The sequence below is a fragment of the Diaphorobacter sp. JS3050 genome, from assembly GCF_013154915.1.
GTDB lineage: Bacteria > Pseudomonadota > Gammaproteobacteria > Burkholderiales > Burkholderiaceae_C > Diaphorobacter > Diaphorobacter nitroreducens.
This window is the reverse complement of the sequence record NZ_CP053553.1, coordinates 2568767-2624637: the sequence shown is the minus strand read 5'-3', so window position 1 is coordinate 2624637 and position 55871 is coordinate 2568767. Positions and strand designations below refer to the sequence as shown.

General features: G+C 67.0%; 52 protein-coding genes and 4 pseudogenes (2 of these 56 running past the window's edge). 25 read left to right on the top strand and 31 right to left on the bottom strand.

Going from position 1 to position 55871, the window contains the following annotated elements; genetic code table 11:
- A pseudogene (locus tag HND92_RS12630) lies at positions 1-5 on the bottom strand (aldehyde dehydrogenase); it reaches 1446 nt to the left of the window's first position.
- Positions 6-163: 158 nt separating this feature from the next.
- Between HND92_RS12630 and HND92_RS12625 the strand changes: the two are divergent.
- The 4 genes and pseudogenes from HND92_RS12625 (at position 164) to HND92_RS12610 (ending at position 5032) form a co-directional block, all read left to right on the top strand.
- Positions 164-1590, top strand: a pseudogene (locus HND92_RS12625) (efflux transporter outer membrane subunit).
- Positions 1591-1660: 70 nt separating this feature from the next.
- Positions 1661-3060 (top strand): annotated as a pseudogene (locus tag HND92_RS12620) (efflux RND transporter periplasmic adaptor subunit).
- Positions 3057-3827 carry an ABC transporter ATP-binding protein gene (locus tag HND92_RS12615; protein ID WP_172207317.1) on the top strand — a complete coding sequence of 257 codons (771 nt, stop codon included), beginning with the start codon at positions 3057-3059 and terminating at the stop codon, positions 3825-3827. Before HND92_RS12620 ends, HND92_RS12615 begins: the two are co-directional and overlap by 4 nt.
- Positions 3827-5032, top strand: a complete 1206-nt coding sequence (locus tag HND92_RS12610; RefSeq protein WP_172209299.1) for an ABC transporter permease — start codon at positions 3827-3829, stop codon at positions 5030-5032. Before HND92_RS12615 ends, HND92_RS12610 begins: the two co-directional genes overlap by 1 nt.
- 519 nt (positions 5033-5551) lie before the next feature.
- Here the strand turns inward: HND92_RS12610 and HND92_RS12605 are convergent.
- Positions 5552-5950 (bottom strand): Hsp20/alpha crystallin family protein, encoded by a 399-nt coding sequence (locus tag HND92_RS12605; RefSeq protein WP_172207315.1) that lies wholly within the window; start codon positions 5948-5950, stop codon positions 5552-5554.
- A 298-nt stretch (positions 5951-6248) separates the two neighbouring features.
- Between HND92_RS12605 and HND92_RS12600 the strand changes: the two genes are divergently transcribed.
- Both HND92_RS12600 and HND92_RS12595 read left to right on the top strand, forming a co-directional pair.
- On the top strand, positions 6249-7034 hold the full coding sequence (locus HND92_RS12600) for a DUF2242 domain-containing protein (protein WP_253940023.1): 786 nt from the start codon (positions 6249-6251) through the stop codon (positions 7032-7034).
- 64 nt (positions 7035-7098) lie between these two features.
- Entirely contained in the window at positions 7099-8400 is a 1302-nt protein-coding gene (locus tag HND92_RS12595; protein ID WP_172207314.1) for a branched-chain amino acid ABC transporter substrate-binding protein, read from the top strand.
- Here HND92_RS12595 and HND92_RS12590 read toward each other — a convergent pair whose 3' ends face one another.
- Positions 8401-9483 (bottom strand): YeiH family protein, encoded by a 1083-nt coding sequence (locus HND92_RS12590; protein ID WP_103738009.1) that lies wholly within the window; start codon positions 9481-9483, stop codon positions 8401-8403.
- A 113-nt stretch (positions 9484-9596) separates the two neighbouring features.
- Between HND92_RS12590 and HND92_RS12585 the strand changes: the two genes are divergently transcribed.
- Complete coding sequence (locus HND92_RS12585; RefSeq protein WP_011805974.1) at positions 9597-10511, top strand: LysR family transcriptional regulator; 915 nt, start codon at positions 9597-9599, stop codon at positions 10509-10511.
- A 13-nt stretch (positions 10512-10524) separates the two neighbouring features.
- Here the strand turns inward: HND92_RS12585 and mltB are convergent, their stop codons facing one another.
- From mltB to HND92_RS12565, 4 genes are all read right to left on the bottom strand, one after another.
- Positions 10525-11598 (bottom strand): lytic murein transglycosylase B, encoded by a 1074-nt coding sequence (gene mltB / locus HND92_RS12580; protein WP_172207312.1) that lies wholly within the window; start codon positions 11596-11598, stop codon positions 10525-10527.
- On the bottom strand, positions 11595-13661 hold the full coding sequence (locus HND92_RS12575; RefSeq protein ID WP_172207310.1) for a DUF3488 and transglutaminase-like domain-containing protein: 2067 nt from the start codon (positions 13659-13661) through the stop codon (positions 11595-11597). Before HND92_RS12575 ends, mltB begins: the two co-directional genes overlap by 4 nt.
- A gap of 99 nt (positions 13662-13760) precedes the next feature.
- Positions 13761-14786: a DUF58 domain-containing protein gene (locus HND92_RS12570; RefSeq protein ID WP_015913717.1), complete on the bottom strand. Its 1026-nt coding sequence runs from the start codon at positions 14784-14786 to the stop codon at positions 13761-13763.
- 4 nt (positions 14787-14790) lie between these two features.
- The gene (locus HND92_RS12565) at positions 14791-15711 is read right to left on the bottom strand and encodes a MoxR family ATPase (RefSeq protein WP_047350480.1); all 921 of its coding nucleotides are present in this window, start codon (positions 15709-15711) and stop codon (positions 14791-14793) included.
- A gap of 38 nt (positions 15712-15749) precedes the next feature.
- On the opposite strand from HND92_RS12565, the gene HND92_RS12560 reads away from it, so the two are divergent.
- The 8 genes from HND92_RS12560 to HND92_RS12525 all read left to right on the top strand — a co-directional run bounded on the left by HND92_RS12560 (position 15750) and on the right by HND92_RS12525 (position 25001).
- Complete coding sequence (locus HND92_RS12560; RefSeq protein WP_011805969.1) at positions 15750-16709, top strand: histone deacetylase family protein; 960 nt, start codon at positions 15750-15752, stop codon at positions 16707-16709.
- A gap of 48 nt (positions 16710-16757) precedes the next feature.
- Positions 16758-17576 (top strand): enoyl-CoA hydratase, encoded by an 819-nt coding sequence (locus HND92_RS12555; protein WP_172207307.1) that lies wholly within the window; start codon positions 16758-16760, stop codon positions 17574-17576.
- Between the two features lie 19 nt (positions 17577-17595).
- On the top strand, positions 17596-18879 hold the full coding sequence (locus HND92_RS12550) for a mechanosensitive ion channel family protein (RefSeq protein ID WP_088886425.1): 1284 nt from the start codon (positions 17596-17598) through the stop codon (positions 18877-18879).
- Positions 18880-19040: 161 nt separating this feature from the next.
- Positions 19041-19790 carry an electron transfer flavoprotein subunit beta/FixA family protein gene (locus tag HND92_RS12545; RefSeq protein ID WP_011805966.1) on the top strand — a complete coding sequence of 250 codons (750 nt, stop codon included), beginning with the start codon at positions 19041-19043 and terminating at the stop codon, positions 19788-19790.
- A gap of 21 nt (positions 19791-19811) precedes the next feature.
- Entirely contained in the window at positions 19812-20744 is a 933-nt protein-coding gene (locus HND92_RS12540; protein ID WP_011805965.1) for an electron transfer flavoprotein subunit alpha/FixB family protein, read from the top strand.
- 81 nt (positions 20745-20825) lie between these two features.
- Positions 20826-22616: an acyl-CoA dehydrogenase gene (locus HND92_RS12535; protein WP_011805964.1), complete on the top strand. Its 1791-nt coding sequence runs from the start codon at positions 20826-20828 to the stop codon at positions 22614-22616.
- A 78-nt stretch (positions 22617-22694) separates the two neighbouring features.
- Complete coding sequence (locus HND92_RS12530) at positions 22695-23651, top strand: nitronate monooxygenase family protein (RefSeq protein WP_011805963.1); 957 nt, start codon at positions 22695-22697, stop codon at positions 23649-23651.
- A 186-nt stretch (positions 23652-23837) separates the two neighbouring features.
- Entirely contained in the window at positions 23838-25001 is a 1164-nt protein-coding gene (locus tag HND92_RS12525) for an acyltransferase (RefSeq protein ID WP_172207305.1), read from the top strand.
- A 55-nt stretch (positions 25002-25056) separates the two neighbouring features.
- Here HND92_RS12525 and rnk read toward each other — a convergent pair whose 3' ends face one another.
- Positions 25057-25464: a nucleoside diphosphate kinase regulator gene (rnk, locus tag HND92_RS12520; protein ID WP_015913710.1), complete on the bottom strand. Its 408-nt coding sequence runs from the start codon at positions 25462-25464 to the stop codon at positions 25057-25059.
- A 308-nt stretch (positions 25465-25772) separates the two neighbouring features.
- On the opposite strand from rnk, the gene HND92_RS12515 reads away from it, so the two are divergent.
- From HND92_RS12515 to HND92_RS12505, 3 genes are all read left to right on the top strand, one after another.
- Entirely contained in the window at positions 25773-26774 is a 1002-nt protein-coding gene (locus tag HND92_RS12515) for an IS1595-like element ISCsp2 family transposase (RefSeq protein ID WP_011805635.1), read from the top strand.
- Positions 26775-26838: 64 nt separating this feature from the next.
- On the top strand, positions 26839-27996 hold the full coding sequence (locus tag HND92_RS12510; RefSeq protein WP_172207303.1) for a PA0069 family radical SAM protein: 1158 nt from the start codon (positions 26839-26841) through the stop codon (positions 27994-27996).
- 55 nt (positions 27997-28051) lie between these two features.
- Positions 28052-28351, top strand: coding sequence for a putative quinol monooxygenase (locus HND92_RS12505; RefSeq protein ID WP_172207301.1), 300 nt, complete (start codon positions 28052-28054; stop codon positions 28349-28351).
- Between the two features lie 201 nt (positions 28352-28552).
- Here HND92_RS12505 and fghA read toward each other — a convergent pair whose 3' ends face one another.
- The 10 genes from fghA to HND92_RS12455 all read right to left on the bottom strand — a co-directional run bounded on the left by fghA (position 28553) and on the right by HND92_RS12455 (position 37230).
- The gene (gene fghA, locus HND92_RS12500; protein ID WP_172207299.1) at positions 28553-29425 is read right to left on the bottom strand and encodes an S-formylglutathione hydrolase; all 873 of its coding nucleotides are present in this window, start codon (positions 29423-29425) and stop codon (positions 28553-28555) included.
- Positions 29426-29531: 106 nt separating this feature from the next.
- Positions 29532-30647, bottom strand: a complete 1116-nt coding sequence (locus HND92_RS12495) for an S-(hydroxymethyl)glutathione dehydrogenase/class III alcohol dehydrogenase (RefSeq protein ID WP_172207297.1) — start codon at positions 30645-30647, stop codon at positions 29532-29534.
- 35 nt (positions 30648-30682) lie between these two features.
- Positions 30683-30949 (bottom strand): metal/formaldehyde-sensitive transcriptional repressor, encoded by a 267-nt coding sequence (locus tag HND92_RS12490; RefSeq protein ID WP_015913705.1) that lies wholly within the window; start codon positions 30947-30949, stop codon positions 30683-30685.
- 315 nt (positions 30950-31264) lie between these two features.
- Entirely contained in the window at positions 31265-32575 is a 1311-nt protein-coding gene (locus tag HND92_RS12485) for a citrate synthase (RefSeq protein ID WP_011805954.1), read from the bottom strand.
- A 42-nt stretch (positions 32576-32617) separates the two neighbouring features.
- Positions 32618-32890: a succinate dehydrogenase assembly factor 2 gene (locus tag HND92_RS12480; protein ID WP_047350435.1), complete on the bottom strand. Its 273-nt coding sequence runs from the start codon at positions 32888-32890 to the stop codon at positions 32618-32620.
- 5 nt (positions 32891-32895) lie between these two features.
- A complete protein-coding gene (locus tag HND92_RS12475) occupies positions 32896-33600 on the bottom strand; it encodes a succinate dehydrogenase iron-sulfur subunit (RefSeq protein ID WP_011805952.1) in 705 nt (234 codons plus the stop codon).
- A gap of 30 nt (positions 33601-33630) precedes the next feature.
- On the bottom strand, positions 33631-35436 hold the full coding sequence (gene sdhA / locus HND92_RS12470) for a succinate dehydrogenase flavoprotein subunit (protein WP_011805951.1): 1806 nt from the start codon (positions 35434-35436) through the stop codon (positions 33631-33633).
- Between the two features lie 22 nt (positions 35437-35458).
- Positions 35459-35824 (bottom strand): succinate dehydrogenase, hydrophobic membrane anchor protein, encoded by a 366-nt coding sequence (sdhD, locus tag HND92_RS12465; RefSeq protein ID WP_011805950.1) that lies wholly within the window; start codon positions 35822-35824, stop codon positions 35459-35461.
- 43 nt (positions 35825-35867) lie between these two features.
- A complete protein-coding gene (gene sdhC / locus HND92_RS12460) occupies positions 35868-36302 on the bottom strand; it encodes a succinate dehydrogenase, cytochrome b556 subunit (RefSeq protein WP_011805949.1) in 435 nt (144 codons plus the stop codon).
- A gap of 139 nt (positions 36303-36441) precedes the next feature.
- Positions 36442-37230 (bottom strand): GntR family transcriptional regulator, encoded by a 789-nt coding sequence (locus HND92_RS12455; RefSeq protein ID WP_135149778.1) that lies wholly within the window; start codon positions 37228-37230, stop codon positions 36442-36444.
- 201 nt (positions 37231-37431) lie between these two features.
- On the opposite strand from HND92_RS12455, the gene HND92_RS12450 reads away from it, so the two are divergent.
- The 5 genes from HND92_RS12450 to acnB all read left to right on the top strand — a co-directional run bounded on the left by HND92_RS12450 (position 37432) and on the right by acnB (position 43600).
- Positions 37432-38418 carry a malate dehydrogenase gene (locus HND92_RS12450; protein ID WP_015913700.1) on the top strand — a complete coding sequence of 329 codons (987 nt, stop codon included), beginning with the start codon at positions 37432-37434 and terminating at the stop codon, positions 38416-38418.
- 12 nt (positions 38419-38430) lie between these two features.
- Entirely contained in the window at positions 38431-39207 is a 777-nt protein-coding gene (tam, locus tag HND92_RS12445; RefSeq protein WP_172207295.1) for a trans-aconitate 2-methyltransferase, read from the top strand.
- Positions 39204-40214, top strand: a complete 1011-nt coding sequence (locus tag HND92_RS12440; protein WP_172207293.1) for a CoA ester lyase — start codon at positions 39204-39206, stop codon at positions 40212-40214. The genes tam and HND92_RS12440 overlap by 4 nt, the downstream gene beginning before the upstream one ends.
- A 59-nt stretch (positions 40215-40273) precedes the next feature.
- A complete protein-coding gene (locus HND92_RS12435; protein WP_011805944.1) occupies positions 40274-40894 on the top strand; it encodes a hypothetical protein in 621 nt (206 codons plus the stop codon).
- A gap of 114 nt (positions 40895-41008) precedes the next feature.
- Positions 41009-43600, top strand: coding sequence for a bifunctional aconitate hydratase 2/2-methylisocitrate dehydratase (gene acnB / locus HND92_RS12430; protein WP_011805943.1), 2592 nt, complete (start codon positions 41009-41011; stop codon positions 43598-43600).
- A gap of 219 nt (positions 43601-43819) precedes the next feature.
- Here acnB and HND92_RS12425 read toward each other — a convergent pair whose 3' ends face one another.
- Entirely contained in the window at positions 43820-44635 is an 816-nt protein-coding gene (locus tag HND92_RS12425; protein WP_172207291.1) for a helix-turn-helix domain-containing protein, read from the bottom strand.
- Positions 44636-44740: 105 nt separating this feature from the next.
- Between HND92_RS12425 and HND92_RS12420 the strand changes: the two genes are divergently transcribed.
- Entirely contained in the window at positions 44741-45172 is a 432-nt protein-coding gene (locus tag HND92_RS12420; RefSeq protein WP_172207289.1) for a hypothetical protein, read from the top strand.
- 7 nt (positions 45173-45179) lie between these two features.
- Here HND92_RS12420 and HND92_RS12415 read toward each other — a convergent pair whose 3' ends face one another.
- The 12 genes and pseudogenes from HND92_RS12415 to cyoA form a co-directional block, all read right to left on the bottom strand.
- Positions 45180-46064 carry a plasmid replication/partition related protein gene (locus tag HND92_RS12415; protein ID WP_172207287.1) on the bottom strand — a complete coding sequence of 295 codons (885 nt, stop codon included), beginning with the start codon at positions 46062-46064 and terminating at the stop codon, positions 45180-45182.
- 148 nt (positions 46065-46212) lie between these two features.
- On the bottom strand, positions 46213-47589 hold the full coding sequence (gene yegQ / locus HND92_RS12410; protein WP_172207285.1) for a tRNA 5-hydroxyuridine modification protein YegQ: 1377 nt from the start codon (positions 47587-47589) through the stop codon (positions 46213-46215).
- Between the two features lie 320 nt (positions 47590-47909).
- Positions 47910-48068: a hypothetical protein gene (locus tag HND92_RS19355; RefSeq protein ID WP_370632951.1), complete on the bottom strand. Its 159-nt coding sequence runs from the start codon at positions 48066-48068 to the stop codon at positions 47910-47912.
- 9 nt (positions 48069-48077) lie between these two features.
- Positions 48078-48128, bottom strand: a pseudogene (locus HND92_RS19610) (hypothetical protein); the annotation flags it as partial.
- Positions 48125-48553: a glutathione S-transferase family protein gene (locus tag HND92_RS12405; protein ID WP_253940022.1), complete on the bottom strand. Its 429-nt coding sequence runs from the start codon at positions 48551-48553 to the stop codon at positions 48125-48127. The pseudogene HND92_RS19610 and the gene HND92_RS12405, both read right to left, overlap by 4 nt.
- 111 nt (positions 48554-48664) lie before the next feature.
- The gene (locus HND92_RS12400; RefSeq protein ID WP_011805937.1) at positions 48665-49198 is read right to left on the bottom strand and encodes a response regulator transcription factor; all 534 of its coding nucleotides are present in this window, start codon (positions 49196-49198) and stop codon (positions 48665-48667) included.
- Positions 49188-50531 carry an ATP-binding protein gene (locus tag HND92_RS12395; RefSeq protein ID WP_172207283.1) on the bottom strand — a complete coding sequence of 448 codons (1344 nt, stop codon included), beginning with the start codon at positions 50529-50531 and terminating at the stop codon, positions 49188-49190. The genes HND92_RS12400 and HND92_RS12395 overlap by 11 nt, the downstream gene beginning before the upstream one ends.
- Positions 50528-51337 (bottom strand): SURF1 family protein, encoded by an 810-nt coding sequence (locus HND92_RS12390; RefSeq protein WP_172207281.1) that lies wholly within the window; start codon positions 51335-51337, stop codon positions 50528-50530. The genes HND92_RS12395 and HND92_RS12390 overlap by 4 nt, the downstream gene beginning before the upstream one ends.
- A gap of 11 nt (positions 51338-51348) precedes the next feature.
- A complete protein-coding gene (gene cyoD, locus HND92_RS12385) occupies positions 51349-51768 on the bottom strand; it encodes a cytochrome o ubiquinol oxidase subunit IV (protein WP_015913689.1) in 420 nt (139 codons plus the stop codon).
- Positions 51769-52404 carry a cytochrome o ubiquinol oxidase subunit III gene (gene cyoC / locus HND92_RS12380; RefSeq protein WP_172207279.1) on the bottom strand — a complete coding sequence of 212 codons (636 nt, stop codon included), beginning with the start codon at positions 52402-52404 and terminating at the stop codon, positions 51769-51771. It lies immediately after the preceding gene.
- Positions 52397-54403, bottom strand: a complete 2007-nt coding sequence (gene cyoB / locus HND92_RS12375) for a cytochrome o ubiquinol oxidase subunit I (RefSeq protein ID WP_172207277.1) — start codon at positions 54401-54403, stop codon at positions 52397-52399. Before cyoB ends, cyoC begins: the two co-directional genes overlap by 8 nt.
- A 61-nt stretch (positions 54404-54464) precedes the next feature.
- Entirely contained in the window at positions 54465-55514 is a 1050-nt protein-coding gene (gene cyoA, locus HND92_RS12370) for a ubiquinol oxidase subunit II (protein WP_015913686.1), read from the bottom strand.
- A gap of 310 nt (positions 55515-55824) precedes the next feature.
- Here cyoA and HND92_RS12365 point away from each other — a divergent pair, with 310 nt between their 5' ends.
- On the top strand, positions 55825-55871 hold the beginning of the coding sequence (locus tag HND92_RS12365; protein WP_172207275.1) for an MFS transporter. It continues 1285 nt past the right edge of the window; 47 of the gene's 1332 nt are visible here — the first part of the coding sequence; its start codon is at positions 55825-55827; its stop codon lies off the right edge, out of view.

Genomic DNA, 55871 nt, shown 5'->3' with positions numbered 1-55871 from the left:
GGCATGGGAACTCCTTTGCGAGGGGCGGCCACGGCGGCGAGGCCACCCGGGCGTGTGGCACGCAAGGGTAGCAGCGTGCCACGCCACGGGTTCTCCGGTTTTCTTTACAAAAGTTCATCTGCCGCAGGTGGCGCTGACAAGGAGCGCTGTAACAATTGCCCTCATGTTTGCCGCAGCGCTTCCTTCTCGCTCCCGCCGTCGCCCGCGCGCTTCGGCGCCACTGGCCTTGCTGGCCGCCCTGGTGCTGGCCGGTTGCGCCACGCGGCCGCCTCCCGCGCTGGAGGGGGCGGTGGCCACTCCCGCCGCCTGGGCCGGCCAGGGGCAGTGCAGGGCGGCGCGGCCGCGACCCCGCAAGACCTGGCCCAGTGGTGGCGGCAGCTGGGCGATGCGCAGCTCACCGGCCTGGTGGAACGCGCGCTGCAGTCGCACACCAGCATGCGCAGCGCACGCGCCGCCGTGGAGCAGGCGCGTGCCCAGCGCGACGTGCAGGCCGCCGGCCTGCTGCCTTCCGTGAACGCATCGGGCTCCGCCCAGCGCAGCCGCAGCAATGGCAGCACCGGCAACACTTTCCAGGCGGGACTGGACGCGAGTTGGGAGCCCGACCTGTTTGGCCGCCTGTCCAGCGGGGTGCGCGCCAGCGAGGCCGACCTGCTGGCCGCCGAGGAAGGCGTGGCTGCCGCCCAGGTGGCATTGGCCGCAGAGGTGGCGGTGAACTACATCAGCCTGCGCAGCCAGCAGCAGCGCCTGCAGATTGCCCAGCAGAACCTGGCGGCGCAGAGCGAAACCGCGCAGATCGTCCAATGGCGTGTGCAGGCGGGGCTGGCCAGTTCGCTGGCGGCCGAGCAGGCCCGCGCCGCCGTGGAGCAGACCGCCGCCCAGGTGCCCACGCTGCAGGCGGGCATCGCGCAGGCGCGGCATGCGCTGGCGGTGCTCACCGGCCAGCCGCCCGCGGCGCTGGACGCTGCCCTGGCCGCGCCCGCGCCCGTGCCCCAACCGCCGGCGGACCTGGCGCTGGCCTTCCCCGCAGACACGCTGCGCCAGCGCCCCGACGTGCGCCAGGCCGAGCAGCGCGTGCGCGCCGCCTGGGAGCGCGTCGCCCAGGCCGAGGCGCAGCGCATGCCCAGCCTGCGCATCAGCGGAACGCTGGGCCTGCGCGCCCTCACGCTGGGCGCGCTCACGGGTGGGGGCGCCACGGTGGCGTCGCTGCTGTCCAGCGTGTCGCTGCCGGTGTTTGATGGCGGGGCGCTGCGTGCCCAGGTGCGCGCGCAGGAGGCTGCGCTGCAGCAGGCGCAGGTGGGCTACGAGGAATCGGTGCTCGGCGCGCTCAAGGATGTGGAAGATGCGCTCGTCGCGCTGCAGGGCGACCGTGACCGACTGCAGCGCCTGTCCGCCGCGGCCGAGGCTGCGGGCAACGCGGCGCTGCTGGCGCAGAACCAGTATGCGAGCGGGCTGGTGGACTTCCAGACCGTGCTGGACACCCAACGCACGCTGCTGTCCGCGCAGGACAGCGTGGCCAGCACGGCCGCCAGCGTGAGTACCGACCATGTGCGCCTGTACAAGGCGCTGGGAGGCGGCTGGCCCGCACCCTGAGCGGCCCCCCAAAAAACCTGCTGAATGACCCGGCGCTGCCGCCGACGCGGCGCCTTCCCAGGCAAGAACCATGACCGACCAAGAATCTCCAAGCTCTTCCAGCGCCCCCGCTTCCCATGCCGCCGCGGCGGCCCCGCAGCGCCTGCAGGCCCTGCTGGGCGACGGCCTGCATCGGCGCTGGTGGCAGAGCATTACCCTGTGGCTGGCCGTGCTGGTGCTGGCCGCCGCTGCCGGCGGCTGGTGGTACTGGCAGGACCGCCAGCGCGCCCAGGCGGCGCCGCGCTATGTCACGCAGGAGGTGCAGCGGGGGCAGATCACGCTCACCGTGGCGGCCAACGGCACGCTGCAGCCCACGCGGTCGGTGAACATCGGCAGTGAACTCTCGGGCACCGTGCGCCGCGTGCTGGTGGACGTGAACGACCAGGTCAAGAAGGGCCAGGTGCTGGTGGAGCTGGACACCACCAAGCTCGACTCGCAGGTGCTGCGCTCGCGCGCTTCGGTCGCGTCGGCGCAGGCGCGCCTGGCACAGGCGCAGGCCACCATGCAGGAGGCGCGCGCCAGCCTGTCGCGCCTGGAGGAGGTGGCACGCCTGTCCGGCGGCAAGGTGCCTTCGGCGGCCGAGCTGGACACCGGCCGCGCCGCCTACGAGCGCGCCCAGGCCGACGAGGCCGCTGCGCGCGCCAGCGTGCAGGATGCGCGCGCGGCGCTGGCCACCGACGAGACCAACGTCACCAAGGCCTCCATCCGATCGCCGATCGACGGGGTGGTGCTCTCGCGCGCGGTGGAGCCGGGCAATGCCGTGGCCGCGTCGCTGCAGGCGGTGACGCTGCTCACCCTGGCAGAGGACCTGACCAAGCTGCGCCTGGAGGTCAACGTGGACGAGGCCGACGTGGGCTCGGTGCGCCCGGGCCAGAAGGCCACCTTCACCGTGAGCGCCTACCCCTCGCGGCGCTACCCGGCGCGCACCACGCGCGTGGCCTTCGGCTCCACCAAGACCGACAACGTGGTCACCTACATCACCTACCTGGAGGTGGACAACGGCGATCTGAGCCTGCGCCCCGGCATGACGGCCGCGGCCACCATCACCTCCACCGAGCGCAATGACGTGCTTACCGTGCCCAACACGGCCCTGCGCTTCAAGCCCGCGAGCGCGGCGGGGGACACCCCCCAGGCAGGCCGGCCCGGTGCACAGGGCAGCTCTGGCGCAAGCGCGGGCGGCAGCGGCGGCATCATGTCCCAGCTGATGCCGCGCATGCCGCGCCCCTCGGGCCAGCGGCGCAGCGCGGGCGCGGACGGCAGCCGCGGCGACGGCCCCAGCGCCAGGTGTGGGTGCTGCAGGACGGCGCGCCCAAGCCCGTGCGCGTGAAGACCGGCATCAGCGACGGCCGCGTCACCGAGGTGGAGAGCGACGAGCTGCAGCCGGGCATGCAGGTCATCACCGACCAGCTTGCGAGCGGGGCGAAGCCATGATGGCGCCCGCCGATGCGCAGCCGCTGATCCGCCTGCGCGGCATCACCAAGGTGTACGGCGAGGGCGCGCTGGCCTTCCAGGCGCTCAAGGGCGTGGACCTGGACATCGACAGCGGCGACTTCGTGGCCATCATGGGCCCCAGCGGCTCGGGCAAATCCACGGCCATGAACGTGCTGGGCTGCCTGGACCGGCCCACCGCGGGCACCTACCTGTTTCGCGGGCTGCCGGTGCACTCGCTGTCGCGCGACGACCGTGCGCGGCTGCGGCGGCGCTTCCTGGGCTTCGTGTTCCAGGGCTTCAACCTGCTGGCGCGTACCTCGGCGCAGGAGAACGTGGAGCTGCCGCTGCTGTACCGCGGCGAGAGCACGGCCGCGCGCCATGCGGCTGCGGCCCGCGCCCTGGACGCCGTGGGCCTCAAGGGCTGGGAGCACCACACACCGGCCGAGCTGTCCGGCGGCCAACAGCAGCGCGTGGCGATTGCGCGCGCCATCGTCACCGAGCCTACGGTGCTGCTGGCCGACGAGCCCACCGGCAACCTGGACACGCAGCGCAGCCGCGAGATCATGGAACTGCTGTGGCGCCTGAACACCGAGCAGGGCATCACCGTGCTCATGGTCACACACGAGCCCGACATGGCGCAGTACGCACGGCGCATCGTGCGCTTCGTGGACGGGCGCATCGAAAGCGACGAGCGCAATCCGCACCCGCATGCGCAGGTGTCCCGGGAAGCGCCTGCAAGTGCAGGCACGGGGGAGGTGGCGCCATGATGCTGCTCAACTCTCTGCTGCAGGCGCTGCGCTCGATACGGCGCAACCTGATGCGGTCCTTTCTCACCGTGCTGGGCATCGTGATCGGCGTGAGCGCGGTGATCACCATGGTCACGCTGGGCAACGGCGCCACGCTGGCGGTGCAGGCGCAGATCTCCAGCCTGGGCACCAACTTGCTGCAGGTGCGGCCCGGCCAGCGCATGGGGCCGGGCGGCAGCGGCGGCGCGCCGTGGTTCAAAGAGGCGGACGCGCAGGCCATAGGCCAGCAAATTGGCGGCATCCTGGCCGTTGCCCCTGAAGCCCGCACCAGCGCCACCGCAGTGGCCAATGGCCGCAACTGGGCCACCAGCGTGCTGGGCAGCACCAACGAATGGCTGCAGACCGGCAACTGGACGCTGGAAAGCGGGCGCGAATTCACCTCCGACGAGCTGCGCGTGGGCGCTGCCGTGTGCCTGATCGGCCAGACGGTGCGGCGGGAGCTGTTCGCCGGCGGCGATGCGCTGGGTGAGCGCGTGCGCGTGCGCCAGTTTTCGTGCGAGGTGGTGGGCGTGCTGGCCTCCAAGGGGCAAGGCGCCTTCGGCAACGACCAGGACGATCTGGTGCTGCTGCCGCTCAAGACGCTGCAGCGCCGCGTGACGGGCTCCACGCGCGTGCCGACGCTGCTGGTGTCCATGAAGGATGGCAGCGACCCCGAGCGCGTGAAGGCCAGCCTGACCGAGTTGCTGCGCGAACGCCGCAAGCTGGCCGACACCGACGATGACAACTTCAACGTGCTGGACACCAAGCAACTGGCCGACACCTTCTCGGGCACCACGCGCGTGATGACCACGCTGCTGGGCGCGGTGGCGGCCGTGAGCCTGCTGGTGGGCGGCATTGGCATCATGAACATCATGCTGGTGAGCGTGACCGAGCGCACGCGGGAGATCGGCCTGCGCCTGGCCATCGGCGCGCTGGAGCGCGAGGTGCTGATGCAGTTCCTCATCGAGGCCGTGGTGCTGGCTGCTTTGGGCGGCCTCATCGGCATCGTGCTGGCCACGGGCGCGTCGATTGCGCTGGCGCAGGTGATGGGCATCCCCTACGTGTTCCACGCGGGCGTGAACCTGCTGTCGTTCGTGTTCTCGGCGGGCATCGGGGTGCTGTTCGGCTACTTCCCGGCCCGCCGCGCCGCGCGGCTGGACCCCATCGAGGCGCTGCGCCACGAGTGAGGCGCTGCGATGGGGCAGCACCCGGCCGCGGCGTTCGATGCGGACAGGCGCCGGACTGGACAAGCCGGGACAAGGCCCCACATCGTCGAACGCGGACGGTTTAGGGCCTGTTCACACTATTTTTGCCAGTGCGAATGGCGTGAAAACCGCGCCAATCTAGGCGCGTGACGACGCCAAGGCCGGGGCCTTGGCTAGGAGGGCAACGACGAATGGCGCGGTTTTCACTCCGTTCCCTCCGGGTTGCGATCAAAAAGGGCCATTCGCGGCGTTGCCAAGCCTCGCTGGGGTAGCACCCCAGCTTCGTTTGGCGCCTTGCGCCTGGCCCTTTTTGATCGCAACGCATCTGGCAAAAATAGTGTGAACAGGCCCTAGTCGGAGTCTCGCTGTGGTGTGCCCTGGAAGAGGATCAGGTTAAAAATGGGCGGTAGCGCCCATCCGGCAAGCGGCAGTAGCTAGATAAAACATAGCAAATGGGCGGCCGCCCGGCCGCCCTGGAATCAGGCGACGCTCTGCGTCTTGTCAGTCGATGGCCAGTCGAACGGCGCTGCTCTGCGGCGGCTTCTTGGCCAGCACCAGGGTGAGCACGCCATGTTCCAGTCGCGCCGTGCTGGCCTGCGGGTCGATGTCCTGCGCCAACTCCCATGCACGCTGCACGCGCCGGGGCGCACCTTCGGCGCTGGCGACGCGCACTTGGTTGCCTTCGATCGTGACCGCGAGTTGCTCGCGCGACAGACCTGGCACGTCCAGCTGCACGGTGATGGCCTTGTCGTCCTGCTGCACGTTCACGCCAGTGGCGCGTGCATCGTGCGGCGCGGCGGCGGGGGCAGTGAGCGTGTGGTGCAGGAAGCGTTGCAGGGCGGCGTCTCCCACGCGCGGTGCGACATAGGTGGCGTGGCGGATCACGGGGGCGAAAATCATGTCGGAGGCTCCTGGGTCAGACGCGGCACGGGTCGGCCGCATGGACCGCACATGTGTTTGCGTGCGGTGTTTTTCAAGAGTGCCCCACCGCGCGGATGGAACGTCGCCTTGCAATGGGTTACAACGAGCGCGCGCGGGAGGGACATCGCTCAGGCTTCACAATGCGGCCCTGCTGCGGATTTTTCTAGCTGATGCCCGTGTCTCGATTCCCACGCCTTTCCCCTTCGCTTCCCTGGGCTGCCGGCTGGGCCTGGTGGCCTGCGCCCTGCTGGCTGGCTGTGCCCACATTCCCGACACCATGCCCGGCCTGGACCGCAACCTGCAGTTCTCGCCCAACGACTTCGATACCGCCGGCATGCACACGCGCCACATGGCGGCGCCGCAGGCCAGCACCTGCGAGGCGGCCCGGCGGGCGCTGCTGAGCCAGGGCTACATGGTGCACGTGGCCTCCAGCGACACGGTGGCGGGCCGCAAGTACTACCAGCCCCACACCGACGTGCACTACGTCGTGGAGATGCGCGTGGTCTGCGCATCCGAAGGGCAGGGCGACGTGCGTACGTCGGCCTTTGCCAGCGCGCTGCAGGACCGCTACGTGATCAAGAAGATCAACAACTCGGCGTCGCTTGGCGTCGGTGGCATCGGCTCGGTGTCGCTGCCCGTCACGGCCATCGACGACACGCTGGTGAAGGTGGGCAGCGAGACCATCGCCGATCCGCAGTTCTACGAGCGGTTTTTCCAGCTCTTCGAGCAGTTCGTGCGCGCGGCGCCCGTGGTGCCGGCCGCGCCGACGGTGGCGGCCAAGCCAGCCCTGCACGAGCGCGAAGCCGTGCCGCACGCTGCGGTCGCCGCGACCGTTGCGGCGCAGCCGCCTGCCGCTGCTGCAGCCACCACCGCCAGCCCGGCTGCAGAGTCCAGCACCCCTGCGCCCCCGGTTCCCGCCTGGGAGCAACCGCGCACGCAGGCGTCCGCGCAAGCCCCTCAGCCAGCGCCAGAATCGCAGCCGGCCGGTGCATCCGACGGCGCACCTGACGGCGCATCCGACGGCGCAGCGCCGCCGGGCATCCAGCAGCTCATGGCCCAGTGAATTCCATTCTTCGTGAGCCAGCGCGCGGCTGCGCTGCCATCTTTTCCTGCTTGTGCCCATTGCCATGATGATCCTGCCCCGCCGCCATGTTCTGCGCGCCTGTGCGTTGGCTCTGTCCTCCCTGCTGGGCGTTGCGGCGCCGCTGGCCGGTGCGGCGGCGCCGCCCCAGGGCGCGCCGATCCGCGTGGCGCTGATCGAGAGCCTGTCCGGCAGCTTTGCCAATACCGGCGAGGCGGTGTTCCGCAACATCGCCTGGGCCATGGAACGTGTGAACGCGCGCGGCGGCGTGGCACTGCCCCCTGCGGCGGGCGGGGCGCGGCCGCTGATGCTGGTGCGCTACGACAGCAAGGGCACCAACGAAGAGGCGCTGTCCGCGCTGCGCTCCGCCATTGACGGCGGCGCGCGTTTCGTCATGCAGGGCAACTCATCGGCCACGGCCGCTGCGCTCATCGACGCGATCAACAAGCACAACCAGCGCGAGCCCGGCAAGCGTGTGGTGTTCCTGAACTATTCGGCCGTGGACCCCGCCCTCACGAACGAGAAGTGCAGCTTCTGGCACTTTCGCTTCGACGCGCATGCCGACATGCGCATGGCAGCGCTCATGGAGGTGGTCCGAGAGGACAAGGCCCTGCAGCGCGCCTACCTCATCGGGCAGGACTACAGCTTCGGCCAGGCCGTGCTGCGCGAAGCCCGGCGCCAGCTGGCCGCGCAGCGGCCCGATGTCGCCATCGTCGGCGACGAGCTGCACGCCGTGGGCCGCGTGAAGGACTTCGCGCCCTACGCCGTGAAGATCAAGGCCAGCGGCGCGCAAGCCGTCATCACGGGCAATTGGGGCAATGACCTCACGCTGCTGGTCAAGGCTGCGCGGGAGGTGGGCTATGACGGCATGTTCTATACCTTCTACGGCAACGCGCTCGGCGCGCCTGCGGCCCTGGGCGATGCCGGCGTGGGCAAGGTGGTGGCCGTGGCCGACTGGCTGCCCAATCTGCCCACGCAGGGCAGCGAGACCTTCTACCGTGCCTTCCGCGAGCGCTTTCCCAGCCCGCAGGACGACTATGTGCACATGCGCATGCAGCTCATGGTCGAAGCGCTTGCGCAGGCCCTGCAGCAGGCGGGCAGTGACGATCCGTTGGCCGTGGCGCGCGCGCTGGAGCATGCCAGTGTGCGCCTGTACGGCCAGGCGGGCTCCATGCGCGCGCAAGACCATCAGTTCCAACAATCGCTGGTCATAGGCGTCATGGACCGCCAGGGCGCGCCGGGTGTGAAGTTCGATGTGGAGGGTTCAGGCTACGGCTTTCGCGTGGTACGGCAGATCGCGGCGGACAAGGCGCAAATGCCCAGCACCTGCCAGATGCAGCGGCTTTGATCACAGCCACGCGGGTAGATAACGGCTCAGCAGCAACCCCGCAACCAGCAGCCAGGCAAACAGTGCAGCGGCCAGCAGCAGTGGCTTGAGGCCCGCGGCGCGCACGGCATGCACATGCGTGGTGAGCCCCAGGGCCGCCATGGCCACGGCCAGCAGCAGGTCGTCGAGTCGCACACCGGCCTGTACCAATGCCGGAGGCAGCATGTCCAGCGAGTTCACGCCTGCCATGGCTACGAAGCCCAGCGCAAACCACGGGATGGTGATGGCGCCCGGGCTGCCTGTCTCCCCCCGGCTCGCGTCCGAAGCCTGTTGAGCACGCAACAGGAGGAATGACAGGATGAGCAGGAAGGGCGCCAGCATCATCACGCGCACCATCTTCGCGATAACGGCGGTGCTGGCGGCATGGGAGCCGATGGCTGTGCCGGCGGCCACCACCTGAGCCACCTCATGTACTGTGGCGCCCACATACAGGCCGTACTGCTGCGCATCCATGCCGATCCAGCCCCCGGCGGCGTTCCACCGGTAGAGCGCGGGATACAGGAACATGCCCACCGTGCCGAACACCACAACGGTGGCCACAGCCACGGCAACATCCTGGGGGCGTCCCCTGGCCACGGGGGCTGTGGCCAGCACCGCCGCCGCACCGCAAATGGAGCTGCCTGCACCGATGAGCAGCGTGGTGCGCCGGTCCAGCCCCAGCACCCGCTGGCCCAGCCAGCAGGCCAGCCCAAAGGTGCTGGCCAGCGCCAGGGCGTCGACGGCAACGCCACCCCAGCCCATGTGGGCGATGTCCTGGAAGGTCAGACGCAGGCCGTACAACACGATGCCTGTGCGCAGCAGCTGCTGTTTGGCCAAGCCCACGCCGGGCGCACAGGTCTGTGCCAGGCGTGGGTATAGGGTGTTGCCTAGCAGCAGCCCGAACACGATCGCGAGCGTCAGGGTACTCAGGCCATGCCCTACAAAAAACGGTTGACCGGCCAGGTGCAGCGCGCCCGCCGCGATGGCGCCGCTCAGCAGCAGCCCTGGCAGCCAGCGGACTGGCTCGGTAGTGAAGGAGGCGAGGGTAAGCGGAGCAAGGGGCATGACAGCGGCCGCTGGTAAAAGGTCCTTACGGCAGGCGCCCACTTTAGAAATATTAGTTATATTTGTATAACAAATACTTTTTGTAAAATCTACCTGGAAAACTGGTTCGTCTTATGCTGCATATCACCTTGCGCCAGCTCGAGATATTCAGCGCCGTGGCGCAAAGCGGCTCCACGGTGGCTGCGGCACACGTGGTGGCGCTGTCGCAGTCGGCCACCAGCGCGGCGCTGCAGCAGCTGGAGCATTGCCTGGGCGCGCCGCTGTTTGAGCGCGCGGGCCGCAGCCTGGTGCTCAACGATGCGGGACGTGCACTGCTGCCGCAGGCGCTGGAGCTGTTGGCGCAGGCGCACACCATCGAGCAGGCCTTTGGCGCGCAGAGTGCGGTCCTGCCGGTACGCCTGCGCGTGGCGGCCAGCACCACCATCGGCAGCTATGCGCTGCCCCGCGTACTGGCCGCCTTTGCGCGCAGCCACCCACAGGTGAGCGTGGACCTGCAGATCGGCAACACGCGCGAGGTGGCACACGCCGTGCAGGCGCTGGAGGCCGACCTGGGGCTGATCGAGGGCGCCAGCCACTGGCCGGGGCTGCAGGTCCAGCCTTGGCAGCGTGACGAGCTGGTCATCGTCTCCGCACCACACGACCCGTTGGTGAAGGCAGCTCAAGCCCGGCCGCTGGGCGCGGCCGCATTACGCAGTGCGCGCTGGCTGCTGCGCGAGCAGGGGTCAGGTACGCGCGAGATGGTGGAGCACGCTTTGCTGCCGCGTCTGCACCAGCTGCCCTCAGCCGCTACGCTAGGCAGTTCTGAGGCGATCGCGCGCTGCGTGGCCCAAGGGCTGGGCATCAGCTGCCTGTCGCGCGTGTTGGTGCAGCCGCTGCTTGATGCCGGCGAACTGGTGCTGCTGTCTACCCTGCTGCCGCGCATGTGGCGCCATTTTTCGCTGCTCCAGCGCGCGGGGCATAGGCAATCGCCCACGCTGGCAGCCTTCGTGCAGACTTGCCAGGCGCATGCCCGAGGGACGCCCGCATGAGACGGGTGCGCCGCTACCGTGGCGTGGCACGCGCCGTTGCGATTTCACGGCCCAGCTCAATCACCGCCATGGCGTAGTAGCTCGACCAGTTGTAGCGCGTGATCGCATAGAAGTTCTCGGTGCCGGCCACGTAGCTGGGCGCCTCAGCGCCATTCTGCAGTTCCACCAGCGCTAATGGACCCGTGTGCTGCGCGCCTTCGCTCTGCACGTGCGCCCCTTGGGCCGCCATGCTGGCGACGCTGAAAGTGGGCAGGATGTCCGGCGCCAGCAGCGCGTCCAACTGCAGCGTGGCCGCGTCGAACGCCACTGCGTAGTGCGTGGGCATGCCGCTCTGCCAGCCGTGGCCCACGAAGTAGTTGGCCACGGAGCCGATGGCGTCCTGCGCGCTGCGCCACAGGTCGATGCGGCCGTCGCCGTCGAAATCCACCGCGTAGCGCGACCAGCTCGACGGCATGAACTGCCCCAGACCCATGGCGCCCGCGTAGCTGCCGCGCGGGGTGTGCGGGTCGATGCCCGTGCGGTCCATGAGGGTCAGAAACTGCTCCAGCTCGCGCTGGAAGAACGCGCGCCGCTCGGCCGCGCGCGGGTGTGCGTCGGGAAAGTCGAAGGCCAGCGTGGCCAGCGCGTCGATCACCCGCAGGTTGCCCATGTGCTGGCCGTAGAGTGTCTCCACGCCGATGATGCCCACGATGATCTCGGCGGGCACGCCGTATTGCGTTTCAGCGCGTGCCAGCGCTTCGGCGTTGTCCTGCCAGAAGCGCAGGCCCGCGCGGATGCGCGTGGGCTCCACGAAGCGCGCACGGTAGGCCGCCCAGTTCTTGGGCGTACCCCGCGTGGGCGGCAGCACCAGGCGCGGCACCTGGGGCAGCAGCCGCGCTTGCCCGATCGCCTGGCGCACCCATTCGCGGTCCAGCCCGCGCCGCTCTGCCAGATCGTCGGCGAACTGCATGGCCTGCGCACGTTGCGCATAGTGGTAGGTGGCCGCGGTCTTGGTGGCTGTTTTTTTAGAATGATTTTGGGCTAAAGCGCTTATGGGTAAAGCGCTGACAGCTATGAAAAATGTAGCTTTTGCAAGGGTGCGGATCATGGGGCAGAGGGGCGTGGATTCTGCGCGGTGGGCCAGGGCAGGCGGCGCAATTCGCGCTGCAGGTCGGCCAGCAGGGCGCGGGGTTCGGGGGCGTAGCGGGCCTGCTCCACGCGCAGCAGCCACTGCGCGGCGGCTTCGGCGGGGGCGCCCAGTTCGGCGCGCGCACGCGCGGCCATGGTGCGTGGCGGCAGGTGGGGTGGCAGCGGCAGGCCGGCGTGTGCCAGTCGCTGGCGGGCCTGCAGCAGCAGGCGCTGCCAGGGGTCCTGGCGGCTGCGCTCCCACAGGGCCCAGCCTGCGCCCGCGGCGGCGGCCAGCGCGGCCAGCAGGCCCAGCAGGCGCACCAGGTCCTGCCAACTGGGCGACTGCATGCCCAGCGACTTGAGCAAATCGAGCTGGCGCCCCTGGGTGTAGTTCAGCACCCATTGGTTCCAGCCGTTGTTCACGGCCTCCCACACCGACCGCAGACTGCGTACCAGCGAAGGGTTGACGACGGCATCCATCGCGGTGCCCAACACGCCGCGTGGCGCCTGCAATCGCTGGAACTGGCCGATGCGCCCCGGCGACACGGCCCCCGTGGGGTCCACGCGCACCCAGCCGCGGCCCTCCAGCCAGACCTCGGCCCAGGCGTGGGCGTCGCTCTGGCGCACGGTCCAGTAGCCATCGATACCGTTGAGCTCGCCCCCCTGGTAGCCCGTGACGATGCGCGATGGCACGTCCAGCGCGCGCATCAGCACCACGAAGGCCGAGGCGATGTGCTCGCAAAAGCCTTCCTTGCGGTCGAACCAGAACTCGTCGGCCGTGTGCTCCCCGTACACGCCGGGCTCCAGCGTGTAGGTGTAGCCGCCCGTGCGCAGCCGTGCCAGCGCGGCGTCGATGTAGGCCTGTGCCCCGCTGGCGGCCACGCGCGCCGCGATCGCGGGGTCGGCCTGCATCTGTTCGGCCAGGGCCAGGGTGCGGGGGTTCATCTCCGCGGGCAGTTCCACGTAGCCGTTCAACAGGGAGGTGCGCCGCGTGGGGCCGTGGGTGAAGCGCAGGTGGCTTTCGGCGCGGTAGCGCAGCACGCTGGAGATGGGCCGGCTGGCGGACCACAGCAGTTCGGGCGACATCATCGCGCCAGTGCCCTGTGGGAGTTCGGGCCGCTCCTGCACGGCGTCCAGCGTCAGCAGCCAGGGGCGGCGGCTGGGCTCCAGCGTGACCTCGTAGCGCACGGACTCACCCTGCATTTGCAGGTTGGCCGGCGTGGGGTAGGCCCAGGTGATGCCGCGCGCCTCGGGCTGCGACAGCGCATACCAGTCACGCCCGTTGAAGGCCGTGAGCACCGGGCCGCGAAAGTACAGGCTGCTTTGCGGCGGTGGGGCTCCGCCCGGCGTGTCAAAGCGCACGCGCAGCGCCACGCTGTCGTCCAGCACCAGCGACGCCATGCTGCCGATGGACATCTCCCCCGACAGGCCGCTGCGCCCCGAGCGCGCATCGTCCGGCACGCCCCACAGCGGTGCCATGCGCGGAAACAGCAGGAACAGCGCCACCATGATGGGCGCGCCCAGCAGCGCCATGCGCGCGGCGGTGCGCATGGAGGCCGCCAGCGGCGGCCGCCCCACCGGCATGTGGGCGTTGACCAGCGCGGTGAGCAGCCCGAGCAGCGCCACCAGCAGGGCGGCGGCCGTGGGCAGCGACTGCGAGAAGAAGAAGTTGGCCAGCAGCGTGAAGAAGCCGAGGAAGAACACCACCATGGCATCGCGCCGCGCGCGCAGCTCCAGGGTCTTGAGCGCCAGCAGCACCACGATCAGCGTCACGCCCGCGTCGCGCCCGACGATGGTGCGGTGCGACAGCAGCGTGAGCGCCACAGCCGCCGCAAGCAGTGCGCCAATCACCCAGCGCCCCGGCAGGGCACGCGCGCCCACGGCCAGCCAGCCGCGCCAGCCCAGCAGCGCGGCGGTCAGCGCGCTGGTCCACAGCGGCAGGTACGCGGCCAGCGGCGCCACGCAACAGGCCACCACCGCCAGCAGGAACAGGGTGTCGCGCGCTTCGCGCGGCAGGTGCGAAAGCCGCTGGGCCAGATTCACGTCGAGGCTCCCGCGCGTCGATAGGGTCTGCTATTGAATGAATAGCTGGTCGCGCTTGTTGGTAGTGGGCTAGGTGCTTTTTTCATGTCAAACACAGAATCAGCACAGCGCCAGTGCCTCCAGGCAGCGGTGGCGGTGTGCGGCGCCGCTGTCCGGTGCAATCTGCTGGCCGGGCAGGCGCAGGCCGTATTCCACGCCCAGCCGGTCGGCCTGCAGCACCCAGGCCGTGAGGCGCGAGACGCGGGCCTCCGGGTCCTGCAGGCCGGTGGCAGCGCCGTCCAGCCAGAGTTCGTGGTGCTGCGCCTGCTGGGTGTCGCGGCTCACCAGGTCGTCGGTGCCGGTGGCAAGCGACTTGGCGGCCTTCTTCCAGACCACCAGCTTGAGCGGGTCACCCCGGCGGTACGCGCGCACGCCATCGAATTCGCCGATGCCGCGCGCCGGTGCCTGGCCGCCGCTGCCCGAGCGCGGCTCGCCGGCGGGCAGCGCAGGGGCGCCCACCTCCGGGCGCGGGTAGACCAGCAGCTGCGCGGCGGGCTGCCACAGCGTCCACACGCGGAACGTGCCCAGCGGGTAGCGGGTTTCCGCCATCAGCACGGGCACGTCCTGCAGCCCGCGCCGCGCGGGCAGGAACGCCACCCGCACGGTGGCGGAGCCTTCGGCGGGCACGTCGGTCCAGGCCCATTCCGCGGCCTGGCCGCCGCGCACCGCCAACGCGATGCCATGGCGCGTGGCGCGCTGCGGGTTGTGCAGCTGTACCTGCAGCAGCGCGCCGGCACCGAGGAACTGCGGCTGCGGCGGCACCAGGTGCAGCGTGAGTCCGCGCAGTGTGGCGTGGCACAGGTGCACGCCCACCACCACGCTGCCGGCGAGCAGAAAGGTGAGCAGGTAGCCCAGGTTGAGCTGGAAGTTGATGGACGCCACCAGCAGCACCAGCAGCGTGAGGGCCAGCATCCATCCCGCGCCTGTAGGCAGGATGTAGATGTTGCCCTGCGTGAGCGTGAGCGTGTCGGTGCGCCGCAGGCGTGCCAGCCACCAGCGCTGCCAGCGCGCGGCCACGGCACGCCAGGGCATCTGCCGCGGGGCCGCGGCACCGGGCGGTGCGGCCTGCTCGAATGCTGCGGGCATGGCGTCAGGGCAGGGGAACGGACTCGACCATGGCGCGCACCTGCTCCACGGCGCCGCGGCCGGAGTCGCCCACCGGCACCAGGCGGTGGGCAATGGTCTGCGGCAGGATGGCCTGCACATCGTCCGGCGCCACGTAGTCGCGCCCCTCGATGAGCGCCTGGGCCTTGGCCGCCCGCATCAGCGCGATGCCCGCGCGCGGCGACAGGCCCTGCAGGAACCAGCGGCCCGAGCGCGTGGCGGCGATGAGATCCTGCACATAGTTGAGCAGTGGCTCGGCCGTGTGCACGGCCAGCACCTGGTGCTGCAGTGCGGCCAGATCGTCCAGCGACAGCAGCGGCAGCAGGCCGTCCAGCATGTCGCGGCGGTCGCTGCCGGCCAGCAGCAGGCGCTCGGCGCCACGGTCGGGATAGCCCAGCGAGATGCGCATGAGGAAGCGGTCGAGCTGGCTCTCGGGCAATGCGAAGGTGCCCAGCTGGTCGTGCGGGTTCTGCGTGGCGATCACGAAGAACGGGTGGGGCAGGGCGCGCGTCTCGCCTTCCACCGACACCTGCTTTTCCTCCATGGCCTCCAACAGCGCGCTCTGCGTCTTGGGGCTGGCGCGGTTGATCTCGTCGGCCAGCAGCACCTGGGCGAACACCGGCCCGGGGTGGAACACGAAGGCCTCCTTGCCACGCTCGTACACCGACACGCCGGTGAGGTCGCTGGGCATCAGGTCGGCCGTGAACTGCACACGCGCGAACTGCAGGCCGAAGGTGCGTGCCAGCGCATGGGCCAGCGTGGTCTTGCCAACGCCTGGTACGTCCTCGATGAGCAGGTGCCCGCCGGCCAGCAGGCAGGCCACGCAGTCCTGTACCTGCGCGGTTTTGCCCACGATCACCGTGTTAAGCTGATCCAAAAGCGACTTGATCTTCTGCTGTGCATGCATGGCGTGACGTTATCCGAAAACGATTGAGACACCGGGGAATGACTGTGAGCAAGACGGGCTATTACACCCACCGTGACTGCTGGAAGCACGAGATGGGCCCAGGACACCCCGAATGCCCGGCGCGGCTGGACGCCATCGAGGATCGGCTGCTGGTGACCGGCGTGGCCGATGCCTTGCAGCATTGTGAGGTACCGCTGGCCTCCCTGGCCGACATCGAGCTGGCCCACGACCGCATGCACATGGCTGCGCTGCGCGGCCTGTCCGACCGTCTGATCGAGGAAGAGGCCGCGGGCGGACCGCCCTATGTGCAGGTGGACACGGACACCTCGATGAACCGCCACACCTGGACGGCCGCGCTGCGCGCCGCGGGCGCCGCACTCGCCGCCACCGACGCGGTGATGGCCGGAGAGATCGAGAACGCCTTTTGCAGCGTGCGCCCGCCTGGCCACCACGCCACGCGCACCAAGGCCATGGGCTTTTGCTTCTTCAACAACGTGGCCATCGCCGCCAAGTACGCGCTGCAGCGCTACAACTTGAAGCGCGTAGCGGTGGTGGACTTCGATGTGCACCACGGCAACGGCACGGAGGACATCCTGGCCGGCGACCCGCGCGCGCTCATGGTGAGCATCTTCCAGCATCCGTTCTACCCGTACTGCGGGGACCAGGAGCCGGCGTCCAACATGCTCAACGTGCCCGTCCCCGCCTACACCAAGGGCATGGAGGTGCGCGACATCGTGGACATGGTTTGGATGCCGCGGCTGGAATCGTTCAAGCCCGAGATGATCTTCGTGAGTGCGGGCTTTGATGCGCACCGCGAGGACGACATGGGCCAGCTCGGCCTCAACGAGCAGGACTACGCCTGGATCACCATGCGCGTCAAGGATGTGGCCCGGCGCTTTGCCCGCGGCCGCATCGTGTCGTGCCTGGAGGGCGGCTACATGATGGGGCCGCTGGCGCGCAGCGTGGAAGCCCATGTGCGCGTGTTGGCAGACCTTTGATTCTTCCCCGCGCGCGCCGCGCGGTATTCGTACTCAGGAGACTTCGCCATGACTTCCTCCCCCTCCACGGCGGCCGGTGGCGGCCCACTGCGTGTGCAGCGCGACGATCGCGGCGTGGTCACCCTCACGCTGGATGACGCGCCGCGCTTCAACGCCCTCGGCCACGAGATGCTGGCAGCACTGCAGCAGGCACTGGACGATGTTGCGCGCGACGACAGCGTGCGCGTGGTGGTGCTCGCCGCGGCTGGCAAGGCCTTCTGTGCGGGCCACAACCTCAAGGATATGGCGGCCAACCCGGACTTGGCGTGGTACCAGCGCCTGTTCGCCCAGTGCAGCCGCATGATGCTGAGCATCCACAAGCTGCCCGTACCGGTGATTGCGCGTGTGCACGGCATGGCCACGGCGGCGGGCTGTCAGTTGGTGGCCCAGTGCGACCTGGCCGTTGCCAGCGAAAACGCGACCTTTGCGACCAGCGGCATCCACTATGGCCTGTTCTGCGCCACGCCCAGCGTGCCATTGGTGCGCAACGTGCCGGCCAAGCGGGCCATGGAGATGCTGCTCACCGGGGACTTCATCGATGCACGCACCGCGTTGGACCAGGGGCTGGTCAACCGCGTGGTGGCGCCCGAGTCGCTGGACACCGAGGTGGAGTCGCTGGTGCAGTCCATTCTGCAGAAACCCCGCGTAGCCGTGGCCATGGGCAAGGCGCTGGTGTACCAGCAACGCGAACTGGGCCTGGACGCGGCGTACCAACTGGCGGGCCAGACCATGGCCACCAACATGATGGACGACGCCGCGCAGGAAGGTGCGCGCGCCTTTGCAGAGAAGCGTCAGCCGGCCTGGAAGCCGGCTGCTGATAAGGCTTGAGCCGAGGAGCGCCGCGCTGATGGAATGGTGGGAACGGCTGGCGGCCGACTTCCGGCTGTCCAGCCTGTGGCTGGAACTGGCGGTGCTGGCCGGTAGCGTGGCGCTTGCTTATGTGCTGAGCCGGCGGGCCGGTCGAGGACAGCCGCCGGAGTCGGTCTGGTTCGGCCGCCGCATCGTGGACGGGTTGATGTTTCCTGCGGTGGTGCTGGCACTGGTGTATGCGGCGCGCGTGGTGGTGGAGCATTACCAGGCGGTTTTCCTGCTGCGCCTGGCGGTGCCGGTGTTCACGTCGCTGGTGCTGATCCGCTTCGTGGCACGCGTGCTGGCCATGGCGTTTCCGCGTTCAGGCCTGATGCGCCTGATGGAGCGCGTGCTCTCCTGGCTGGCCTGGGGCGTGGCCGCCTTGTGGATCGCCGGGCTGCTGCCGCGCGTGCTGCAGGAACTGGACGACATCCGCATCGCGTTCGGCAAGTCCAGCGTCAGCCTGCTGGCGCTGCTGCAAGGCGGTCTGTCCGCGGTCCTGGTGCTGGTGGCTGCGCTGTGGGCGGCGTCGACTTTCGAGCGGCGCGTGCTCGACCATGCGGTGGCCGACCTGTCCATGCGCAAGGTGGCGGTGAATGCCACGCGGGCGCTGCTGCTGTTCGTGGGGTTGCTGCTGGCGCTGGCCGCTGTGGGGGTGGACCTCACCGCGCTGTCGGTTCTGGGCGGTGCGCTGGGCGTGGGCCTGGGCTTTGGCCTGCAGAAGCTGGCGGCCAATTACGTCAGCGGCTTCGTGATTCTGCTGGAACGCTCGCTGCGCATCGGGGACAACGTGCGCGTGGATGGTTTCGAGGGCCGCATCACGGACATCAAGACGCGCTACACGTTGATCCGCGCGGGCAACGGGCGCGAGTCCATCGTGCCCAACGAAAGCCTGATCACCCAGCGCGTGGAAAACCTGACCGCGTCCGACCGCAAATTCAACCTCACGACCAATATCACCGTCGCCTACGGCAGCGATGCCGCAAAGGTGCAGCAGATCCTGTGTGCTGCGGCGAGTGCGCAAGCGCGCGTGCTGGGCGACCCGGCGCCCGTAGCCTTCTTGCTCGATTTCATGCCCGACGGGCTGGTGTTCAACCTCAATTACTGGATCAATGATCCGGCTGCCGGCACTGCCAGCGTGCGGTCTGCCGTCAACCTCGCGGTGCTGGAAGGCTTGCGCACAGCGGGTATCGAGATCGCACAGCCACAGCGCGTGGTGCATGTCGTGGCTTCGACGCCGGGGCAGGATGGAGTCGCGCCGGCGGCACTGCCACCGGCGTAGGCCTCGACCTGCCATGAATGCACTGGCATAATCGTCAAAAAGCACGATCGTTCGTTTTTGCCTTGTGCACCATGTTTCCGTGACGGAAATGCTGCGGTGCGCAATAGAATGGACCGGTTTACGTAAACGTCAAGCAATCAACTATTGAAGGAGCCGCAGCAATGAAGGTTTTGGTCCCCGTCAAGCGCGTGGTGGACTACAACGTGAAGGTCCGGGTGAAGTCGGACGGCACGGGCGTAGACATCGCGAACGTGAAGATGAGCATGAACCCCTTTGACGAAATCGCCGTGGAAGAGGCGGTGCGGCTCAAAGAAAAAGGCGTGGCCACGGAAGTGATCGCGGTGAGCTGCGGCGTGGCGCAATGCCAGGAAACGCTGCGCACGGCGATGGCCATTGGCGCCGACCGCGGCATCCTGGTGGAGACCGATGCCGAGCTGCAACCCCTGGCCGTGGCCAAGCTGCTCAAGGCCCTGGTGGACAAAGAGCAACCGGGCCTGATCATCCTGGGCAAGCAAGCCATCGACGACGACGCCAACCAGACCGGCCAGATGCTGGCGGCCCTGGCCGACCTGCCCCAGGCCACCTTCGCCAGCAAGGTCGAAGTGGCCGGCGACAAGGTCAGCGTCACACGCGAAGTCGACGGCGGCCTGGAAACCCTGCAACTGACCACCCCGGCCGTCATCACCACCGACCTGCGCCTGAACGAGCCGCGCTACGTCACGCTGCCCAACATCATGAAGGCCAAGAAAAAGCCGCTGGACACCATCAAACCCGAAGACCTCGGCGTGGACGTGGCCCCGCGCCTCAAGACCCTCAAGGTGGCCGAACCCCCGAAGCGCGGCGCTGGCGTGAAAGTGCCCGACGTCGCCACGCTGGTGGACAAGCTCAAGAACGAAGCCAAGGTCATCTAAAGGCAGGACAGGAGAAACAACATGACCGTACTCGTCATTGCAGAACACGACAACGCCAGCCTCAAGGCCGCCACCCTGAACACCGTCACCGCCGCACTCGCCTGCGGGGGCGACGTGCACGTGCTCGTAGCCGGTGAAGGCGCGCAGGCCGCCGCCCAGGCCGCCTCCCAAATCGCCGGCGTCGCCAAAGTCCTGCACGCCGACGGCGCCAGCCTGAAGGACGGCCTGGCCGAGAACCTGGCCGCCCAGGTCCTGCAGATTGCCGGCAACTACAGCCACATCCTGTTCCCGGCCACCGCCAGCGGCAAGAACGTCGCACCGCGTGTGGCCGCCAAGCTGGACGTGGCGCAGATCAGCGACATCACCAAAGTGATCTCCGCCGACACCTTCGAGCGCCCCATCTACGCGGGCAACGCCATCGCCACCGTGCAAAGCGCGGACAGCGTCAAGGTCATCACCGTGCGCGGCACCGGCTTTGACGCGGCGCCCGCCACGGGCGGCAGCGCCGCGGTGGAACCCACCGCCGCCGTGGCCGACGCCGGCAAGAGCAGCTTTGCAGGACGCGAAGTCACCAAGAGCGACCGGCCCGAGCTCACCGCCGCCAAGATCATCGTCTCGGGCGGCCGGGCGCTGGGCAGCAGCGAGAAGTTCAACGAAGTCATGACCCCGCTGGCGGACAAGCTGGGCGCGGCCATTGGCGCCAGCCGCGCAGCGGTGGACGCAGGCTACGCCCCGAACGACCTGCAGGTGGGGCAGACGGGCAAGATCGTTGCGCCGCAGCTGTACATCGCGGCGGGGATCTCGGGGGCGATCCAGCACCTGGCAGGGATGAAGGACAGCAAGGTGATCGTGGCGATCAACAAGGACCCGGAGGCACCGATCTTTGCGGTGGCCGATTATGGGCTGGAGGCCGATCTGTTCCAGGCCGTGCCGGAACTGGTGAAGGCCCTGTAAGCCGCTGCGCCGGCAAAAAAGGCATCGCTTGCGATGCCTTTTTTTTGATCACATTCGTACCGTTTTGAGTTGGAGACACCCATGAGTTACACCGCCCCTGTCAAGGACATGCTGTTCGCTATCGAGCACTTGGCACGCATCGACCAGGTCGCGCAGATTCCCGGTTTCGAGGACGCTGGTCTGGACACGGCCGCTGCCGTGCTGGAAGAGTGCGCGAAGTTCAACGAGGGCGTGGTGGCTCCGCTCAATGTGGTTGGCGACGAGAAACCCTCCTGGTTCAAGGATGGTGCCGTGACCACCACGCCGGGCTTCAAGGAGGCCTTCAGCCAGTTCGCCGAGGGCGGCTGGCAGGGCTTGCAGCACCCTGCCGACTTCGGCGGCCAGGGCCTGCCCAAGACCATCGGTGCGGCCTGCGTGGAAATGCTCAACAGCGCCAACCTGAGCTTTGCGCTGTGCCCGCTGTTGACCGATGGTGCCATCGAGGCGCTGCTCACGGCCGGCAGCGACGAACTCAAGGCTACCTACCTGGAAAAGCTGGTCACGGGCGAGTGGACCGGCACCATGAACCTGACCGAGCCGCAGGCAGGCTCCGACCTGGCGCTGGTGCGCACCAAGGCCGATCCCCAGCCCGACGGTACGTACAAGGTCTTCGGCACCAAGATCTTCATCACCTATGGCGAGCACGACATGGCGGAGAACATCGTGCACCTGGTGCTGGCGCGCGTGGCGGGTGCGCCCGAGGGCGTGAAGGGCATCAGTCTGTTCGTGGTGCCCAAGTTCCTGGTGAACCAGGATGGCAGCCTGGGCGCGCGCAACGACGTGCATTGCGTGTCCATCGAACACAAGATGGGCATCAAGGCGTCGCCCACGGCCGTGCTGCAGTACGGTGATAACGGCGGCGCCATCGGCTACCTCGTGGGTGAGGAAAACCGGGGCCTGGAATACATGTTCATCATGATGAACGCCGCGCGCTACGCCGTCGGCGTGCAGGGCATCGCGGTGGCCGAGCGCGCCTATCAGAAGGCCGTGCAGTACGCGCGCGACCGCGTGCAAAGCCGCCCGGTCGACGGCAGCGTGGCCGGCAGCGCCGCCATCATCCACCACCCCGACGTGCGCCGCATGCTGATGACCATGCGCGCGTACACCGAGGGTTGCCGCGCCATGGCCACCACGGCTGCTGCGGCCTACGACGCCGCGCACCACCATCCCGATGCCGAGGTGCGCAAGCAGAACGCGGTGTTCTATGAATTCATGGTGCCACTGGTCAAGGGCTACAGCACCGAAATGAGCCTGGAAGTGGCCAGCCTGGGCGTGCAGGTACACGGCGGCATGGGCTTCATCGAGGAAACGGGCGCTGCGCAGTACTACCGCGACGCGAAGATCCTCACCATCTACGAAGGCACGACCGCCATCCAGGCCAACGACCTGGTGGGCCGCAAGACGGCGCGCGACGGCGGCCAGACGGCCAAGGCGATTGCCGCGCAGATAGAGGCCACCGAGGGCGAGTTGCGCGCCAGCGGCACGGCCGACGCTCAAGCAGTGGCCCAGCGCCTGGCTGCCGCACGCCAGGCATTCCTGGAGGTGGTGGATTTCATCGCCGGTGGCGCCAAGGCCCACCCCAACGACGTGTATGCGGGCAGCGTGCCCTACCTGATGCTGGCCGGCAATCTGGTGGCGGGCTGGCAGTTGGCGCGCGCGTTGCTGGTGGCGCAGGAGCTGTCCGCCAAGGGACAGGACGTGGCCTTCATGCAGGCCAAGATCGCCACGGCGCGCTTCTATGCCGACCACCTGCTGACCAAGGCGCCGGGCCAGCGCGACGCAATCGTGCACGGCGCGGCCAGCGTCACGGCTCTGCCGCTGGAAGCATTCTGAAAATTGCTTCTGTTTTGATAGCTGCTAGCGCTTGCGGGTAAAGCGCTACAGCCCATTTTTATTATGGAGACCGTCCGAATGTCCAAACTGCCCCCAGCGTTGCAGAAACCCTCGCTGCCCGTCATCGGCTCGCCGCTGTTCATCATCAGCAACCCTCAGCTCGTGATCGAGCAGTGCAAGGCCGGCATCGTGGGCTCCATGCCTGCGCTCAACGCACGGCCGGCGGAGCAACTCGACGACTGGCTCGCCGAGATCACCGAAACGCTGGCGGCGTGGGACAAGGCGCATCCCGAGTCGCCCTCCGCTCCGTTCGCCATCAACCAGATCGTGCACAAGAGCAACGACCGGCTGGAGCACGACATGCAGGTCTGCGCCAAGTACAAGGTGCCGATCGTCATCACCAGCCTGGGCGCGCGCGAGGACGTGAACCAGGCCGTGCACAGCTGGGGCGGCATCGTGCTGCACGACATCATCAACAACAAGTTCGCGCACAAGGCCATCGAGAAGGGGGCCGACGGCCTCATCGCCGTGGCGGCGGGCGCGGGGGGGCACGCAGGGGTGAAGAGCCCGTTTGCGCTGATCCAGGAAATCCGCCAATGGTTTGACGGTCCGCTCGCGCTGTCGGGCTCCATCGCCTCGGGCGGCGCCATCCTGGCCGCGCAGGCCATGGGCGCGGACTTCGCCTATATCGGCTCGGCCTTCATCGCCACGCACGAGGCGCGCGCCATCGATGCGTACAAGCAGGCCATCGTCGAGGGCAACTCCGACGACATCGTCTACAGCAATCTGTTCACGGGTGTGCACGGCAACTACCTGGCGCCGTCGATCCGCGCGGCAGGCCTGGACCCCGACAACCTACCGGAGTCCGATCCGAGCAAGATGAATTTCGGTGGCGACGCCAAGAAGGCTTGGAAGGACATCTGGGGCTGCGGGCAGGGCATCGGCAGCATCACCGAGGTCACTTCGACGGCTGAACTCGTCGCGCGCCTGCGCCGCGAATACCAGCAAGCGCGCGAGCGCCTGGCCCTGGGCTGATGCCCGCGCGGGCCTGCCACGTAGCCCCGTTGGCCCAACGGCGCCCCAGGGGCGCCGTTTTTGTTGATGCGCGCCCGCTGTGTAGCGGTCAGCAGCATCAGCGCAAAAGGCGCAGAATCTCGGGCTTGCCCGATTACCGTGAACCCCCGTCGCAGGCCTGCTGCCGGCACGGGGTTCCTGTTTTGAATGTCCCAGCACACCCCGTCTCATGCCTCCCGCAGCGCGTTGATCGACTGCACCAAAGGCCTGGCCTGCGCCGCCATCGTCTGGCACCACCTGGCGTTCTACGGGCCCATGTCCGACGTGGCGCGCCAAGCGGTGCCGGGGTTGATCGACTGGCTCTACGAATACGCGCGCATGGCGGTGCAGGTGTTCCTGGTGCTGGGGGGATTCCTGGCAGCGGCCAGTCTGGCGCCGCAGGGGCAGGCGCGCTTTACCGACCCTGCCCAGCGCATCGCACGGCGTTTCGTGCGCCTGGTGGTGCCCTACGCGGTGGCGCTGGTCATCGCCATCGTCGTGCAGGCAACCGTGCAACCGTGGTTCGATCACGCCTCGGTGTCCGACGTGCCGGACCTGGGCCAGTTGCTCGCGCATGCGCTGCTGCTGCAAAGCGTGCTGGACGAGGAGTCGCTGTCGGCCGGCGTGTGGTACGTGGCCATCGACTTTCAGCTGTTTGCGCTCACCACGCTGGTCCTGACTGGGGTATCACGCGCGGCGGTGGCGCTGCGTGCGCGCGGCATGTCCCGCTACTGGCCCTGGGCCCTGAGCGGCGCGCAGGCACTCGTGGCGACGGGCGTCGCCGCCTCGCTGCTGTACTTCAACCGCGACGCCAATTGGGACGTCTGGGCGGTGTATTTCTTCGGTGCCTATGGCCTTGGCATGCTGGCCTACTGGGCCGTGCAGTCGCCCCGCGCGCTGGGAGCCTGGAGCTGGGCGCTGCTGATCGCGGCGCTGGTGGTGGCTGCGTTGGCGCTGGAGTGGCGCCCCCGCATTGCGCTGGCCGGCGTGACTGCGCTGCTGCTGGTGGTGGCCATGCGCAGCCCGGCCATGCAGCGCTGGCAAGGCTGGGCACCGCTCAGCCGACTGGGGCAGATCTCGTATTCGGTATTCCTCGTGCACTTTGCGGTGTGCGTGCTCGTCAACGCGGTGGAAAGCTACTTCTGGCCGCAGTCAGTAGCCGCCGCGATGGCAGGCATGGGCATCGCTTTCGTGCTGTCGATCGCCGCGGGCCACCTGCTGTACGAGCGTGTGGAGCGCCACGTTCCCACATGGCAATCTGCGCTGCGCTGGCAGGCCGGGCTCGTGGGAACCGGCCTGCTGACCACCGCGCTCATGGCAGGCCTGCGCTGACGAAAAAAAGGCAGCCAGTCATGGCTGCCTCGGGTCTTGGGTGGTGCGATCGCGCTCAGCGATGCAGCTCACCCGCGTTCTCGGGTTGGAAATCAATGGCGTCCACGCGCACAGTGACCTGGCCGGTGGGGCTGGGCATCTGGAATTCGTCGCCCACGCCCAGGCCCAGCAGTGCGATGCCGACGGGTGCGAACACTGACACCTTGTCGCCCGAGCCGTCCATCTCCTTCGGGTAGACCAGCGTCAGCGTGTTCGTCTTGCCGGTTTCCAGCAGCGTGAAGCGCACGGTGGAATTCATGGTCACCACATTGGGGGGCATGTCCTTGGGATCGAACACGTCGGCGCGGTCCAGCTCGGCCTCCAGTGCCTCGCGGCCAGGAAAGGGGGCGGTTTGTTTTTCCAGCAGGGCTTCGATGCGCTCCAGGTCCAGGGACGACAGGATGATGTGGGGCTTGCGCTGCATGGTGTGATTCCCTTGTAAACGATGGTGAAAGCGCGTCTGCCGGGCAGCCGCGCTCAAACGGACAAAAGCCCGGGCAACGGGGTTGTCCGGGCCAAGGCATGTTCTCAAAAAAAAGCACCAATTGGGTGCGGAAGTGGTGAATTGTGCGGCCTGGTGCCGCGTTTGCCAAGCGATCTCACACGCGCGCAGTGCGAATTGCGCTGCGCTTGCAGCCCTCCGGCAAATGGCGTAGGCCTTTGGATATTGCCAGAATAACTGTTTATTCATAAGGGGTATCTATTTAGCTCCAGTGACGTGAGAATAGCTGGATGGAAACCCAGATGCTAACGCCAACTCCTGGAGGGGACTACCCCCGCACCTGGAACGAATTTCTTGACTGGTTTGCCACCGAAGAGGCTTGCCAGGCGTTCCTGGAGAAGCTTCGGTGGCCCCAAGGCTTCGTCTGCCCGCGTTGCGGCAACGCTGGCGATGTGTACCGCGCCAGCCGCACCCGCCTGATGTGCCGCTCATGCCAGTACCAAGGCACAGTGACATCTGGAACCATCTTTGACAAGACGCGCACACCGCTGCGTGTCTGGCTGGCTGCAGCTTGGTACCTGACCAATCAGAAACAAGGCGTGAGCGCCCTGGGGCTGCAGCGCGTATTGGGTTTGGGGAGCTACCAGACCGCCTGGACCATGCTGCACCGGTTTCGACGTGCCATGGTCCGCCCGGGCCGGGACAAGCTCAAGGGGCTTGTGGAGGTGGATGAAACGTACCTGTCCATCACGGATCGCAAGAATCCCGCCACCCCTGCAGGGCGCAAGAGCAGCACCACCAAAGTGTTGATGGTCATGGCGGTGGAGATCGTGGAGCCCAAGGGGTTTGGGCGCATCCGGTTACGCCGCATTGACCGAGACGCCGCCACCCACGTAATCCCCTTTGTGCAGGAGGTGGTCGAGCCTGGAGCCCAGGTACGCACGGATGGTTCGGCGGCATACCGCGCTCTGGGAGAACTGGGTTACACCCACCAGCGCACCGTCATGCTCGGCTCAGGCGTACCTGCCCATGTCTCCATGGCGGGAGTGCACCGGGTCGCCTCACTGGTACAGCGCTGGGTGCTGGGAACACATCATGGCTCTGTACAGCCAGACCACCTGGACGCCTATCTCGATGAATTCGTGTTCCGTTTCAACCGGCGCACATCCAGCTCACGCGGGATGCTGTTTTACCGCTTGCTGCAGCAAGCGGTGGTTACGCCGCCAGTGACGTATGGGGATGTCGTGAGCAAGAACACCGGGGAGAGCCAATCGGATACCATTGCTGGATGAAATCACAGTATCAATGGGGCTGCTGGAGCTAAATAGATACCCCTTTTATTTATACAGTTATTGAATGCATTCCGAAGACGACCCCCCGCCCTCACTGGCTCCTGTCGTATGGGCGCCCGCGCAGCCGCTCAAGGGGCGGGGTACGGCCACGCGTATGGCCCACCGCTTTATGCGCGATGCGCGCGAGGCGTTTGACGACGGCTGGGGCGGGCCGGAGGAGGGTGTGACGGGCGACGAAAGTGCCGCGCCCGCCGCGCCGCTGACCCAGGTGATCTGGGAAGACGCGCGCAGCGCGCTGTGCGGCAATGATTCGCCCGACATTTTCTTCGAGCAGTCGGTGAACCCTTACCGCGGCTGCGAGCATGGCTGTGTGTACTGCTACGCACGGCCCACGCACAGCTACCTCAACCTGTCGCCGGGGCTGGACTTCGAGACCCGCATCATCGCCAAGCGCAATATCGCCGCGGTGCTGCGGGGCGAGTTGGCGCGCGCCAGCCATCGGCCTTCGGTGGTCAACATCGGCTCCGCCACCGACTGCTACCAGCCGGTGGAGCGTGAGCTGCGCCTCACGCGCGCGCTGATCGAGGTGATGCGCGATGCGCGACACCCGTTCTCGCTGATCACCAAGAGCAGCGGCGTGGAACGTGACCTGGACCTGCTGGCTCCGCTGGCGCACAGCCGGCTGGCGGCGGCCTACGTGACCATCACCACGCTGGATGCGCGCCTGGCCCGCGTGCTGGAGCCGCGCGCGGCCGCGCCGCACCGGCGGCTGCGCACCATCCGCGCGCTGGCCGAAGCCGGCGTGCCCGTCGGCGTGAGCGTGGCGCCGCAGATTCCTTTCATCACGGAGGACATGGAGCAGGTGCTGGCCGCTGCGCGCGATGCGGGCGCCACCTCGGCCTTCTACACGGTGATCCGCCTGCCGTGGGAACTCAATGCCCTGATGCGCGAGTGGCTGCAACTGCACTACCCGCAGCGTGCCGAACGCGTGCTGGCGCGCATTCAGGATCTGCACGGCATCGACGCAACCGCGCGTATCGCGGGCAAGAGCTACGACAGCAGCCACGCCACGCGCATGAAGGGCTCGGGCCTGTGGGCCGACCTGCTGCGCCAGCGCTTCGAGAAGACCTGTGCGCGCCTGGGCCTGAACCGCCAGCGCACGGAACTGGACCTGTCGCAGTACCGCCCGGCGCTGGCGCGCGGGCAGGGCGTGCTGTTCTGAGCGCGGTGCGCGCCGCGGCTAGCATGGGCGCTTTGCTGTGGGGAGGGAGTGGTGAATGCTGTTGATCGTAGGAACCATTCGCCTGCCGGCGGACGGGCTGGCCGCCGCGCTGCCGGCCATGCGGGCGATGGTGCAGGCCTCACGGGCCGAACCGGGCTGCATCGAATATGCGTATGCGCAGGATGTGCTGGACGCCGGGCTGATCCACGTGCATGAGCTGTGGCACAGCCAGGACGACCTGGACCGGCACTTCGCCAGTGCCCACATTGCGCAGTGGCGCGCTCTGTGGCCGGCGCTGGGCATCGGCGGGCGCGACCTGCGCGCCTACGCGGTGGGTGCGCCCCGCCCGGTGTGAGCGGTTTGGCGGGCGCCGGGTGTCAGACGGTGCATGAACCTCGGGCGGCCCGGGCACCCGCGAAAGGGAGGCAGAAACGCGGCCAATCGCGGCCAGTCGCGGCGCAAGGCGCACCCCTCGTGCGGGCTGTAGCGGGCATTCGCAACGGCGCGCGGACAGGTGGGGCTGAACGAGAGAGCCGGGCGGTTCGTTCACACTGCCTCAGGCACCCAACTGCTGCGCGTGGTGGCGCAGGTGGTCGTCGATGAAGCTCTGGATGAAGTAGTAGCCGTGGTCATAGCCCGCGTGGCGGCGCAGCGTGAGCGGCTGGCCGATGGCGCTGCAGGCCGCCTCGAACAGGTGCGGGTGCAATTGATCGGCCAGGAATTTGTCGTCCAGCCCCTGGTCGATGAGGATGCCGCCGGGGTAGGGCGCGAGGGGCTGGTTCTCCATGAGCACGGTGGCGTCGTGCTGTCCCCAGGAGGAGCGGTCCGGGCCCAGGTAGCCGGTGAACGCCTTCTCGCCCCAGGGGCAGCGCGTGGGGGCGCAGATGGGTGCGAAGGCCGACAGGCTCTTGAACCGGCCCGGGTGGCGCAGTGCCAGCGTCAGCGCGCCATGGCCGCCCATGCTGTGGCCAAACAGGCCCAGCCGGGCACCGTCGATGGGCAGGGCGTTGGTGACAAGCGGCAGCAGTTCTTCCAGCAGGTAGCTTTCCATGCGCCAGTGCGTGGACCAGGGGGCTTGCGTGGCGTCCAAATAGAAGCCCGCGCCCACGCCGAAGTCCCAGGCGTCGGCCTCGCCCGCCACGCCCGCGCCGCGCGGGCTGGTGTCGGGGGTGATGAGGGCCAGGCCCAGCTCTGCCGCCAGGCGCTGGGCGCCGGCCTTGGTGGGGAAGGTCTCCTCGGTGCAGGTCAGGCCCGCAAGGTAGAGCAGCGCGGGGACCTTTCCATCCGCACTCTCGGCTGCCAGCGCACGGGGCGGCAGGTAGACGGCGAAGCGCATCGGCAGACCCACTGCGTGCGATGCATGGCGGTAAAAGCGTTGCTCGCCGCCAAAGCAGGCGTGGGCCGAGAGTTGTTCCAGGGTGTCGGACATGGGCGTGTTGCTCCTTTTTAAGTAGCTGCTGGCGCTTGGTATGGGCGGGATTCAGTAATAAAAGTACTGGAATCCCTTGCGCATCAAGCGCCAAGCGCTCCTGTTTTTATGCAGCGTAGTTCACCACCGAGCGGATCGACTTGCCCTCGTGCATCAGGTCGAACGCCTGGTTGATGTCCGTGAGGCCCATGGTGTGGGTGACGAACGGGGCGAGCTGGATCTTGCCGGCCATGGCGTCCTCCACCATGCCGGGCAGTTCGCTGCGGCCCTTGACGCCGCCGAAGGCCGTGCCCAGCCACTTGCGGCCCGTGACGAGCTGGAACGGGCGGGTGCTGATCTCCTGCCCCGCACCGGCCACGCCGATGATCACGCTCTGACCCCAGCCGCGGTGTGCGCATTCCAGCGCCGCACGCATCACGTTGACGTTGCCAATGCACTCGAAGCTGTGGTCCACACCCCAGCCAGTCATCTCCACGATCACCTGCTGGATGGGCTTGTCGAAGTCCTTGGGGTTCACGCAGTCGGTGGCGCCGAAGGTGCGTGCCAGGTCGAACTTGCCCGGGTTGGTGTCGATGGCGATGATGCGGCCCGCGCCGGCCAGTTGGGCGCCCTGGATCACCGCCAGGCCGATGCCGCCCAGGCCGAACACGGCCACGCTGTCGCCCGGCTGCACCTTGGCGGTATTCTTGACCGCGCCCAGCCCGGTGGTCACGCCGCAGCCCAGCAGGCAGACCTGCTCGGGGTTGGCATCGGGGTGAACCTTGGCCAGCGACACCTCGGCCACCACGGTGTATTCGCTGAACGTGGAGCAGCCCATGTAGTGGTACACGGGCTGGCCGTTGTACGAGAAGCGCGTGGTGCCGTCGGGCATTACGCCCTTGCCCTGCGTGGCGCGCACGGCCACGCACAGGTTGGTCTTGCCGCTCTTGCAGAACAGGCATTCGCCGCATTCGGCGGTGTACAGCGGAATCACATGGTCGCCCGGCTTGACGCTGGTGACGCCTTCGCCCACCTCCACCACGACGCCCGCGCCCTCATGGCCCAGCACGGCGGGGAAGATGCCCTCGGGGTCGTCGCCGCTGAGCGTGAAGGCATCGGTGTGGCATACGCCGGTGTGGGTGATCTTGACCAGTACTTCGCCCTTGCGGGGCGGGGCCACGTCGAGTTCGACGATCTGCAGGGGTTCACCAGCTTTGAAGGCGACGGCGGCGCGGGATTTCATGGGAGGGCTCCTTGTGGTGAAAGGGTGGGGGAACGTTACTTCAGGTACGAGCGCAGCAAGGCCAGCGTCTCGTCCACGGCCTCGGGCGAGGGGGCGGGCTCTTGCGCCAGCGTTTCGCGCACATGGCTGTCCAGCATGTCGGCCATCAGCCCATGCACGGCGCCGCGCAGGGCGGCCAGCTGCTGCAGGATGGGTGCGCAGTCGCTGCCCGCCTGCACGGCGCGCTCCAGCGCCTCGGCCTGGCCGCGGATGCGGCGCAGGCGCGTGATGGCGCGTTGCTTGTCTTCGGCGGTATGGGGCATGGCGGTTGGATGGGCGGGCGTTGGGCCGGGATGTGTTGCTATGTGTCTTGTACTAGGGGGAAGTATAAATCGATGGCGCTTTAGGATGAAGCGCTGGCGGGCAATAAATGCCTATTACTGGGAGGGGGTATAGGTGGATGCGCCCGATCGGCGTGTCGCGCGGGCATTGGCGGCGTAGCGGTTGACCGCGGGCTGCAGCACGGTTCCCGTTGTGCGCAGCAAAAAGGGCCCGGACGCAAAAAAGCCCGCAGGCAACAGGTGCGTGCGGGCGGGGGGCGGGGCACGCCTGCCTTCGCGGCAGGCGGCGCTGCTTGATCAGCGCTTGTTGAGGGCCGGAACGTCGCGGCGCTCGGCGCCCACGAACAGCTGACGGGGGCGGCCGATCTTGTACTCGGGGTCGCCGATCATCTCGTTGAGCTGGGCGATCCAGCCCACCGTACGGGCCAGCGCGAAGATGCCGGTGAACAGGTTGACCGGGATGCCGATCGCGCGCTGCACGATGCCGGAGTAGAAGTCCACGTTCGGGTAGAGCTTGCGCTGCACGAAGTAGTCGTCCTCCAGGGCGATCTTCTCCAGCTGCTTGGCCAGGGCGAACAGCGGGTCCTTTTCCAGGCCCAGCTCGGCCAGCACTTCGTTGCAGGTTTCCTGCATGAGCTTGGCGCGGGGGTCGTAGTTCTTGTACACGCGGTGGCCAAAGCCCATCAGCTTCACGCCGGAGGACTTGTCCTTGACCTTCTCCATGAACTCGCCCACCTTGGACACGCCGCCCATGGCCTGGATTTCTTCCAGCATGTTCAGGCAGGCCTCGTTGGCGCCGCCGTGGGCAGGGCCCCACAGGCATGCCACGCCGGCAGCGATGGCGGCGAACGGGTTGGTGCCCGAGGAGCCGCACAGGCGCACCGTGGAGGTGGAGGCGTTCTGCTCGTGGTCGGCGTGCAGGATGAAGATGCGGTCCATCGCGCGTTCGATCACGGGGTTGACCTTGTAGTCCTCGCAGGGCGTGCCGAACATCATGCGCAGGAAGTTGCCTGCGTAAGAGAGGTCGTTGCGGGGGTACATGTAGGGCTCGCCCTTGCCGTACTTGTACGCCATGGCCACCAGCGTGGGCATCTTGGCGATCAGGCGAATGGCGGAGATCTCGCGGTGCTCGGGGTTATTGATGTCCGTGCTGTCGTGGTAGAAGGCCGACAGCGCGCCCACCAGACCGGTCAGCACGGCCATGGGGTGTGCGTCGCGGCGGAAACCGCGCAGGAAGAACTGCATCTGCTCGTTGACCATGGTGTGCTTGGTCACGCGGTCGTTGAACGTGGCCTTCTGCGCGGCGTTGGGCAGCTCGCCATTCAGCAGCAGGTAGCAGGTTTCGAGGTAGTCGCACTGGGTGGCGAGCTGCTCGATGGGGTAGCCGCGGTACAGCAGCTCGCCCTTGTCGCCGTCGATGTAGGTGATGGACGACTGGCAGGAGGCCGTGGAAAGGAAACCGGGGTCATAGGTGAACATGCCCGTTTGCGCGTACAGCTTGCGGATGTCGACCACGTCCGGGCCGATGCTGCCTTGGTACACGGGGAGTTCCACGCTCGGGCTGCCGTTGCTGAACGATAGCGTCGCTTTGTTGTCTGCCAGTTTCATTTCCAGTTTCCTTCTGTAGTTTGCCTTGCACGGGGCTGGGGCTTAAGCGCGGTTGCGCAACTGCTCCAGCACTTCCTTGACTTCGTCCTTAGCGACTTCGCCCGTGGGTTCCTTGCGGCGCAGCAGCAGGTCCAGCAGGTCGTTGTCCGACAAGTCCATCAGTAGCGTGAGTCCTCGCGCCTGACGGATCGTCAGGCAGGAGCCGTGGGTTGCGAAGAACCGCTCGAGAAACAGGTCGTTCTCCACCAGCCCGCGGCGGCAGCGCCACCGCAGGATGGCCACTTCGCGTTCGTCCAGCAGCGCTTCGTCAGCCATGGTTCTCAGATGGCACGGCGTGCCATCAATTCCTTGATCTTGCCAATCGCGCGCGTGGGGTTCAGGTGCTTGGGGCACACGTCCACGCAGTTCATGATGGTATGGCAGCGGAACAGGCGGTAGGGGTCTTCCAGGTTGTCCAGGCGCTCGCCCGTGGCCGTGTCGCGGCTGTCCGCGATGAAGCGGTAGGCTTGCAGCAGGCCGGCGGGACCCACGAACTTGTCGGGGTTCCACCAGAACGAGGGGCAGCTCGTGGAGCAGCTGGCGCACAGAATGCACTCGTACAGGCCGTTGAGCTCTTCACGCTCTTCGGGCGACTGCAGACGCTCCTTGGTGGGCGACGCGTAGATGTCGCTTTGCAGGTAGGGCTTGATCGAGTGGTACTGCTTGAAGAACTGCGTCATGTCCACGATCAGGTCGCGGATCACCGGCAGGCCGGGCAGGGGCTTCAAGACGATGTCGCCCGAGAGGGTCTTCATGTTCGTCAGGCAGGCCAGGCCGTTCTTGCCGTTGATGTTCATGGCGTCGGAGCCGCACACGCCTTCGCGGCAGGAGCGGCGGAACGACAGCGTGGGATCCTGTGCCTTGAGCTTGAGCAATGCATCCAGCAGCATGCGTTCGTGGCCGTCGAGCTCGACCTCCACGGTCTGCATGTAGGGCTTGGCGTCCTTGTCCGGGTCGTAGCGGTAGATCTTGAAAGTGCGTTTCATGGGTTGTTTCTCTCGTGGGCAGCGGCTGTCTTAGAACGTGCGGACCTTCGGAGGAATGCTGTCCACCGTCAGGGGCTTCATGTTCACGGGCTTGTAGCTCAGGCTGTTGCTGGCGCTGTGCCACAGCGTGTGCTTGAGCCACTCCTTGTCATTGCGGCCCAACGGGAAGTCGGGATGGTCGGCAGGGTGCTCGTAGTCGTCCACGGTGTGTGCGCCACGGCACTCCTGGCGGGCCGCGGCCGAGGTCATCGTGGCCTGGGCGACCTCGATCAGGTTGTCCACTTCCAGCGCTTCCATGCGTGCGGTGTTCCAGACCTTGGACTTGTCCTTCAGGGTCACGGTGCCCACGCGCTCGCGGATGGCGTTGATCTTGACCACGCCTTCGTCCATGCCCTTTTGCGTGCGGAACACGCCGGCGTGCTGCTGCATGGTCTGGCGGATGTCGTTGGCCAGGTCCTGGGCGTAGACGCCGTCCTTGGATTCTTCCAACTGGTTCAGGCGCGCCAGGGTGCGGTCGCTGCCGTCGGCCGGCACGGCCTTGTGCTCGCCGTAGCCCCCAACGAATTGCACGATGTGCTTGCCGGCCGACTTGCCGAACACCAACAGGTCGAGCAGCGAGTTCGTGCCCAGGCGGTTGGCGCCGTGCACCGACACCGCGGCGCATTCGCCGACGGCGTACAGGCCATTGACCACGTTGTTCTTCTCGCCGTCCCAGGTGACGACCTGGCCGTGGATATTGGTCGGAATGCCGCCCATCTGGTAGTGGATGGTGGGCACGACGGGGATCGGTTCCTTGGTGATGTCCACGTTGGCGAAGTTGTGGCCGATCTCTTCCACCGACGGCAGGCGCTTGCGGATGGTGTCAGCGCCCAGGTGGTCGAGCTTCATCAGGATGTAGTCCTTGTTGGGACCGCAGCCACGGCCTTCCTTGATCTCCTGGTCCATCGAGCGGGACACGAAGTCGCGCGGTGCCAGGTCCTTCAAGGTGGGCGCGTAACGCTCCATGAAACGCTCGCCATTGCTGTTCAGCAGGATGGCGCCTTCGCCGCGGCAGCCTTCGGTCAGCAGCACGCCCGCGCCGGCCACGCCGGTGGGGTGGAACTGCCAGAACTCCAGGTCCTGCAGCGGGATGCCCGCGCGTGCGGCCATGCCCAGGCCGTCGCCGGTGTTGATGAAGGCGTTGGTCGATGCCGCAAAGATGCGGCCAGCGCCGCCTGTGGCCAGCAGCACGGCCTTGGCGTGCAGTTCGTACAGGTCGCCGGTTTCCAGTTCCAGCGCGGTTACGCCGACCACGTCGCCCTCAGCGTCGCGGATCAGGTCCAGCGCCATCCATTCCACGAAGAAGTTGGTCTTGGATTCGACGTTCTTCTGGTACAGCGTGTGCAGCATGGCGTGGCCGGTACGGTCGGCCGCGGCGCAGGCGCGCTGCACGGGCTTCTCACCGTAGTTGGCCGTGTGGCCGCCGAAGGGGCGCTGGTAGATGGTGCCGTCGGGGTTGCGGTCGAACGGCATGCCGAAATGCTCGAGCTCGATCACCACCTTGGGTGCTTCGCGGCACATGAACTCGACGGCGTCCTGGTCGGACAGCCAGTCGCCGCCCTTGATGGTGTCGTAGAAATGGTAGTGCCAGTTGTCCTCGCTCATGTTGCCCAGCGATGCGGACACGCCGCCTTGCGCTGCCACGGTGTGCGAGCGGGTGGGGAAGACCTTGGACAGGCAGGCCACGTTCAGGCCCGCGCGCGACAGTTCCAGCGAGGCGCGCATGCCGGAGCCGCCGGCCCCCACGATGACCACGTCGAACTTGCGCTTGGTGATGTTGGCTTTGGTGTAGCTCATTGTTTTCTTTCAATCGCGGGAATCAGAGACGCCACAGAGTCTGGAAGCCCCAGCCGGCGCAGGCCACCAGCCAGACGATGGTGAAGACCTGCAGCAGCAGGCGCAGCCCGGCGGACTTCACGTAGTCCATCCACACGTCGCGCACGCCGACCCAGACGTGCCAGACCAGGGCCACGATGACGGAGAACGTGAGCACCTTCATCCACTGGGTCGAGAAAATGCCGGCCCAGCGGTCGTAGCCGATGGGGCCCTTGCTGAAGATCACCTGCGCCAGCAGTGCGATGGTGAACAGGGCCATGAGGGCGGCGGTCACGCGCTGGGCCAGCCAGTCGCGGATGCCGTAGTGGGCACCGACCACGGTGCGCTTGGAGCCGTAATTCACGGACATGGGGAGTTCCTTATCGTGGGTGGGGAGAGCGATCCGCGCGGGATCAGTACAGGCCGAACAGCTTGGCGCCCAGCACCAGCGTGAGGCCGATGCTCAGCACCAGCGTCACGATGGCGGAGCTCTTGCCGAACTCCTTGCTGACGGCCTCGTGGCTCACGTCCATCCACAGGTGGCGCAGGCCGGCGATGAAGTGGTGCAGGTAGGCCCAGATCAGGGCCAGCGCCACCAGCTTGACGAACCAGCCCGGCACGAAACCCAGGCCCGCGGTGAACGCGGAGGTGAAGCGGCCGAACGAAATCTCCGAGGACACCGAGGTGTCGAACATCCACAGCACGAAGGGCAGCAGCAGGAACATGATCATGCCGCTCGCGCGATGCAGGATGGAGACCCAGCCCGCGGCCGGCAGGCGGTAGGTCCTCACGTCGTTGAAGATGTTGATGTTGCGGTATTCGGGCCGTTTCTTGGCGAGCTCTGTCATGGCGGGTGCTTTCGTGGATGTAACTGCGTTGTAATCGCGCTGAAGGCAGACAACCCAAAATTCTATTGCAATGCAACACCAGGGGGCTGCGGAGACTGCGTATTCTCCCCGCGGGCGTTTGCATGCGGGCTGCGGTGGATCAGCTCAGTTCGTTGTGGTAGTGGTGGGTATCGGTCCGGTACAGGCCTCGACGTAACTCCATGGGAACATCGTTATATGTGTAAGCAAGCCGCTCCACGCTGAGCAGCGGGGTGCCGGGGGGGACGCCCAGCCCTTCGGCCTGGGCGGCGTCCGGCAGCACGGCACGCAGCTTCTCCTCGGCGCGCACCATGCGCACGCCGAAGTCCAGCTCGAACATGGCGTAGGTGGGTCCCTGGTAGTGGGCCATCTGCTCGGCGGTCAGGCCCTTGAACGCCTGGCCGGGCAGCCAGATGTCCTCCAGGATGGTGGGCACGCCCACAAACGACAGGATGCGCTTGACCTGCACCACCACATCTCCGGTCCGCAGCGCCAGCGTGCGTGCGATCTCCGCACTGGCGCGCATGCGCCGGCACTCCAGGATGGTGCGCTGCGCCGGGCCTTCCACGCGGGCGTCTCCCGTGTCAGGCAGCAGTTTCAGGAAGCGGTACTGCACCTGCCGCTCTGCGTGGGTGGCCACGAAGGTGCCTTTGCCCTGGCGGCGCATCACGAGGTTTTCGGCTGCCAGCTCGTCGATGGCCTTGCGCACCGTGCCCTGGCTCACGCGAAAGCGCGCAGCCAGTTCCATTTCGCTGGGGATGGCTTCACCGGGCTTCCATTCACCATGCTGCAGGCTGTGCAGGATGAGCCCCTTGATCTGCTGGTACAGGGGGCTGAATGCGGGAGTCGATGCCCCTGCACCCGCGCCTGGGGGTGTGCCTTCTGTGGTCGGAGGGGGCGAGGAGGACATGGTGGGCTGTGCCGGGGGGCGGAGCATGCCGCTGAATTGAGGGCGATCATATCTTATATAAGACATAAGACAAATTGACCCTGCGCAGTAATCGGCGGTAAACTCCTGGGCTGTTCTGCGGGGCACGGGCTGCTGATGACTGGCGCTGGTGCGACCTTGCACCAACACCACCTCCCTCACACCTCTTTCTGGAGTTTTCGCATGAGCAAGAAACCCGTTCGTGTCGCCGTGACCGGCGCTGCAGGCCAAATCGGTTACGCGCTGCTGTTCCGCATCGCTTCCGGCGAAATGCTGGGCAAGGACCAGCCCGTCATCCTGCAACTGCTGGAAATTCCCGACGAGAAGGCCCAGAACGCGCTCAAGGGCGTGATCATGGAATTGGAGGACTGCGCGTTCCCGCTGTTGGCCGGCATCGAAGCCCACTCGGACCCCATGACCGCCTTCAAGGATACCGACTACGCCCTGCTGGTCGGCGCCCGTCCGCGCGGCCCCGGCATGGAGCGTGCCGACCTGCTGGCTGCCAATGCCCAGATCTTCACGGCCCAGGGCAAGGCCCTGAACGCCGTGGCCTCGCGCAACGTGAAGGTGCTGGTGGTGGGCAACCCCGCCAATACCAACGCCTACATCGCCATGAAGTCGGCCCCCGACCTGCCGGCCAAGAACTTCACGGCCATGCTGCGCCTGGACCACAACCGTGCAGCTTCCCAACTGGCGGCCAAGGGTGGCTTCAAGGTGGGCGACATCAAGAAGCTGACGGTGTGGGGCAACCATTCGCCCACGATGTATGCCGACTACCGTTTCGCCACGGTGGACGGCAAGTCCGTGAAGGACGCCATCAACGACCAGGCCTGGAACAAGGATGTGTTCCTGCCCACCGTCGGCAAGCGCGGCGCAGCCATCATCGCCGCTCGTGGCCTGTCCTCGGCTGCGTCTGCCGCCAACGCCGCCATTGACCACATGCGCGACTGGGCCCTGGGCTCCAAGGGCGAGTGGGTGACGATGGGTGTGCCCTCCAACGGCGAATACGGCATTCCCGCCGGCATCGTGTTCGGCTTCCCGGTCACCACCGAGAACGGCGAGTACAAGATCGTCGAAGGCCTGGCCATCGACGCTTTCTCGCAAGAGTGCATCGACAAGACCCTGGCCGAGCTGCAAGGCGAGCAGGACGGCGTCAAGCACCTGCTGTAATCGCGCATCTCCATGCACGACTGGGATCCCGCGCTCTACCAGCGCTTCGAGAGCGAGCGCACACGCCCGGCTGTCGAGTTGCTGGCGCGGGTCTCCCATCCCGCACCCCGCCACATCGTGGACTTGGGCTGCGGGAATGGCAATTCCACGCAATTGCTGCTGGAGCGGTTCCCGCAGTCGCAACTCATCGGTCTGGACAACTCCGAAGCGATGCTGGCCAGTGCGCGCAAGCGTTTGCCCGGTGTGCCCTTCGTGCAGGCCGACATTGCCGACTGGGCGCCCACCGTGGCGCCCGATTTGATTTTTGCCAACGCCTCCCTGCAGTGGGTGGCAGGGCATGCCGGGCTGTTCGCCCGGTTGATGCGCTGCCTGGCACCCGGCGGTGTCCTGGCGGTGCAGATGCCCGACAACCTGGACCAGCCGTCGCACCAGCTCATGCGCGAGCTGGCGAGCCAGTCTGCGTGGCGTGATCAGCTGGCGCATGCCGCGGACCAGCGCGCGGCACTGTTGTCGGTGGAGGCTTATTACGACCTTCTCGCGCCCATGGCCTGCCGGGTGGATATCTGGCACACCGCGTACCGCCATGTCATGCCTTCGGTCCAGGCCATCGTCGAGTGGCTGGAGTCCACAGGCCTGAAACCCTTCCTTGATCCGCTCCCCGCCGTGTTGCGGGATGCGTATCTGCAGGCCTACACGCAGCGCATTGGCGAGGCCTATACCGAGCGCGCGGACGGCCATCGGCTGTTTGCGTTTCCCCGTTTGTTCATTGTTGCCCAGCGTGCCCCATGACCTCGTCCGCTGCCCATCCCGCTGAAGTCCTGCTGGGCGCTCAGGCGGGCGCCCATGCGATCCCCGTGTGCGACCACTACAGCGGCGTGGAAGTGCGCATGCGCAAGAGCCTGCAACTGCAGCAGGAGCTGCTTGCCGAGTTTGGCCATTGCGTGTTTGACGTGACGCTCGACTGCGAGGACGGCGCGCCCGTGGGGCAAGAGCGCGAGCACGCCATGCTGGTGGCACGCCTGGCGCGCGAAGCCGGGGCCGGCGCGCGTGTGGCGGCACGTGTGCACACGGTTGACCACCCCGCCTTCGCGCAGGACATGGCCATCATCGCCGGTGAGGCGGGGCAGCGCCTGTGCCACATCATGCTGCCCAAGGTGGAAACCGTGGACGACGTGCTCGCGGCAGAGCGAGCGCTGGAGGCCGCAGGCGCCAGCCATCTGCCGCTGCACGCCCTTATCGAGTCCCCCGCTGCCGTGCACCGGGCCTTCGAGATCGCCGCGCACCCGCGCATCCAGAGCCTGAGCTTCGGCCTGATGGACTTCGTTTCCGCCCATGGCGGTGCGATTCCCGCCTCGGGCATGACGTCCACCGGGCAGTTCGAGCATCCGCTCGTCGTGCGTGCCAAGCTGGAGATCTCCGCCGCCTGCCATGCCAATGGCAAGGTGCCATCGCACTGCGTGGTTACTGAATTCAGCGATCCCGACGCCATGCAGGCCGCGGCCGGCAGGGCTGCGCGCCAGTTCGGCTACACGCGCATGTGGAGCATCCACCCCGCGCAGATCCGGCCCATCCTGGCGGCTTTCGCACCGGAAGGTGCGGAAATCGCGCGGGCCAGCCGCATCATTTCTGCCGCCATCCAGGCTGACTGGGCTCCCATCAGCGAGGAGGGCGTACTGCACGACCGCGCAAGCTACCGCTATTTCTGGCAGGTGCTCGAGCGTGCACACCAGACCGGCCGCATGCTGCCCGCCGAGGCGCAGGGCTGGTTTGCCAAGGCTGAGACCACGTCCACCTGATACGGGTATTCTTGTCGCCCCATCTGCCTTCCATTCATTCTTTCCCCGCAGGAGTCACCATGAAGACCCTCATCGCTTCCGCATTGATACTGTTGGCGCCCGCCCTCACCACGGCGCAGACGGCGACCAAGCCCGCCGCCCCCGCCGAGGCCAAGAAGAGCAGCGCCAAGCCTGCGGCGAAGAGCACCTCCGCCAAGGCGACCAAGCCCAAGGCCGAGAAGAAGAGCGACACCGTCGCCAAGGCGTCGCCTACCAGCAGCCGCACGCGCCTGCACAGCGGTGCCGTGCAGGTGGCGTCGGGCCTGGCCGCAGCCGAGGCGGCGCTCACTCCCGAAGAACTGCAGATCGCCGAGCGCGTGTACACGGGCCGCATGGCGTGCGAACTGGGCGCGTTCGTGAGCATCGAGGCCGATACGCAGTCGCCCGGGCGCTTCCATGTGGAAGGCAAGGGCTTCAAGTACCACATGGCCCCGGTGGCCACCACCACCGGCGCGGTGCGCCTGGAAGACCAGCGCGCGGGTGCCGTGTGGGTGCAGATCGCCAACAAATCCATGCTCATGAACCAGAAGCTGGGCCAGCGCATGGCTGACGAATGCATGAGCCCGCAGCAGGTGGTGGTGGCCGAGGCCATCAAGAAGAACCCGCCGCAAAGCCTGCTGGACAACCCGGCCGCCAAGTAAACCTAAAGCCGCCTGCCGGCGGGGCCACGCAGTGCACGCCTGCCGTGTGCGCCAGTGTGGCCGGCCGGTTGTCGCCCCACTTTGAAAACCTAGACTATCCCGGAGAAAGAATACATGTTGAAAGCCTACCGCGACCATGTGGCCGAGCGCGCTGCATTGGGCATCCCGCCGCTGCCGCTCGATGCCAAGCAGACGGCCGAACTGATCGAGCTGATCAAGAACCCGCCCGCTGGCGAGGAGGCTTTCCTGGTGGACCTGCTGACCCACCGCGTGCCGCCGGGGGTGGACGACGCAGCCAAGGTCAAGGCGTCCTTCCTCGCGGCCGTCGCCCATGGCGACATCACGGTCGGCCTGATTTCCAAGGCCAAGGCCACCGAGCTGTTGGGCACCATGGTGGGTGGCTACAACGTGCACCCTCTGATCGAGCTGCTGGACGACGCCGAAGTCGCTTCCGTGGCTGCCGAAGCGCTGAAGAAGACGCTGCTGATGTTCGACTTCTTCAACGACGTGGCCGCCAAGGCCAAGGCCGGCAACGCCAAGGCCCAGGAGGTCATGCAGAGCTGGGCCAATGCCGAGTGGTTCACCAGCCGCCCCGAGGTCGAGAAGAAAATCACCGTCACCGTGTTCAAGGTGCCCGGCGAAACCAACACCGACGACCTGTCGCCCGCACCCGATGCCTGGAGCCGCCCCGACATTCCGCTGCACTACCTGGCCATGCTCAAGAACACGCGTCCTGACGCGGCGTTCAAGCCCGAGGAAGACGGCAAGCGCGGCCCGATGCAGTTCATCGAAGACCTGAAGAAGAAGGGCCACTTGGTTGCCTACGTCGGTGACGTGGTGGGCACCGGTTCTTCGCGCAAGTCCGCTACCAACTCGGTGATCTGGGCCACCGGCCAGGACATCCCCTTCGTGCCGAACAAGCGTTTCGGCGGCGTGACGCTGGGTGGCAAGATCGCCCCCATCTTCTTCAACACGCAGGAAGATTCCGGCGCTCTGCCCATCGAAGTCGATGTGTCCAAGCTCGAAATGGGCGACGTGATCGACGTGCTGCCCTACGACGGCAAGATCGTCAAGAACGGCGAAACCGTGGCTGAGTTCGCGCTCAAGAGCGACGTGCTGCTGGACGAAGTGCGCGCCGGTGGCCGTATCAACCTGATCATTGGCCGCTCGCTCACCGCCAAGGCGCGCGAGGCCCTGGGCTTGCCCGCATCGACCGTGTTCCGCCTGCCCAAGGCGCCGGCTGAATCCAAGGCCGGCTTCACGCTGGCGCAGAAGATGGTCGGCCGTGCCTGCGGCCTGCCCGAAGGCCAGGGTATCCGTCCCGGCACGTATTGCGAGCCGAAGATGACCACCGTGGGTTCGCAGGACACCACCGGCCCGATGACGCGCGATGAGCTGAAGGATCTGGCCTGCCTGGGCTTCTCGGCCGACCTCGTGATGCAGTCCTTCTGCCACACCGCTGCGTACCCGAAGCCGGTGGACGTGAAGACCCACCGCGAACTACCAGCCTTCATCAGCAGCCGCGGCGGCGTGTCCCTGCGCCCCGGCGACGGCGTGATCCACAGCTGGCTCAACCGCCTGCTGCTGCCCGACACAGTGGGCACCGGCGGTGACTCGCACACCCGCTTCCCCATCGGCATCTCCTTCCCCGCAGGCTCCGGCCTCGTGGCTTTCGGCGCTGCCACCGGCGTGATGCCGCTGGACATGCCCGAGTCGGTGCTGGTGCGCTTCAAGGGTGAGATGCAGCCCGGCGTGACGCTGCGCGACCTGGTGCACGCGATCCCGCTGTACGCCATCAAGGCGGGCCTGCTGACCGTGGCCAAGGCCGGCAAGAAGAACATCTTCTCGGGCAAGATCCTCGAAATCGAGGGCCTGCCGGACCTGAAGGTGGAGCAAGCCTTCGAGCTGTCCGACGCCTCGGCCGAGCGTTCCGCCGCCGGCTGCACGATCAAGCTCAACCCCGAGCCGATCGCTGAGTACCTGCGCTCCAACGTCGTGCTCATGAAGAACATGATCGCCGATGGCTACCAGGACGCGAAGACGCTGCAGCGCCGCATCGAGAAGGTCGAAGCCTGGCTGGCCAACCCGAATCTGCTCGAAGCCGACAAGGACGCCGAGTACGCCGCCGTGATCGAGATCGATCTGGCCGACATCAAGGAGCCCATCGTTTGCTGCCCGAACGACCCGGACGATGCCAAGTTCCTGTCCGAAGTGGCTGGCACCAAGATCGACGAAGCCTTCATCGGCTCGTGCATGACCAACATCGGTCACTTCCGCGCCGCAGCCAAGCTGCTGGGCGGCCAGCGCGACATTCCCGTCAAGCTGTGGGTGGCACCGCCCACCAAGATGGACCAGAGCGAGCTGATCAAGGAAGGCCACTACGCTGCCTTCGGTACGGCCGGCGCGCGTACCGAAATGCCCGGCTGCTCGCTGTGCATGGGCAACCAGGCCCAAGTGCGCGAGGGTGCGACGGTGATTTCCACCTCCACCCGCAACTTCCCCAACCGCCTGGGCAAGAACACCAACGTGTTCCTGGGCTCGGCCGAGCTGGCCGCCATCGCCTCGCGCCTGGGCAAGCTACCCACCAAGGAGGAATACCTCCAGGAAATGGGCGTGATCGATGCCGACAAGGCCAGCGTGTACCGCTACATGAACTTCGACCAGATCGAGGAGTATGCAGAGGTCGCCAAGGGCGTGACGGCCTGATCGCCGGCTGAGGCCCGGGCCGCGGCGCGGCCCCTCCCGTCAACCCCCGCAGGGCGCATGCCTGGCGGGGGTTTTCTTTTGCTCATTAATTGATAGCTGCTTACGCTTGCTGGTGCTGCGTTAGCGGCCATTTTCACTTAAATGCTCGCGCCGCGTGTGCCGCGCGTCGGGGGATGTCGCACGCCGAGACCGTGGTCACGACCCGGGAGACGGTGCCGTTCAGGCCGCGGCCAGCGCGCGCAGTGCGGCGGCGCTGGCGTCGTCGGCGGGGAAGAACGTTTCCAGCGCCAGCTCCTGCAGCGTCACGTCGACGGGCGAGCCGAACACCGTGGTGGTGCTCACCAGCTGGAGCGTGCCGGCCGGCGTGCGGAACTCGAACGGCATGAGCACGCCCAGGTGCTCGCCCGGCAGCGGCGGGCTGGCAGGCGGCAAAGGGTAGGCCTGCAGTTCCTGCAGCAGGGCGGCCAGCACCGGGTCGCTGCTCTCGTGGATCTGCTGGCGCAACCGCTCCAGCAGGTGCGCGCGCCATTGCGCCAGGTTGGCGATGCGCGGTGCCAGGCCCCCCGGGTGCAGGCTGAGGCGCAGCACGTTCACGGGCGGCTGCAGCAGCTCGGCGTCCACGCCGGACAGCAGCAGGGGCACGATGCGGTTGGCCATGAGCAGGTTCCAGTGCCGGTCCATCGCCAGCGCCGGCCAGGGTTCGTGGCAGTCCAGGATGCGCTGCACCGCCGCGCGCGCATCGGCCATCTCGGGCGCATCGAGCGGGCGTTCGCGGTACATCGGGGCATAGCCCGCGGCCACCAGCAGCGCGTTGCGCTCGCGCAGGGGCACGTCCAGGCGACGCGCCAGGCGCAGCACCATGTCGCGGCTGGGGCTGGCGCGGCCCGTTTCCACGCAGCTCAGGTGGCGCGTAGACACCTCGGCCGCGTGTGCCAGGTCCAGTTGGCTCAACCGCCGGTGCTGGCGCCAGTGGCGCAGGCGTTCTCCAAAAGGCGCGGGTGTCGATAGGGCGGGAGCGTGGTGCATGGCCTGCATGGTAGGGCCGGCCGCGCGGCGTGGGCATGACCTGCCAGGTCATGGACGCGCAGCCGCCGCGTGCCGACGATGCAGGCCATGTTCAACCCCTCAGGAGATCACACCATGGCCTTCATCGATGCTTTCACGTCCCCCGGCGGCCTGCGCCGCGTGCTCTGGGCCGATGCCGCCGCAGGCGCCGGCATGGCGGCGCTGCACCTGGCGGCGGCAGCGCCGCTGGCTGAATGGCTGGGCATGTCGCCCCGGTTGCTGTTGGCCAGCGGCTGGCTGCTGCTGCCTTTCGTGCTGGTGGCCGGGTCGCTGGCCCTGCGGCGCGAGGCAGCCGGCGGCGCGCTGGCGCTGCTGGTGGCGGGCAATGTCCTGTGGGTGCTGGCCAGCGCAGTGGTGCTGTGGGGCACGACGTGGGTGACCGGCGGCTGGGGCCAGGCCTATGTGGCCGTGCAGGCGGTGGCCGTGCTGGCCCTGGCGGAACTGCAGTGGATGGCGCTGCGCCGCGCACGCGTGGCGGTCCAGGGCGTGCACGCGGCAGTCTCCTGACGGGCGCTCAGCCCTGCTCGGCCAGCAGGTCTTGCAGGGCCTTGACCTGTTGGCGCAGGCGCTCGTTTTCGGCCTCCAGTTCCGCCACGCGCTGCTGCAGCTTTGCGGTGTCGGGGGCGGCCGTCGATTCCGGCCCGGCGGTGCCGTCGGCCTCCGTTGCGGCGGCATCGCCCTTTGGTTTTTTCTTGCCATCGCGCACGCGCTTGGCGGCCTGCTTGAGTTCCTGCGCACCGCCGGCCGCGGCGCTCTTTTGCTCGTCCACCGGCAGGGTGGCCACCACGGCAGCGGCGTTCAAGGACAGTTCGCCCGACTTGACGGCGGCCACCACCTCCGGCGCTGCGTTCTGGTGGATGGTCTCGATGGCCTTGACCTGGGCGGCCGTCAGGCGGGCGGCGCGGGCCAGGGCCTCGCGCGTGTCCAGCGCGTCTTCGGGCACCTTGGGCACGCTGGCCAGCGCCTGGGCGACGACCGGGTCGGTGTCACCCTCCCACGGCGCTTGTTCAGGCGCTTGGGCGGCCTCGGCCTTGGCTGCCACCACGGCGGCAGCGGCCGCGGCGCGGCGCTCGGCAATGATCTCGCGCTTGCGCAGTGCCAGCACGCCGCGCTGGAACTCCGACACGCTGCGCCGCCCCAGGTGCTGGTCGATCATCCACAGGTGCACGTCCTCCATGTTCTGAAAGCGGGTGTTCTGCACCGTCTGGAAGGGCAGGCCGTGCTTGTGGCAGATGCCGAAGCGGTTGTGGCCGTCCACGAGGATGTTGCCCCACAGCACCAGCGCGTCGCGGCAGCCCTCTGCGAGGATGCTGCGCTCCAGCGCGTCGTGCTCCTCGGGCGTGAGCGGGTCGATGTAGGCCTTGAGTTCGGGCAGGACGACGATGTCTTCAGGATTCATGGGTTCTGGGTATGGGGCGGGGCAAGAAATGGGCAAAGGCCCCGCCGGGGCCTTTGCAAAAAGAGGAGCTGCTCGCGCTTGATGGCTGGGCATTTCGGTATCAAATCTACCTGAAACGCCCTGTGGACGGGCGCTGCCAGCTATGGTTTCAGGAAGGCTGTAGCAGCCGCGCGATGAGCGCGCCGTCCACCGGGCCGTCGATCGGAATGCGCACACGCAGCGGATTGCCCGGCGCCACCTGCACGCTTTCGCCGTCCAGTTTGAACATCTGCGTGAGCTGCACCGTGCGGTTGCCGCTGGGGTGGATCACCTCCAGCGTGTCGCCCACGGCGAAGCGGTTCATGGTCTCGACCTCGGCCATGCCGTCGGCGTAGCCGCGCACCTGGCCGACGAAGTGGGCGCGCTGCAGCACGCTGTTGCCGGTCTCGTAGTTCTGGTAGTCGTTGGCCGGGCGGCGCTCCAGCAGGCCGCCGGTGTAGCCGCGGTTGGCCAGGCCTTCCAGCTCGGTGATCAGGTGCGGGTTGAACGGGCGGCCCGCCACCGCGTCGTCGATCGCGCGGCGGTACACCTGGGCGGTACGCGCCACGTAGTACAGGCTCTTGGTACGGCCCTCGATCTTGAGCGAATCCACGCCGATCTTCACCAGGCGCTCCACATGCTCCACGGCGCGCAGGTCCTTGGAGTTCATGATGTAGGTGCCGTGCTCATCCTCCATGATGGGCATCAGTTCGCCGGGGCGGCCGATCTCTTCGATCAGGTAGACCTGGTCGGCCTTGGGGTGGCGCTGGCCGCTGCCGCAGGTGGTGGTGAACTGGCTGTCGGCTTCCTCGCGCGCCTGTTCGAAGTTGAAACCCTGCTCCATGGACGTGGCCAGCGCTTCGCCGGTGTTGGGGTCCACCGCCGCGTCGTGGGTCTTGTATTCCCAGCGGCAGGCGTTGGTGCAGGTGCCCTGGTTGGGGTCGCGGCGGTTGAAATAGCCGCTGAGCAGGCAGCGGCCCGAGTAGGCAATGCACAGCGCGCCGTGCACGAAGACCTCGATCTCCATGTCAGGGCATTCCTGGCGGATCTTCTCGATCTCGTCCAGGCTCAGTTCGCGCGAGAGGATGATGCGCGACACGCCCGCCTTCTGCCAGAACTTCACCGTGGCGTAGTTGGTGGTGTTGGCCTGCACCGAGAGATGGATCTCGGTCTCGGGCCACTTTTCCTTGACCATCATGATCAGGCCGGGGTCGGCCATGATGAAGGCGTCGGGCTTGCACTGGATGACGGGCTCGATGTCGCGCAGGTAGGTGCGCACCTTGTCGTTGTGCGCGATCAGGTTGCTGGTGACGAAGAACTTCTTGCCCCGCGCGTGCGCCTCCTGGATGCCCTGGGCGATCTGCTCCAGGCGGAACTCGTTGTTGCGCGCACGCAGGCTGTAGCGCGGCTGGCCGGCGTAGATGGCGTCGGCGCCGAAGTCGTACGCCGCACGCATCTTGTCGAGCGAGCCGGCGGGCAGCAGCAGTTCGGGGGCTTTGAGGGTCATAGCCTGCAATTTTCGCTGATGTGCGGGGTGAGGGTGGGGCGCGTGGGTAATGACCGGGTTGGGGTCTTTGGGGCGGTTGCTTTGCGTTGTCGGCGGTGGCAGTTGGGAGGATTAGGAGGGGTGTGTGACGTAGGGTTGAGAGGCTGGGGCGAGAGCGGACTGCTCGCCGGTGGCGGAGTCGGGCCCCCAGCGGCTTGTGCCGGACGCGAATCCGACGCCACGAACCGTGGCTCAACGCCGCGTGCGCCCGGCCTTCCCTTGGATGCCATGAACAGGTATATCCAAGACGAGGGCCTGTTCACATTCCGTGCCAACAGGCCCTAGCTTCGTGGCATCGCCTCGAGATCGCTCGGGGCGGCGGCACGGAAGGCGGGCAGCGCTTCACAGTGTTCGGCCAGTGAGATCAGCGCGGCGTGGACGGACGGTGACAGCACTTCATCCATCCGGTCCTGCATGTACCAGATCAGCGTGGTGATCATGACATCGGCATGGGTGAGTGCCGCCCCGCAGGCATACGGTGTGGCAAGGCGTTTGGTCAGTTCGTCGAGACCAGCGCGTGCCTGGCCAAGGCAGCGATCCAGCCAGACGGCGCTGCGGTGTTCGGGGGGTGAAAGTGCCTCTCGTACACCACAGCCGCGACCTTTTCGAGGGTGCCTTGCGCCAGTGCCGTCATCTGGAGAACGCGCCGGCGTTGGGGGCCGGAGCGGGGGATCAGCGCCGCGTCGCCTGCCTGCTCATCGAGATGATCCAGGATGGATGCGCTGTCGATCAGCACTTCGACATCGTCGAGGACGAGGGCCGGGATGCGGGTCAGCGGGCTGATCCCCCCGATTGCTGCCGCATCGCCAAAGATGGATCGCGTATCGCGGGTGAAGGGGATGCCGTAGTGATGCAGCGCGATGGCGACACGGCGCGTGACGGGGCTGTCATATTGGCCGACGAGGATCTTGGGCAGGTCTTCCATCTCAAACAACGCGCTTCAAGCATCCTGAATGTATACGGCGACAGCCTCCCCATCAGTCGCCCTTCGTAAAGGCAGGCTCAGGCCGATGACAGCCCATGCGCGCTCAATGCGCTAAACCCGCCGCTTGTCCAGCTTGCGCGTGAGCGTGCGGCGGTGCATTCCTAGCCGCCGTGCGGCTTCGGAGATGTTGAAGCCCGTCTCGGCCAGCACTTCGTGGATGCGCTCCCACTCCAGCGTCTTGATGGAGCTGGCGCGGTTGGTCAGTTCCACGTCGGCATTGCCTTCGGTAAGGCCGAAGGCGGCCTCGATATCGTCGGTGTTCGATGGCTTGGCCAGGTAGTGGCAGGCACCCAGCTTTACGGCCTCGACGGCGGTGGCAATGCTGGCGTAGCCCGTGAGCACGACGATGAGCATGTCCGGGTTGGCCGCGTGCAATGCCCGAACGCAGGCCAGGCCTGTGGCCTCGCCCTTGAGCTTGAGGTCCACGACGGCATAGTCGGGCGTGTGCCCGGCCAGCAGTGCTTCGGCCTGTGCCAGGCTATCGGCGTGCAGCACGCGGTAGCCGCGCCGCTCGAACGAACGGGCCAGCGTGCGCGCGAAGGCCTCGTCGTCTTCCACGATGAGCAGCAAGCGTTCAGCGTCCATGGTGCGTGGGTGTCTCCTGCAACGCAATCGCGGCCAGCGGCAGCGTGATCGTGACCTGGGCGCCGCCGCCCGGAAGGTTGCGTGCCTGCACGGTGCCCCCCAGGGTGCGCGCCACGTTCATTGCCAGGAACAGGCCCAGCCCGCCGCCGGGGCGGCCCTTGCTGGACTGGTAGGGCTTGCCGAACTGCGACAGCATGGCCGGCGCGAAGCCGGGGCCATTGTCTGTGACGGTAATGCGCAGCAGGTCTTGATCACGCTCGGCCACCAGGCCGACCCGGTGGGGCGATGCGTCGCGGGCATTGTCCAACACATTGAAAACCATTTGCTGCAGCGTGACATCGGACACCATGGGGGTGTCCTGGCCGAAGCGGTTGTCATAGGTGAACTCGTCAACCGAGCGCGTGGCCTGCCACTCGCTGGCGAGCGTGTCCAGGAACTGGCACACGGTGGTCTGCGCCGATGCCTCGCCGCGCGTCTCGCCGGCGGACATCAGGATGCCGCTGACGATGGTCTTGCAGCGCTGCACCTGCGCCTGCATCTCGGCCACGTCTTCCTGCAGCGCGGGGTTGGCGGCCAATGCAGGATCACGCTTCCAGTCCCCCAGGATCACCGCCATGGTGGCCAGCGGCGTGCCCAGCTCATGGGCCGCGCCTGAAGCCAGCAGCCCCATGCGCACCACGTGCTCTTCCTCGGCGGCGCGTTGGCGTATGGCGGCCAGACGCGCGTCCCGCTGGCGCAGGTTCTGGCCGATGCGGCTGATGAAGATCACCACCAGCGCCGCGTTGAGCATGAAGCACACCAGCAGGCCCAGCACGTAGGGACTGCCCAGCCCGCGCGCGAAGTCGGGCGCCAGCTGCAATGGCACGCTGTAATGCGCCAGCAGCGCAAAGCAGGCTGCGGTGATGAGCACCATGGTCCAGATGTAGGCGCTGCGCAGCAGCGCCGCGCCCAGCGCCACCTGCAGCAGGTACAAGAAGACGAATGGGTTGCGGATGCCCCCGCTCAGATACAGCTGCACGGTGAGCACGGCCACGTCCACCAGCAGCGCCAGAAACAGCTCCACATTGCGCACGCCGCGGCCGGTGCGCCAGCGCACGAAGCTCACCGCGTTGTAGAGCACCAGGCAACCCACCACCATGAGCATCTCGCGCAGGGGCAGGGGAAGCTGCAGCACGTAGTGCGCCACCTCGATGGTGAACACCTGGCCCACCACGGCGATCCAGCGCAACTGGATGAGCTGGTGCAGGTTTTTCAGCCCGGCCGCGGCATCGGCCGAGCGCGCCTTCAGGGCGGGCGGGGAGGCGGAGGGGGTGGAGGTGGCGGAAGCTGTCATCGGGAGCGCAAGGTGGCACGCAGGCGAAGCTCGTAGCGTGCCACATACGCAGCCGCTGCCGCCACCATGGCGGCCAGCCCGAACCAGGTGATGGCATACACCAGGTGGCTGTTGTGGAAGCGAACCACCGTCAGTCCCGGGCGGGGCCAGGGACCGGTGGTGGTGGAAGTCTCGGCATCCATCGGCGCTGGGGCGTTCGCGTCGGGAATGCCCGCGTCGATGAAAAACGGGGCCGCGGCCTCCAGGCCCTGCGCCTGGGCGATGGCCGCCACGTCGCGCGAATGCCAGCGCTGCGCCCCGGGGTCGTTGCGGCGCAGGAAGCCGCCTCCGGGCTCGCTCATGCGCAACAGGCCCTGCAGCTGTACGGCTTCGCCTTCCTGCATGCCGGGGCCGCCAGCGGCCCACTGGGCGCGCTGCGCCTGTGGGATGAAGCCGCGGTTGACGAGCACCTGGCCGCCGCCGTCCAGCTGCAGCGGGGTCATGACCCAGAAACCCGCGCCGAGCGCCGTGGTGGCCTGGGTCAGTACGGTTTTGCTGGCCAGCCAGTGACCCTCAGCCTGCACAGGCTGGTATTCAAAGCCAGCCGCATCCACGCCAGGCCACTGCGCGCGCGCGGGCAACGGCACGGGCGCGGCATGCAGACGCTGCTCTACGCGTTCCATCAGGGCCAGCTTCCAGGTGCGCCGCTCCACCTGCCACCAGCCGAGGGCACAGAACACAACGAACAGGGCGATGCCCGCCAGAGCGAGCACCGCCATCGTCAGGTTGGAGTGCGCGCGGGTGCGCTGCGGCTCCGGGGCGTGCATGGTCGGAGCGGTCAAGGCGCCTTCGGTTGGTGTGCCTCGCTGCCCTGGTGCTGTGCGGCCATGGGGTTGGCGTGCGCGGGCATCATGTTGGCATTCATGTGGAACATGACCCACAACGTGCCGATGATGGTCACTGCCAGGAACACGATGGTGAAGATGGTGGACAGCATCGTCCAGCCGCCCTGGATCTTGCCGTTCATGTGCAGGAAGTACACCATGTGCACCACCACCTGGACCATGGCGAAGATGCCCAGCACCAGCACGGCGGTGGTGCGGTTCTGGATCACGTCGGCCATGACCAGCCAGAACGGGATCACGGTGAGGATCACGGCGAGGATGAAGCCCTTGACGTAGTCCCCCTTGGTGACGTGCAGGTCGTCATGGTCGTGGCCATGGTCGTCGTGGCCGGCGTGAATTTCGTGTGCGCTCATTTACAGCACCCCCATCAGGTACACAAAGGTGAAGACGCCGATCCAGACCACGTCCAGGAAGTGCCAGAACATGGACAGGCAGTTCAGACGGCGCTTGTTTTCATGGATCAGGCCGTGCTTGCTGATCTGAATCATCAATGTCACGAGCCAGATCAGGCCGAAGGTCACGTGCAGTCCGTGCGTGCCCACCAGCGTGAAGAAGGCCGACAGGAACGCGCTGCGCTGGGGTGTCGCGCCCTGGTGGATCAGGTGTGCGAACTCATACAGCTCCACGCCCAGGAAGGCCAGGCCCAGCAGGCCGGTGACGGCCAGCCAGGTCAGCGTGCCGCGCACGTTGCCTGCCTGCTTTTGCAGCATGGCAAAGCCGAAGGTGATGGACGACGTCAGCAGGAAGGCCGTGTTGATGGCCACCAGCGTCAGGTCGAACAGCTGCGCGCCCGTGGGGCCCGCCGCATAGCTGCGGCCCAGCACGCCGTAGGTGGCGAAGAGGGCGGCAAAGATGAGGCAGTCGCTCATCAGATAGAGCCAGAAACCCAGGGACGTGCCGTTCTCGGGGTGGGGCTCGTGTGCCAGGTGGTATTGGCGCGGGGCCATGGCGGCGGCGCCGCCCGCGTGCAAGGTGGTGGTATCAGACATGGGCTGCTGCAAGCTGCTGGGTGCGTGCGTCTTCCGTGGCGGCCACGTTGGCTGCGGGAATGTAGTAGTCACGCTTGTAGTTGAAGGTATGGATGATCGAGGCCAGCACGATGGCGGCGAACGAGGCTGCCGCCAGCGGCCACATGTGCCAGATCATGGCGAAGCCGAACAGGGTGGACAGTGCGGCAATCACCACGCCTGCACCCGTGTTGGCAGGCATGTGGATCGGCTGGAAGCCGGTGAGCGGGCGCTGGTAGCCGTGCTTCTTCATGTCCCACCAGGCGTCGATCTCGTGCGCCACGGGCGTGAAGGCGAAGTTGTACTGCGGCGGGGGCGAGGAGGTGGCCCACTCCAGCGTGCGGCCGTCCCAGGGGTCGCCGGTCACGTCGCGCAGCTGGTCGCGCTTGAGGTAGCTCACGAACAGCTGGATGAAGAAGCAGGCGATGCCCGCCGCGATCAGGCATACGCCCACCGCGGAGATGATGAACCAGATGTGCAGCGAGGCGTCTTCCACATGGTTGACGCGGCGCGTCACGCCCATCAGGCCCAGGATGTACAGCGGCGTGAACGCCACCCAGAAACCCACCAGCCAGAACCAGAACGAGCATTTGCCCCAGAACTCATCGAGCTTGTAGCCAAAGGCCTTGGGGTACCAGTAGTTGATGCCGGCAAACACGGCGAACACCACGCCGCCGATGATCACGTTGTGGAAGTGCGCGACCAGGAACAGGCTGTTGTGCAGCACGAAGTCGGCCGGGGGCACGGCCAGCAGCACGCCGGTCATGCCGCCGATGGCGAAGGTGCACATGAAGCCTACCGTCCACAGCATGGGCACGCTGAAGCGGATGCGGCCCTTGTACATGGTGAACAGCCAGTTGAAGATCTTGGCGCCCGTCGGGATCGAGATGATCATCGTGGTGATGCCGAAGAAGGTGTTCACTGTGGCGCCCGAGCCCATGGTGAAGAAGTGGTGCAGCCACACCAGGTACGACAGGATGGTGATACACACCGTGGCGTAGACCATCGAGGTGTAGCCGAACAGGCGCTTGCGCGAGAACGTGGCGACGACCTCGGAGAACACGCCGAACGCGGGCAGGATCAGGATGTACACCTCGGGGTGGCCCCAGATCCAGATCAGGTTCACGTACAGCATGGGGTTGCCGCCCAGGTCGTTCGTGAAGAAGTTGGTGCCCAGGTAGCGGTCCAGGCTCATCAGTACCAGCGCGGCCGTCAGCACCGGGAACGATGCCACGATCAGCGCGTTGGTGCACAGGGCAGTCCAGGTGAAGACGGGCATCTTCATCAGGTTCATGCCCGGCGCGCGCATCTTGATGATGGTGACGATCAGGTTGATGCCCGACAAGGTGGTGCCCACCCCCGCAATCTGCAGGCCCCAGATGTAATAGTCGAGACCCACGCCAGGGTCCTGCGCCCCGAGGTTGGACAGCGCCAGCCAGCCAGAGGTGGAGAACTCGCCCAGGAACAGCGAGATCATCACCAGCACGGCGCCGCCGGTGGTCATCCAGAAGCTGAAGTTGTTCAGGAAGGGAAACGACACGTCGCGCGCGCCGATCTGCAGCGGCACGAGGTAGTTCATCAGGCCCGTGACGAAGGGCATGGCCACGAAGAAGATCATGATCACGCCGTGGGCCGTGAAGATCTGGTCGTAGTGGTGCGGCGGCAGATAGCCCATGTTCTCGCCAAAGGCCATGGACTGCTGCAGGCGCATCATCACCGCGTCGGCAAAGCCGCGCAGGAACATGACCAGGCCCAGGATCATGTACATGATGCCGATCTTCTTGTGGTCGATGGAGCAGATCCAGTCGCGCCACAGCGGGCCCCACAGACGGAACTTGGTGAGGCCGGCCAGCATCACGATGCCACCCAGGACCACCGCGATGAAGGTCCACAGCACGATGGGCTCGTGCGCCATCGGGATCGAGTCCCAGGTGATGCGGCCCAACAGCCAGTGGGCTGGGGTAGTTTGTTCAGACAACATATCGAATCTCTTGGCTAATGGGCCCGGCGCCGGCTTGGCGCCCGCGTCGGGTCCGTCAAATTCACTGTTGGGTGGTGGCCTCGGGGAGGGCGGCTGCGGGCTGCAGCGCGGCCAGGATCTGTGGCGCGTTGCCTGCGGTGCATACGTCCTGCGGCAGCGTCAGACCGTTGGCTTTGACGAAGGCTTCGCCGCCGAGCGCGTCGATAGCCATCATGTCGTGCATGCACATCTGCCCGTCTTCCACGCAGCGGTTGAGCACCTTGCCGTACAGGCCGTCTTCCACTGTGGAAAAGCGCTGCACGGGGTCGCGCTGGCTGGGCTTGGCCAGTTGCAGGTAGGTGGTCTTGTCCAGGGGCTTGCCTTCGGTCTTGGCCTTGTCCACCCACTGGGCGAACTCGGCATCGCTCAGGCCGTGGAACTTGAAGGTCATGCCGGAGAAGCCGGGGCCGCTGTAGTGCGAGGCGAGGCCGTGGAACACGCCGGGCTTGTTGATGATGGCGTTCAGCTCGGTCTGCATGCCAGGCATGGCGTAGATCATGCCGGCCAGGTCGGGCACGTAGAACGCGTTCATGGTCGACGTGGCGGTGAGCTTGAACAGGATCGGGCGGTCCACAGGCGCGGCCACCTCGTTCACCGTGGCAATGCCCTGCTCGGGGTAGAAGAACAGCCACTTCCAGTCCATGGCCACCACCTGCACTTCCAGCGGTTTGACGTCGGCGGCCAGCGCGCGCTGGGCGTCGATGCGGTCCAGGGGGCGGTAGGGGTCCAGCTTGTGGGTAGCGATCCAGGTCAGCGCGCCCAGGGCAATGATGATCATCAGCGGCACGCTCCAGATCACCAACTCCAGCGAGGTGGAGTGGTGCCAGTCGGGGTCGTACTCGGCGTCGGTGTTGCCCTGGCGGTACTTCCAGGCGAACAGCAGCGTCAGCAGGATCACCGGCACGATGACGATCAGCATCAGCACCGTGGCAGTCACCACCAGGTTGCCCTGCTGGGCAGCGATATCACCCGCCGGGTTCAATACAACGGCCTTGCTGCAACCAGCCAGGCTGGCTGCGGCCAAAGCCGCGGCGAGCCAGGTGGGCCCGCGGAGTTTCTTCAGTTGGAGCATTGCTAGGCGTGTCAAAAAGCGTGCACGGCCTTGCGTCGCGCGGGCGGGCGCGGCGCTAGGTGTAAACGCGAATTACTGGACGGAGACGAATGTAATACGCCTAGCGCATTTGTCGATTGGACATTTTGTCCAGGGTCAAACTTATGGCGTGATGGCAGGCCGGATGCGGCCTGCAGGCGCGACCATGGCGGCGCGGATGGCCGACTGGGCGTGAGGGTTTTCCCGCGCGGGACGTCAGTGTAAGCGTACTTGTTGACCGCGGGGCTTGCGTGTAGAACGGAGCTGTGTCTGCAAAGCAAGGAGTACGGTCATGAGTAGCGGTTCCGTCGCATACCCCGTTTACGGCCCCGAGAGCGC

Excerpts from the sequence above, each read along its gene's own strand:
- HND92_RS12615 (WP_172207317.1), top strand. The coding sequence starts at position 3,057 with ATGATGGCGCCCGCCGATGCGCAGCCGCTGATCCGCCTGCGCGGCATC.
- HND92_RS12610 (WP_172209299.1), top strand. The coding sequence starts at position 3,827 with ATGCTGCTCAACTCTCTGCTGCAGGCGCTGCGCTCGATACGGCGCAAC.
- HND92_RS12605 (WP_172207315.1), bottom strand. The coding sequence starts at position 5,950 with ATGATTTTCGCCCCCGTGATCCGCCACGCCACCTATGTCGCACCGCGC.
- HND92_RS12600 (WP_253940023.1), top strand. The coding sequence starts at position 6,249 with ATGCCCGGCCTGGACCGCAACCTGCAGTTCTCGCCCAACGACTTCGAT.
- HND92_RS12595 (WP_172207314.1), top strand. The coding sequence starts at position 7,099 with ATGATGATCCTGCCCCGCCGCCATGTTCTGCGCGCCTGTGCGTTGGCT.
- HND92_RS12590 (WP_103738009.1), bottom strand. The coding sequence starts at position 9,483 with ATGCCCCTTGCTCCGCTTACCCTCGCCTCCTTCACTACCGAGCCAGTC.
- HND92_RS12585 (WP_011805974.1), top strand. The coding sequence starts at position 9,597 with ATGCTGCATATCACCTTGCGCCAGCTCGAGATATTCAGCGCCGTGGCG.
- mltB (WP_172207312.1), bottom strand. The coding sequence starts at position 11,598 with ATGATCCGCACCCTTGCAAAAGCTACATTTTTCATAGCTGTCAGCGCT.
- HND92_RS12570 (WP_015913717.1), bottom strand. The coding sequence starts at position 14,786 with ATGCCCGCAGCATTCGAGCAGGCCGCACCGCCCGGTGCCGCGGCCCCG.
- HND92_RS12565 (WP_047350480.1), bottom strand. The coding sequence starts at position 15,711 with ATGCATGCACAGCAGAAGATCAAGTCGCTTTTGGATCAGCTTAACACG.
- HND92_RS12560 (WP_011805969.1), top strand. The coding sequence starts at position 15,750 with ATGACTGTGAGCAAGACGGGCTATTACACCCACCGTGACTGCTGGAAG.
- HND92_RS12555 (WP_172207307.1), top strand. The coding sequence starts at position 16,758 with ATGACTTCCTCCCCCTCCACGGCGGCCGGTGGCGGCCCACTGCGTGTG.
- HND92_RS12550 (WP_088886425.1), top strand. The coding sequence starts at position 17,596 with ATGGAATGGTGGGAACGGCTGGCGGCCGACTTCCGGCTGTCCAGCCTG.
- HND92_RS12545 (WP_011805966.1), top strand. The coding sequence starts at position 19,041 with ATGAAGGTTTTGGTCCCCGTCAAGCGCGTGGTGGACTACAACGTGAAG.
- HND92_RS12540 (WP_011805965.1), top strand. The coding sequence starts at position 19,812 with ATGACCGTACTCGTCATTGCAGAACACGACAACGCCAGCCTCAAGGCC.
- HND92_RS12535 (WP_011805964.1), top strand. The coding sequence starts at position 20,826 with ATGAGTTACACCGCCCCTGTCAAGGACATGCTGTTCGCTATCGAGCAC.
- HND92_RS12530 (WP_011805963.1), top strand. The coding sequence starts at position 22,695 with ATGTCCAAACTGCCCCCAGCGTTGCAGAAACCCTCGCTGCCCGTCATC.
- HND92_RS12525 (WP_172207305.1), top strand. The coding sequence starts at position 23,838 with ATGTCCCAGCACACCCCGTCTCATGCCTCCCGCAGCGCGTTGATCGAC.
- rnk (WP_015913710.1), bottom strand. The coding sequence starts at position 25,464 with ATGCAGCGCAAGCCCCACATCATCCTGTCGTCCCTGGACCTGGAGCGC.
- HND92_RS12515 (WP_011805635.1), top strand. The coding sequence starts at position 25,773 with ATGGAAACCCAGATGCTAACGCCAACTCCTGGAGGGGACTACCCCCGC.
- HND92_RS12510 (WP_172207303.1), top strand. The coding sequence starts at position 26,839 with ATGCATTCCGAAGACGACCCCCCGCCCTCACTGGCTCCTGTCGTATGG.
- HND92_RS12505 (WP_172207301.1), top strand. The coding sequence starts at position 28,052 with ATGCTGTTGATCGTAGGAACCATTCGCCTGCCGGCGGACGGGCTGGCC.
- fghA (WP_172207299.1), bottom strand. The coding sequence starts at position 29,425 with ATGTCCGACACCCTGGAACAACTCTCGGCCCACGCCTGCTTTGGCGGC.
- HND92_RS12495 (WP_172207297.1), bottom strand. The coding sequence starts at position 30,647 with ATGAAATCCCGCGCCGCCGTCGCCTTCAAAGCTGGTGAACCCCTGCAG.
- HND92_RS12490 (WP_015913705.1), bottom strand. The coding sequence starts at position 30,949 with ATGCCCCATACCGCCGAAGACAAGCAACGCGCCATCACGCGCCTGCGC.
- HND92_RS12485 (WP_011805954.1), bottom strand. The coding sequence starts at position 32,575 with ATGAAACTGGCAGACAACAAAGCGACGCTATCGTTCAGCAACGGCAGC.
- HND92_RS12480 (WP_047350435.1), bottom strand. The coding sequence starts at position 32,890 with ATGGCTGACGAAGCGCTGCTGGACGAACGCGAAGTGGCCATCCTGCGG.
- HND92_RS12475 (WP_011805952.1), bottom strand. The coding sequence starts at position 33,600 with ATGAAACGCACTTTCAAGATCTACCGCTACGACCCGGACAAGGACGCC.
- sdhA (WP_011805951.1), bottom strand. The coding sequence starts at position 35,436 with ATGAGCTACACCAAAGCCAACATCACCAAGCGCAAGTTCGACGTGGTC.
- sdhD (WP_011805950.1), bottom strand. The coding sequence starts at position 35,824 with ATGTCCGTGAATTACGGCTCCAAGCGCACCGTGGTCGGTGCCCACTAC.
- sdhC (WP_011805949.1), bottom strand. The coding sequence starts at position 36,302 with ATGACAGAGCTCGCCAAGAAACGGCCCGAATACCGCAACATCAACATC.
- HND92_RS12455 (WP_135149778.1), bottom strand. The coding sequence starts at position 37,230 with ATGTCCTCCTCGCCCCCTCCGACCACAGAAGGCACACCCCCAGGCGCG.
- HND92_RS12450 (WP_015913700.1), top strand. The coding sequence starts at position 37,432 with ATGAGCAAGAAACCCGTTCGTGTCGCCGTGACCGGCGCTGCAGGCCAA.
- tam (WP_172207295.1), top strand. The coding sequence starts at position 38,431 with ATGCACGACTGGGATCCCGCGCTCTACCAGCGCTTCGAGAGCGAGCGC.
- HND92_RS12440 (WP_172207293.1), top strand. The coding sequence starts at position 39,204 with ATGACCTCGTCCGCTGCCCATCCCGCTGAAGTCCTGCTGGGCGCTCAG.
- HND92_RS12435 (WP_011805944.1), top strand. The coding sequence starts at position 40,274 with ATGAAGACCCTCATCGCTTCCGCATTGATACTGTTGGCGCCCGCCCTC.
- acnB (WP_011805943.1), top strand. The coding sequence starts at position 41,009 with ATGTTGAAAGCCTACCGCGACCATGTGGCCGAGCGCGCTGCATTGGGC.
- HND92_RS12425 (WP_172207291.1), bottom strand. The coding sequence starts at position 44,635 with ATGCAGGCCATGCACCACGCTCCCGCCCTATCGACACCCGCGCCTTTT.
- HND92_RS12420 (WP_172207289.1), top strand. The coding sequence starts at position 44,741 with ATGGCCTTCATCGATGCTTTCACGTCCCCCGGCGGCCTGCGCCGCGTG.
- HND92_RS12415 (WP_172207287.1), bottom strand. The coding sequence starts at position 46,064 with ATGAATCCTGAAGACATCGTCGTCCTGCCCGAACTCAAGGCCTACATC.
- yegQ (WP_172207285.1), bottom strand. The coding sequence starts at position 47,589 with ATGACCCTCAAAGCCCCCGAACTGCTGCTGCCCGCCGGCTCGCTCGAC.
- HND92_RS19355 (WP_370632951.1), bottom strand. The coding sequence starts at position 48,068 with ATGATCACCACGCTGATCTGGTACATGCAGGACCGGATGGATGAAGTG.
- HND92_RS12405 (WP_253940022.1), bottom strand. The coding sequence starts at position 48,553 with ATGGAAGACCTGCCCAAGATCCTCGTCGGCCAATATGACAGCCCCGTC.
- HND92_RS12400 (WP_011805937.1), bottom strand. The coding sequence starts at position 49,198 with ATGGACGCTGAACGCTTGCTGCTCATCGTGGAAGACGACGAGGCCTTC.
- HND92_RS12395 (WP_172207283.1), bottom strand. The coding sequence starts at position 50,531 with ATGACAGCTTCCGCCACCTCCACCCCCTCCGCCTCCCCGCCCGCCCTG.
- HND92_RS12390 (WP_172207281.1), bottom strand. The coding sequence starts at position 51,337 with ATGCACGCCCCGGAGCCGCAGCGCACCCGCGCGCACTCCAACCTGACG.
- cyoD (WP_015913689.1), bottom strand. The coding sequence starts at position 51,768 with ATGAGCGCACACGAAATTCACGCCGGCCACGACGACCATGGCCACGAC.
- cyoC (WP_172207279.1), bottom strand. The coding sequence starts at position 52,404 with ATGTCTGATACCACCACCTTGCACGCGGGCGGCGCCGCCGCCATGGCC.
- cyoB (WP_172207277.1), bottom strand. The coding sequence starts at position 54,403 with ATGTTGTCTGAACAAACTACCCCAGCCCACTGGCTGTTGGGCCGCATC.
- cyoA (WP_015913686.1), bottom strand. The coding sequence starts at position 55,514 with ATGCTCCAACTGAAGAAACTCCGCGGGCCCACCTGGCTCGCCGCGGCT.